The sequence below is a fragment of the Pseudomonas ovata genome (genome assembly GCF_003131185.1).
Classification (GTDB): domain Bacteria; phylum Pseudomonadota; class Gammaproteobacteria; order Pseudomonadales; family Pseudomonadaceae; genus Aquipseudomonas; species Aquipseudomonas ovata.
This window is the reverse complement of the sequence record NZ_QFFU01000023.1, coordinates 56,930-108,322: the sequence shown is the minus strand read 5'-3', so window position 1 is coordinate 108,322 and position 51,393 is coordinate 56,930. Positions and strand designations below refer to the sequence as shown.

Genomic DNA, 51,393 nt, shown 5'->3' with positions numbered 1-51,393 from the left:
CCATTACTACAATCATGACCGGATAAAAGTAAAGCTTGGTGGATTGAGTCCTGTGGAGTTCAGGACTCGCTCTGTAGGCGTATGGCAATAGACTGTCCAACTTTTTGGGGTCAGATCAAGTGGCGATGCCTCGGCCGTGTTGGACGACCGGATCGACAACCGCCTCAACCGCTGACACCACCACGCCCCGCCGGCTTACGCGCCCCCCGTAGGAGCCCGCTTGGCGTGGGCCGCACTCGGACGACCGGCTGCGCAGCAGTCGTAAATTCTCAGCGTTTCACAGATTTCTGCGAGCGCTGCGCACTCGGTCGCCGGCAGAGCCGCCTCCCACAAGTGGCGATGCCTCGGCCGTGTTGGACGGCCGGATCGACAACCGCCTCAACCGCTGACACCACCACGCCCCGCCGGCTTACGCGCCCCCGTAGGAGCCCGCTTGGCGTGGGCCGCACTCGGACGACCGGCTGCGCAGCAGTCGTAAATTTTCAGCGTTTCACAGATTTCTGCGAGCGCTGCGCACTCGGTCGCGGGTAAACGCGCTCCTACCGGGGCCCCTGTTTGATGCGCGACAGCGTGCCGCCTTTACCCGTAGCGCTTCTTGGCTTCGATGGCCAGGCCGCTGCCGATGCTGCCGAAGATATTGCCTTCTACATGCCGGGCGTTGGGCAGCATCTGCGAGACGCTGTTGCGCAGCGCCGGAATGCCGCTGGAACCGCCGGTGAAGAATACGGTGTTGACCTGCTCGACGCTGACGCCGGCCTTGTTCAGCAGTTCGGTCACGCTGTTGCGCACTTGCTGCAATTGCGTGTCGATGGCGCTCTCGAACAGTGGGCGGGTCAGTTCCACACTCAGCCCGGCCTCGATGCGGTCCATGGCCACCAGGCGCTGTTCGGCCTGGGTCAGCTCGATCTTGCTGGCTTCCACTTCCATGGCCAGCCAGTGCCCGGCGCGCTGCTCGATCAGCTTGAACAGGCGGTCGATGCCGCTGGCGTCTTCGATGTCGTAGCGCATGTTGCCCAGCGCCAGGGTGGATTTTTGCGAGTAGACGCTGTTGATGGTGTGCCAGGTCGCCAGGTTGATGTGATGGCTGGTGGGCATGAACGCCCCGCTTTTCATCCGGCTGCCATGGCCGAACAGCGGCATCACGCCTTGCAGGCTCAACTGCTTGTCGAAGTCGGTGCCGCCGACGTGCACGCCGCCTGTGGCCAGGATGTCCTGCTGACGGTCGTCCAGCAGGCGGCGCTCGGGCGACAGGCGCACCAGCGAGAAGTCCGACGTACCGCCGCCGATGTCGACGATCAGCACCAGTTCTTCCTGCTCGATGGTCGACTCGTAGTCGAACGCCGCAGCGATGGGCTCGAACTGGAACGACACGTCCTTGAAACCGATCTTGCGCGCCACGGCGGCCAGAGTGTCTTCGGCTTCCTGGTCGGCCTGGGCGTCGTCATCGACGAAATGCACCGGGCGGCCCAGCACCACTTGCTCGAACTCACGCCCGGCAGTGCGCTCGGCGCGCTTTTTCAGCTCGCCGATGAACAGCCCGAGCAGGTCGGTGAACGGCATGGCCGTGCCCAGCACGCTGGTGTCGTGCTTGATCAGCTTGGAGCCCAGCAGGCTCTTGAGCGAGCGCATCAGCCGGCCTTCATAGCCTTCGAGGTATTCGTGCAGGGCCATGCGGCCATAAGCCGGGCGTCGCTCTTCGAGGTTGAAGAACACCACCGACGGCAGGGTTATCTTGTCGTCCTCCAGCGCAATCAGCGACTCCATGCCCGGGCGCAGCCAGCCGACAGTGGAGTTGGACGTGCCAAAATCGATGCCACAGGCACGGGCCGGGGATTGGTCATTCATGAGCGGTGCGTTCCAGTGAAAAAAACGGCCGCGCAGTTTATGTCAGCAGGGCGCGATTGCGTAGTGCTGTTGTCCGATTGCTGTGCATCGATACACTCTCGCCTTCACTTGGCCGTGCCATAAGGAAATGCAATGTCTTCACCCGATAAGCAATCGTTGCCGCTGTACCTGGGCATTGGCCTGCTCCAGGCGCTGGTGCTGGTGGTCGCCGTAAAATGGGAGGCCGCCTGGCTGGCCGCCATCGTGCTGGTGCTGGGCCTCAACCTGCAATTGCTGGGTCGTGAGGCACTGCAGCGCCGGGCCTGGGTGTGGAGTGTGCTGTTGACGGGGCTGATCACGCTGGTGACGACCTGGGCCTGGACGCCTGCGCTGCCAGGCGCCTACGATCCGGAGTGGTCGATCGTCAGCTGGGTCATGGCCGGCACTCTGATCACCTACATTGCCACGGCGTTCATCCTCAGTTGGCCGTCGGGGCAGGGCTGGCGGCTGCCGTACGAGGCTCTGTTCCGCCACGCCTGGAACACCGCCTTTATCGTGTTGCTGGCGCTGCTGCTCATGGGCCTGTTCTGGAGCCTGTTGCAGTTGTGCGCGAGTCTGTTCGAGATGATTGGCATCACGTTTCTGCAGCAGGCGATCAATCAACAGAGCGTCATCATCGTTTGCCTGGCACTGGTGTTTTCGCTGGGGATGCGCATGGGCCGCGACAACGAGCGGGTCATCGGCCTGCTGCGTGGCATCCTGCTGAGCCTGTGTCATTTCCTGGCGCCGCTGGCGGCCCTGATCGTCCTGCTGTTTAGCCTGAGCCTGCCTTTCACCGGGCTTGAGTCGATCTGGAAGACCGGCTATGCCACAGCAATTCTGTTGTCACTGGTGGCCATCACCGTGTTCCTGATCAACGGCGTGTTCCAGGACGGTCGGCAGCCGTGCCCTTATCCGCGCTGGCTGCGCTGGGTGATCGATGCCGGCCTGATCTGCCTGCCGGTGCTGGTGGCGCTGGCCGGTTACTCGACCTGGTTGCGCGTCAGCCAGTATGGACTGTCGCCTTCGCGGGTCATCGGCCTGTTGCTGGTGGGCATCGCCACGCTGTACAGCGTGGCGGGATTGTACGCGGTGCTGCGTAGCCGCACGTCCTGGCTGGGCAGCCTGCGCCGGAGCAACCCGTGGCTGGCGTTGCTGGTCTGCAGTGCGTTGCTGGCGATCCACAGCCCGTGGCTCAGCCCGGTGGAGCTGAGCGCGCGCAACCAGGTCCAGCGCCTGCTGGATGGCCGTACCCCGGCGCAGCAGTTCGATGCCGATTACCTGTACTACAAGCTGGGCACGCCCGGACGTCGGGCGTTCGAATGGCTGGAGAGTCATCTCGACCAACAGACGCAATGGGATGCTGCCACGCGCGCGGTGATCCGCGAGCGCCTGGACGAGGGTCGCGATGGTCGCCTGCGCCAGCGCCCGGTCACCGAGGCGAACCGGGTCTGGATCGGCGAGCCGGTCGAAGGCCATGAGCAGTTCGCCAACCCCAAACTGGGCGGCCTGGACTGCAACCGCCTGCAATGTACGTTGTGGGCGGTGGACTTGAGCGGCGATGGGCGCAACGAGGTGATCCGGTTTGCCACCAATACCCAGGTCGAATTCTTCCGGCGCACGGATGAGGGGCGCTGGGTGCTGGCCGGCTACCTGCAGGGCAATTACAACACGCAAGGGCTGGCCGAACAGATCCGCCAGGGCAAGGCCCGCGTGGTCGCGCCGCGTTATCGCAACCTGCAGACCGACGACCAGCTTTACACTCCGTATGAGTCTGACGACTGATGAAATGTGTAAACGATCATCATGCACTCGGCCATCATGGCCGTTTGCCGATACACTCTACGACTTTGCGCGGTCGCAGATGTCATTGTCTGAGACAACCTGCGAGTCTCTGCGCAGCGACCGATAACAGGTACGGGTGAGTGTGCGATGGATTTCAAAGACTATTACAAGATACTCGGGGTAGAGCCTGGCGCCGATGACAAGGCGATCAAGGCGGCGTATCGCAAGCTGGCACGCAAGTATCACCCCGATGTCAGCAAGGAAGCCGGCGCCGAAGAGAAGTTCAAGGAGGCCACCGAGGCCTACGAGGTGCTTGGCAGCCCGGACAAGCGCGCCGAGTACGAAGAGTTGCGCAAGTATGGCCACCAGGGCCGGCCTTTCCAGGCGCCGCCCGGCTGGCAGAGCCGTGCCGGCGCCGGTGGCTTTGGCAACGACACCACGGATTTTTCCGAATTCTTCAGCTCCATCTTCGGCGGCGGCCGTGCCCAGCCGGGTGCGCGCCCGCGCGGGCGCAAGGGCCAGGACGTGGACATGGAACTGGCGATCTTTCTCGAAGAAAGCCTTTCCGGCGAGTCGAAGAAGATCAGCTACAAGGTGCCGCAGCACAACGCCAGCGGCCAGCGCATGGCCGATATCACCAAGACCCTGAACGTGAAGATTCCGGCCGGGGTTACCGATGGCGAGCGCATCCGCCTGAAGAACCAGGGCGCACCGGGTGCCGGTGGCGGTGAGAACGGCGATCTGTACCTGACCATCCGCCTGGCGCCGCACCCGCTGTTCGAGGTCGAAGGCCATGACCTGGTGATCAATGTACCGCTGGCCCCCTGGGAAGCGGCGCTGGGCACCAAGGTCGCGGTGCCGACCCTGACCGGGCGGATCAACCTGACCATCCGCCCCGACAGCCAGAACGGCCTGCGCCTGCGCGTCAAGGGCAATGGCTTGCAGGACAAGCAGGGCCAGCGCGGCGACCTGTATGCGCAAGTGAAGATCGTCATGCCACCCCAGGCCGACGAAGCCACCCGCGCCCTGTGGCAGAAACTGGCCGACAAGGCCGCGTTCGATCCGCGCAGTGGCTGGGGTCGTTGATCGGCTGAAGGGCGCGCAGGATTGCAGGGCGTTTACTGGTAGTTCTGTCAGTAGACGCCTTTCCTGGCGGGTCTTACGGTGAACCGGTCACAACCTGACTGGAACCGATCATGAATAAGACGGATTTCATGGCCTTTGTGGAAAAGGAAATCGACACTGCTGCCCAGCGAATCATCAGCATGGGCAATAACTCCGATGATGTTGCGTTTGGCAAACTGACCTTTCATCTCGCCTTGCGTCGCACGCTCCTGAGCCAGCGCAGGCCGCAGGATATCGGTTTGCTTGGAGCGATAGACGATGCATTAAAGGCATTGGGCGTGGTCGGCAAGGAGCATTCCCTCCTGAGTTATCTGGATGCCGCTGACGATGAAGCGCCGGCTGCAACCTGAGGATCAGTACTGTTTACCCACGGCTCAACAGGGCCTGTGGGAGGACAGTGAGGCCGATACATGGGCAGCGGCTTTACCGGCGCCTTCGCCAGCAGAGCTGCCTCCCACAGTCTGATGCCAGGCCCGAAATCAGGGCAACATCCAACTAGTGGGAGGCGGCATGCCGGCGATGAGGTCAGCAAGGCCCATACACCTGCTGCGCCTGTCCCATAGCCATCGCCAGCCGCTGTCTCCCACAGGTTTGCGTCAAGGCTTGACACCGGTCAGAACAGAAAATACCGCTGCGCCATCGGCAGCACTTCGGCCGGTTCACACCACAGCAGCACGCCATCGGCCTTGACCTGGTAGGTCTGCGGGTCGACGTCGATCACCGGCAGGTAGTCGTTGTGGATCAGGTCCTTCTTCTGCACGCTGCGGCAGCCCTTGACCACGGCGATCTGCTTTTGCAGGTTCAGCGTCTGCGGCACACCGGCCTCGAACGCGGCCTGGCTGATGAAGGTCAGGCTGGTGGCATGGATCGCGCTGCCATAACTGGCGAACATCGGGCGGTAGTGCACCGGTTGCGGGGTCGGGATCGAGGCGTTGGCGTCACCCATCAGGCTGGCGGCAATGGCGCCGCCCTTGAGGATCAGCGTCGGCTTGACGCCAAAGAACGCCGGGCGCCACAGCACCAGGTCGGCCCATTTGCCCACTTCCACCGAGCCCACTTCATGGCTGATGCCGTGGGTGATCGCCGGGTTGATGGTGTACTTGGCGATGTAGCGCTTGGCGCGGAAGTTATCGTTGCCCGGTGCGTCTTCCGGCAGCGGACCGCGCTGCTTTTTCATCTTGTCGGCGGTCTGCCAGGTGCGCAGGATCACCTCGCCCACCCGGCCCATGGCCTGGCTGTCGGAGCTGAGCATCGAGAACGCGCCCAGGTCGTGGAGGATGTCTTCGGCGGCGATGGTCTCGCGGCGGATGCGGCTTTCGGCAAAGGCCACGTCTTCGGCGATGCTCGGGTCCAGGTGATGGCAAACCATCAGCATGTCCAGATGTTCGTCGATGGTATTGCGGGTAAACGGCCGGGTCGGGTTGGTCGAGCTGGGCAGCACGTTGGGTGAGCCGCAGGCCTTGATGATGTCCGGCGCATGGCCGCCACCGGCGCCTTCAGTGTGGTAGGTGTGGATGGTACGGCCCTTGAACGCACCCAGGGTGGTCTCGACGAAGCCCGACTCGTTCAGGGTGTCGGTGTGGATCGCCACCTGCACGTCGTAGTCATCGGCCACGTTCAGGCAGTTGTCGATGGCCGCCGGCGTCGTGCCCCAGTCTTCGTGCAGCTTCAGGCCAATGGCGCCGGCCTTGACCTGCTCGATCAACGGGCCGGGCAGGCTGGCGTTGCCCTTGCCGGTAAAACCGATGTTCATCGGAAACGAATCGGCAGCCTGGAGCATGCGCGCCATGTGCCAGGGGCCGGGCGTGACCGTGGTGGCGTTGGTGCCGGTGGCCGGGCCGGTGCCGCCGCCGATCATGGTGGTGACGCCGCTCATCAAGGCTTCTTCGATCTGCTGCGGGCAGATGAAGTGAATATGGGTGTCGACACCGCCGGCGGTGAGGATCATGCCTTCGCCGGCGATGACCTCGGTGGCGGCGCCAATGGCGATGGTCACGTCTGGCTGGATGTCCGGGTTGCCGGCCTTGCCGATGGCGGCGATGCGGCCGTTCTTGAGGCCCACATCGGCCTTGACGATGCCCCAGTGGTCGATGATCAGCGCGTTGGTGATCAGCGTGTCGACCACCTCGGCGGCCAGCAACTGACCCTGGCCCATGCCGTCGCGGATCACCTTGCCGCCGCCGAACTTCACTTCTTCACCGTACGTGGTGAAATCCTTCTCGACCTCGATCCACAGCTCGGTGTCGGCCAGGCGCACCTTGTCGCCGACGGTGGGGCCGAACATGTCGGCGTAGGCTTGTCTGGAGATTTTCATGGGGTTCCTTGATGTCTTTATTTGTCGCGCCGCAGGGTCCTGGGACCGGCCGTAGGACCGGCTTCAGCCGGGAAACAGGCGCCACCGGTTTTTGCCGTTCGCCGCCCTGGTGCTTCTGCAAGGGCGGGGGGCGTTACAGGTCGCCCATGACCCGGCCGGCGAAGCCGTACACCTTGCGCAGCCCGGCCAGGTCCACCAGCTCGACCTCGCGGGCCTGGCCTGGCTCGAAACGCACTGCCGTGCCGGCCGGGATGTTCAGGCGCATGCCGCGACTGGCGGCACGGTCGAAGGTCAGGGCGTCGTTGGTCTCGAAAAAGTGAAAGTGCGAACCCACCTGGATCGGTCGGTCGCCGCTGTTGGCCACCGTCAGGCTCAGGGTGCGGCGCCCGGCGTTGAGTTCGATCTCGCCGGGCTGGATCTGGTACTGGCCAGGAATCATGACGCGTGCCTCAAGGTCTTGAAGTAAATGGCGGTCGGCCGATAGCGGCCTTCGGGGGTGGCGCAGTAGTCCGGCAGTTCGCCGACGCGGTCGTAGCCCAGGGCGCGGTAGAAGGCTTCGGCCGGTGACTGTGCTTCGGTGTCGAGGTGCAGCAGGCCACGTTGCTGTTGCACGGCGGCCTGCTCCAGCACCGCCATCAACTGCCGGCCCAGGCCGCGCTGACGGGCCGAGTGCAGGACCATGAGTTTCTGCACTTCGGCGCGGTTGAGCCCGTTGGGCTTCTGGCACAGCGCCAGTTGCACACTGGCCAGCACCTGCTCGTGCTCCACTACCACCCACAGCAACAGGCTGTGGCTGGCGATATCGGCTTTCAGCCCGTCGACCCAGGCCAACGCCTGCGCCTGGTCCAGGTCGGCCATGAACCCCACCGACGCGCCATGCTGCACGGCATCGAGCAACAGCCCCGCCAGGCCCTGGCGGTAATGGGCAAAACTGTCCACGGTAACGCTTCGCAATTGTCCGGGGTTCATGGGGACGTCCTGTCAGAGAGAGGGGGGTGAGGGGGCCTGGGAGGCCGGTGCTGCTGCACCCGGCGACAGGTCCAGTTGCATGAAGGTCAGGTCCAGCCAGCGGCCGGACTTGGTGCCCACCTGGGGCATTTGCCCGGTGATGATGAAGCCCAGCCGCTCGTGCAGGGCCACTGAGGCGATGTTGCCGCTTTCAATGGCGGCGACCATGATGTGCTTGTCGCAGGCCCGGGCGCGTTCGATCAATGCACGCATCAGGGCCGGTCCCAGGCCCCGGCCGCGCTGGTCGGCGCGCACGTACACCGAGTGCTCGACGGTGTGGCGAAAGCCCTCGAAGGGGCGCCAGTCGCCGAACGACGAATAGCCCAGCACCTGGCCTGCAGCATCGACCGCCACCAGGATCGGGTAGGCCTGGGCCTGGCGGGCGGTGTACCAGGCCTGGCGGTTGGCCAGGTCGACCGGTTGCTCGTTCCAGATTGCGGTGGTGTTGAGCACCGCGTCGTTGTAGATGGCCAGCACCCCTGGCAGGTCGGCGGGCAGGGCGTCGCGGATGACAATGTCCATGCAGCCTCCGTCAGGCAATCGGCTGGTGCACGGTCACCAGCTTGGTGCCGTCGGGGAAGGTGGCCTCGACCTGGATTTCCGGGATCATTTCCGGGATGCCTTCCATCACCTGTTCGCGGCTGAGCAGGGTGGTGCCGTAGTGCATCAGTTCGGCGACCGTCTGGCCGTCACGTGCACCTTCGAGCAGGGCGGCGCTGATCAGCGCCATGGCTTCGGGGTAATTGAGCTTCAGGCCACGCGCCAGCCGGCGCTCGGCCACCAGGCCTGCGGTGAAAATCAGCAGTTTGTCTTTTTCGCGGGGCGTCAGGTCCATGGGGATTCCGTTTGGGTGGCAGGTTCTTGGTGCTTTCGCGGCTGAAGCCGCTCCTACGGCAACAGACCCTGGGTCCATGTATCACGTATTCCAGATTCTCGGCACCCGCGCTTCGCGGCCCAGCAGGGCCGGGCGCAGGTGGCGCCAGAGTTCGATCAGCCAGGCCCTGGCATGCAGGGCTTCGTCGGCCAGGCAGCGGGCCACGATCAAGCCGGGTAGCTGGGTCAGGTCGCCGCGCACCGGGTTGGGCATGTTCAACGAACGGCAGGTTTCCAGCAACTCGCTGCCCGCTTCGCCGGTCATCAGCAAGGTGGCGAACACCGTCTTGCCATCCAGGCCGATCGGCGAGTCCAGCAGACCGTCGCCGCCCTCCAGGCGCTGGCGTTCGTGCCACAGCAGGCGGCCGTCGCGGCGGATCTCCAGCTGCGACTGGAAATAGCCCTGGTCGAAACGTTCGCCACTGGCCGGGCGACCCAGCGCCACCACGTCCCAGTAGCACAGCCGGGCATCGCCGTGCAGGTTGATGCACGTCTCCAGCTGCGCCTGTGCCTGGCTGAAAACGATGGTTTCCTGCGGCAGCCACTCCAGCGTGGCACCGGGCTCGACGTGCAGATCCAGATGCTGGAAGGCAGGGCCGGCGGCGCGGTACCACTTGGCGGCGCCGGGGCTGGTCAGTTGCGCCCAGGCCTGGGGCCCGACCTGCGCCGAAATAGCCAGCCGGTCGCCGCCGGCGATGCCGCCGGGGGGGTGGACAATGATGTGCTGGCACACCTCGGGACCCTCGGCATACAGGTGCTTCTGCACCCGCAACGGCCCCAGGTGGCGGCGTTGTACCGGGCGGGTGCTGTCACCGAAGCGGGCGTAGCCCAGCTCCAGCTCGGCGTGCCAACTGGGGGTGAACAGGGCGGTGCTGGCAGGCAGGTTCATGAGGTCGTCATCATTCGATACACAGACAGGCACACCTTAACCGGGCCATCAGATCGTCACCAGCCCGCGCACGCCTTCGGCTTCCATGGTTTCGCCGCGACCCTGCTGCACGATCTCGCCGCGCGACATCACCAGGTACTGGTCGGCCAGCTCGGCGGCAAAGTCGTAGAACTGCTCGACCAGCAGAATGGCCATGTCACCCTGTTCGGCCAGGCGCTTGATCACCGCGCCGATCTCTTTGATCACCGAGGGCTGGATGCCTTCGGTGGGCTCGTCGAGGATCAGCAGGCGCGGGCGGCTGGCCAGCGCCCGGCCGATCGCCAGTTGCTGTTGCTGGCCGCCGGACAGGTCGCCGCCACGGCGATGCTTCATCTGCAACAGCACCGGGAACAGCTCGTAGATATGCGCCGGCACTTCTTTGGCCTCTGATCCCGGAAAGCGCGACAGGCCCATCAGCAGGTTTTCCTCGACCGTCAGTCGGCCAAAGATTTCCCGCCCTTGCGGCACGTAGGCGATGCCGGCGTGCACCCGCTGGTGCGGCTTGAGCGCGGTGATGGGCTTGCCTTCCCACTGCACCTTGCCCTCTTTGGAGGGCAGCAGGCCCATCAGCACCTTGAGCAGTGTGGTCTTGCCCACGCCGTTACGGCCCAGCAGGCAGGTGACCTCGCCGACTTTTGCCTCGAACGACAGGCCGCGCAGAATGTGGCTGCCGCCGTAGTATTGGTGAAGCTGTTCGACTTGAAGCATCGTCTGTTCCTATCTCTGGCGGCTCGCTCACCCCCGTAGGAGCGGCTTCAGCCGCGAATGACGCGAATGCTGTGAAGAGGGGGTGCCTGTTCCCGGCTGAAGCCGGTCCTACAGGGGCCTACCGGCCCAGGTAAACCTCGATCACGCGTTCGTCGGCCTGTACGTCGCTCAGCGACCCTTCGGCCAGCACGCTGCCCTGGTGCAGCACCGTGACATGGTCGGCAATCGAGCCGACAAAGCCCATGTCGTGCTCGACCACCATCAGCGAGTGCTTGCCGGCCAGGCTTTTGAACAGTTCGGCGGTGAATTCGGTCTCGGCGTCGGTCATGCCCGCCACCGGCTCGTCGAGCAGCAGCAGTTGCGGGTCCTGGACCAGCAGCATGCCGATTTCCAGGAACTGCTTCTGGCCATGCGACAGCAGCCCGGCCGGCCGGCCGCGCGAGGCGTTCAGGCGGATGGTCTCCAGCACTTCGTCGATGCGCGTGTGCTGCTCGCCGCTGAGCCTGGCGCGCAGGCTGGCCCACACCGACTTGTCGGTCTTGAGTGCCAGCTCCAGGTTCTCGAACACGCTGAGCGCCTCGAACACCGTGGGCTTCTGGAACTTGCGGCCGATCCCGGACTGGGCGATCTGCACCTCGCTCAGGCGCGTCAGGTCCAGGGTCTCGCCGAACCAGGCCGTGCCGTGCGTGGGCCGGGTCTTGCCGGTGATGACGTCCATCAGCGTGGTCTTGCCGGCACCATTGGGACCGATGATGCAGCGCAGCTCGCCGACGCCGATGTACAGGTTCAGATTATTGAGGGCCTTGAAGCCGTCGAAGCTGACGCTGATGTCTTCCAGGGTCAGGATAGTGCCGTGCCGGGTGTTCAGGCCCTGGCCGGCGCTGCGTCCCAGGCCCAGCGCCTCGCGGCTGGTGCCGGCGTCGGCATTGGGGTCCAGCACCGGTTCGAGCATGAAGGCCGGGGACGGGGTCGGGGCTATCATGAGTCGCTCCTTTTCTTGAGCAGGCCGATCACGCCCTTGGGCAGGTACAGGGTGACGATGATGAACAGCGCGCCCAGGAAGAACAGCCAGTATTCGGGGAAGGCCACGGTGAACCAGCTTTTCATGCCGTTGACCATGCCGGCGCCCAGCAGCGGGCCGATCAGCGTGCCGCGCCCGCCGAGGGCGACCCAGACGGCGGCCTCGATGGAGTTGGTCGGCGACATCTCGCTGGGGTTGATGATGCCGACCTGCGGCACGTACAACGCGCCGGCCAGGCCGCACAGCACCGCGCTCAGGACCCAGACGAACAGCTTGAAGCCGCGCGGGTCGTAGCCGCAGAACATCAGGCGGTTTTCCGCATCGCGCAGGGCGGTCAGCACCCGGCCGAACTTGCTCTGCGCCAGGCGCCAGCCCGCGTAGAGGCTGGCCACCAGCAACAGCACCGTGGCCAGGAACAGCACCGCGCGAGTGCCCTGGCTGCTGATCGAAAAGCCCAGGATGCTGCGGAAGTTGGTGAAGCCGTTGTTGCCACCAAAGCCGGTTTCGTTGCGGAAAAACAGCAGCATGGCGGCAAAGGTCAGCGCCTGGGTCATGATCGAGAAGTACACGCCCTTGATCCGCGAGCGGAAGGCGAAAAAGCCGAACACCAGCGCCAGCAGGCCCGGCGCCAGCACCACCAGGCACATGGCCCAGAGGAAGTTGTCGGTGCCGGCCCAGTACCACGGCAACTCGGTCCAAGACAGGAAGGTCATGAACGCCGGCAGGCCGTCACCGGCCGCTTCGCGCATCAGGTACATGCCCATCGCATAGCCGCCCAGGGCGAAGAACAGGCCGTGACCCAGCGACAACAGCCCGGCGTAGCCCCAGACCAGGTCCAGGGCCAGGGCGACGATGGCGTAGCAGAGAATCTTGCCCACCAGGGTCAGGGTGTAGGCCGACACCTGCAAGGGGTTGTCGGCCGGCAGCAGGGACAGCAGCGGCATGGCCAGCAGCACGGCCAGCACCAGGGCGCCGATGGCCAGCGTGCCCTTGGGCCCGACCTTTTGTGCAGCGGTCATCATCAATGGCTGGCTCATCAGTCGATCACCCGTCCTTTCAGTGCGAAGAGGCCTTGCGGGCGCTTCTGGATAAACAGAATGATCAGCCCCAGGATCAGGATCTTGCCCAGCACGGCGCCGATCTGCGGTTCGAGGATCTTGTTGGCGATGCCCAGGCCGAAGGCGGCCAGCACACTGCCGGCCAGTTGGCCGACGCCGCCGAGCACCACCACCAGGAACGAGTCGATGATGTAGCTCTGGCCCAGGTCAGGGCCGACGTTGCCGATCTGGCTCAGCGCCACGCCACCGAGTCCGGCGATGCCCGAGCCCAGGCCGAAGGCCATCATGTCGATGCGCCCGGTGGGTACGCCGCAGCAGGCGGCCATGTTGCGGTTCTGGGTCACGGCGCGCACGTTCAGGCCCAGGCGGGTCTTGTTCAGCAGCATCCAGGTGAGGGCCACCACCAGCAGGGCGAAGACGATGATCGCGATGCGGTTGTACGGCAGCACCAGGTTAGGCAATACCTGGATACCGCCGGACAGCCAGCCGGGGTTGGCAACTTCGACGTTCTGCGCACCGAAGATCAGGCGCACGGCCTGGATCAGCATCAGGCTGATGCCCCAGGTGGCCAGCAGGGTTTCCAGCGGGCGGCCATACAGGTGGCGGATGACGGTGCGTTCCAGCGCCATGCCGATCAGGGCCGTGACGAAAAACGCCACCGGCAGCGCCACCAGCGGGTAATACGCCAGCACGTCCGGCATGTGGCGCTGCATCAATACCTGCACCATGTAGGTGGTGTAGGCGCCGAGCATCAGCATCTCGCCGTGGGCCATGTTGATCACCCCCAGCAGGCCGAAGGTGATGGCCAGGCCCAGTGCGGCCAGCAGCAGGATCGAGCCCAGCGACAGACCGGTAAAGGCCTGGCCCAGCACTTCACCCATCAGCAGCTTGCGCTTGACCTGTGCCAGGCTGGTCTGCGCGGCGATGCGCACCGTGGCCTCCGGCTCGACACCCGGCTCCAGCAGGGTTTCCAGGCGAGTGCGGGCCAGCGGGTCGCCGGTTTCACCCAGCAGGCGTACCGCGGCCAGGCGCACGGTGGGGCTGCTGTCGACCAGTTGCAGGTTGGCCAGCGCCAGGGTCAGGGCGTCGTGCACCGCGTCGTCGGTTTCGCGGGCCACGCGCTGGCTGAGCAGGTCGAGCTGCGCCGGGCGGGCGTTGCGTTGCAGGTGCTGCGCGGCGGCCAGGCGTACACCGGCATCGGCCGCGAGCAATTGATGGCTGGCCAGGGCGGTTTCCACCAGGCCGCGCAGGCGGTTGTTCAGGCGCAGTTTGCGCGGTGTTTCAGTGTCGCTCTGGATCTCGCGCCCGTCACGCAGGGCTTCGAGCAGGGGCACACGCTCCGGCAACGGCGTGGCGGCCCAGTTTTCCAGCAAGGTGGCCTGCTCGGAGGAGCTGGCGGCGGCGAAGTCGCTGGCGTCGCTGGCCTGCGCGGCCATGGGCAGCAGCAGGGCGAACATCAGGATCAAGCGGTAGACAATATCGGGCATGGCTAATGGCCTGTGTTGCAGCAATCTCAGGGCGGGTACATGAACCCGGTGTAGGAGCGCGCTTGCCCGCGACCGGCTGCGTTAGCAGTCGTAAATTTTCAGCGTTTCGCAAATCCAGAATGTGTTCACAGTCATGAATTTTCAGCGTTTCCGAGAATTTACGAGCGCTAGCGCACTCGGTCGCGGGCAAGCGCGCTCCTACATCGGGCAGCAAGACGCCGTGGCTTAGTTGCTCTTCACCGCATGGTCGGGCTTCTTGTCGTTACCCGGGATGTACGGGCTCCAGGGCTGGGCGCGGATCGGCTCCTTGGTCTGCCACACGACGTTGAACTGGCCGTTGTCCTCGACCTCGCCGATCATCACCGGCTTGTGCAGGTGGTGGTTGGTCTTGTCCATGGTCAGGGTAAAGCCCGACGGCGCGGCAAAGGTCTGCCCGGCCATGGCTTCGCGGACCTTGTCGACCTCGGTGGACTTGGCTTTTTCAGCGGCCTGCGCCCACATGTGGATGCCGACGTAGGTGGCCTCCATCGGGTCGTTGGTCACGGCCTTGTCAGCACCCGGCAGGTTTTTCTTCTTGGCGTACGCGCTCCAGTCGGCGACGAATTTCTTGTTGACCGGGTTATCCACCGACTGGAAGTAGTTCCAGGCGGCCAGGTGACCGACCAGCGGCTTGGTGTCGATGCCGCGCAGTTCTTCTTCACCCACCGAGAAGGCCACCACCGGCACGTCGGTGGCTTTCAGGCCCTGGTTGGCCAGCTCCTTGTAGAACGGCACGTTGGAGTCGCCATTGACGGTGGAGATGACCGCGGTCTTGCCGCCGGCCGAGAATTTCTTGATGTTGGCGACGATGGTCTGGTAGTCGGCATGGCCGAACGGGGTGTAGACCTCTTCGATATCGCTGTCCTTCACGCCCTTGGAGTGCAGGAAAGCGCGCAGGATCTTGTTGGTGGTGCGCGGGTAGACGTAGTCGGTGCCCAGCAGGAAGTAGCGCTTGGCGGCGCCGCCGTCTTCGCTCATCAGGTACTCGACCGCCGGAATCGCCTGCTGGTTGGGCGCGGCACCGGTGTAGAACACGTTCGGCGACATTTCTTCGCCTTCATACTGCACCGGGTAGAACAGCAGGCCGTTGAGTTCTTCGAACACCGGCAGCACCGACTTGCGCGACACCGAGGTCCAGCAGCCGAACACCACGGCGACCTTGTCCTGGGTCAGCAACTGACGGCTTTTTTCCGCGAACAGCGGCCAGTTCGACGCCGGGTCGACGATCACTGCCTCCAGTTGCTTGCCGTTGACGCCGCCCTTGGCGTTGATCTCGTCGATGGTCATCAAGGCCATGTCCTTGAGCGACGTTTCGGAGATGGCCATGGTCCCGGACAGCGAATGCAGGATGCCGACCTTGATGGTTTCTGCCGCCTGCAAGGTCCAGCTCATGCCCATCGCGGCGATGGAGGCGGACAGGGTAAACGCTTTGATCAGACTGCGACGCTTCATTGGGACGGCTCCGTTGTTTCGAATTATCGAGGGCGAGTCATTTGCCTGCACAAGGTGCTAGCAAAGGCTGTGCCCAATCACGAAAACCGGCAGGCAGGTGCGTGGCAGAGCGGTCTGGTCTGACCGGTCGCACCACGACGGCACCATTGCAAGCCGCAAGACGGTGCAATGAGCGCAAATGGTGCAAGGGGAAGGCCGGGCAAGTGAAACCGCGATCAGCGGTCATCGCCATGCGGCAATTCAGCGGGAAGGAACGGGGCCTGAAGCGTATCGAGTGAGGAATTCATCACAAAACCGCTCGTCGGCTTCAGGCCCCGTTGCTGCAATTTAAGCTGCTGCCGCCGATTTGGCAAAGCGTGAAAGCACGATTCGATCAAATACCCACACGACGATCAACGAGGCCCCCACCAACGGAAAAAGGATCGCCAGGACCAACATGACCCCCATCGCGCCTTTCCAGCGTGGCAGGTCATGGCGCAGCGGCGGCACGCCCAGCCCGCCTTCGGGCCTGCGCTTCCACCACATGACCAGGCCGCTGACCGAGCCGAGCAGGATCATCAGGCACACCAGCAGCATCAACAGCTGGTTGAGCAAGCCGAAGAACTTGCCTTCGTGCAGCATCACGCCGGCCTCGGTGGCCTTGGACACCAGGCTGTAGTGCTGCCAGCCGACATGCGCCAGTACCTTGCCGCTGTACTGATCGATGTGCAGGGTGGCGTCGTTGCGCGGGTCGTCGGCGAACACCGAGACGGTGAACACGCCTTCGGCGGTTTTCGGTGCAGTGATGCTGTAGCCCGGCTCGACGCCATGCTGCGTGGCGATGTCGACCACCTCTTGCAGGGTTACCCTGGGCGCGGCCGGCCCGCTGGACGGACCATGATGGTGCATGTGCTCGGCATGATCCCCGGACGATTGCGGCAGCGGCGTATTTTCCAGCGCCCAGGGCACGGTCTGGGCGCTGGTGGTGTTGAGCGTGCCGGCCAGTTGCGTTGAGCGCGGCACGTCATTCCACATGGCCGCCGGAAAGGTGTTCCACAGGTCGGCGTACTGCTTGCCCCAGAAACCGGTCCAGGTCATGCCACTGAGCAGCATGAACAGCAACAGCAGCGACCCCCAGAACCCGGTGACCGCATGCAGGTCGCGCCACAGCGCCCGGCCGCGACGTGACAGGCGCGGCCAGAGTACGCCGGCACCGCCGTTATTACCCCGTGGCCACCACAGGTACAGCCCCGACACCACCAGCATGATGCCCCAGCCGGCGGCCAGCTCGATCAGCCGGTCGCCCAGGGTGCCGATCATCAACTCGCCATGCAGCGCACGGGCGATGGCCTGCAGATTGTCCTTGGCGTCCTGGCTGCCCAGCAGCGTGCCGGTGTAAGGGTTGATGAACACGTTCAGCTCGCGGCCCTGGTCGCGGATCACGAACTGCGCGCTGCCCTGGGCATCGAGCGGCGGGATGTATTTGCTCACCGTGGCCTGGGGCCAGGCATGCTGCACCTGCTGTTGCAGTTGGTCGGCATCGAGGCGGTGATGCGCGGCATCGACCTGCAGCAGGTCGCGGTACATCAGGGTGTCGAGCTGCGGCTTGAACAGGTAGATGATCCCGGTCAGGGCCAGCAGGATCATGAAAGGGGCCACGAACAGCCCGGCGTAGAAGTGCCAGCGCCAGGCCAGGTTATAGAACGTACGATCAGGTTTTTTCATGGCAAACGCTCCGGTCGCGCAGGCAAAAGGTCGGCCTGGGCGGGTGTTCAGCGATGGCATGGGCAACAGGGGGCGGCGCTTGTCGGTGCAGGCGAGCGGTGCGCACAGGTGTAGCAAGGATAAAAGCCATGGTGCTTACCATCTGACGGTCAGGATCGCGCAGCCGCAAGGGCTGCGTGGATTAGCGGATCAGGACAGCGTCGACAGTGGCGGGGCGCGGCTCAGGGCATGCAGGAAGACGGTGTGCCGCGCATGGCCTGCACGGGTCAGGGCGACATAGAAAGCCGATGGTTTGGGCGGGGTAATGGCCACCATTGCCAGGACCTGCGGCAGGGCCGGGCAGCCGAACAGCAAGGTGCAATAGCCGCACTTGGCCCACAACGCATGGTCCATGGCGGCGCGGCTGGCGTCGGTGGTGGCCTGTGCCGCATGGGCATCATGGGCATTGGCGTGATGCGTGTGATCGGCACCCGCTGCCACAGGCGCGTGATGCGCCGTGGGCATGGGCGTACCGGCGTGATGCTCCATCGGCATCGACTGGGAAATCAGCGGACCGATAAAGATCATCAACATGGCGAACAGACTCAGCCACGTACCTCGCCGAGGGCGGGGTCGGGTCGTGCCTGCCCGGCCTGGGCGCGGGGCGCTCACGGCAAGCGGTTACTCAATGGCTGTGGGCCGGTGTCTGGCCGGGTTCGGGTGGCTGCTTCCGGACCATGACCTGCACAGGCACGGCGCCGGCCTTTTCAAAATGCAGCACCAGTTCAAAGCGCTGGCCATCGACCAGCTGCGTGCGGTCCTTGATGTCCAGCAACATCACATGATAGGCCATGGGGGCAAAACGCACCTGGCCACCGGCCGGCACTTCGACGCTGGGCACCTGCTGCATCTTCATCAGGCCATCGGCATGCACATGTTCGTGCAACTGGGCGCTGCCGGCGACGGGGCTGTCGACACTGAGCAGCCGGTCGGCATCGCCCTTGTTGTCGATGACGAAATACGCCGCCACCGCGGGTGCATTGGGCGGCAGCTGCATGGACCACGGGTGCTCGATCAGCAGGTTGCCGGCCTTGTATTCATGGGCCTGGGCAAACAGGGCCGGCAGCAGCAGGGCGGCCAGTAGCAGGGTCTTGTTGAGCATGGCAGGCTCCGTGGCCTGGAAGGAGTGCGCTATTTAGCCTGAATGGGCGGGGATGTAAAAGTGCAAGGGTGTCAACTTCTACAGCGCCAGCCCGCAAAATCAGGCGAAGCTGACCGGCGCGTTATGGGACACAAGATCCGGCTGGCGAAACACCAATGGGCTCTGACAGCGTTCGCTATCGCTCACCAGGCCGGGCCTTGCAGCAACATCAGTTCGGTTGTGGCTCGGTCGCTTCCAGCCGCTGCAATGAATCGTCCAGCACGGATTTGGCCATGTCGATCAGGTACAGGGTCGAGAAGGCCAGGTCGCGCCTGGAACCGCACAGGCTTTCGCCGCTTTCATAGGCCGTGGCGGCTGCGCAGCGCAGCAGGTCGGACACCCGTAGCAGGGCGTCTTCGAGAGAAGGTGGGGCGGGGATTACTATGCTCATTGCATCATTCCTGAATAGAGCCCCCTACGAACGCTGCTAAACGTACAAGGGTGGCGGCTTTGACGCGGGTTAGCAGACCGGTGGAAAGATGCAAGACCGGCGCACCCGAAGGTGCCCCACGCAAAGCCGCCATAAGCAAACTTGCGCATTCATCTTACCAACAGGCTGCTAATCCCGATCGCTGATGTTCAGCGACGAAAGCAGCCTAGTGCCGATAAATGACCCACGCAAGGGCCGGGGATTTTCTCGGAAAGTTCGCACAATGAAAAGGGAAACGGCTGCCGGAAAAAGACGATTTCGTCAGTGCAAGTAACCGTCATGCGCCCTGTTCAGCCTTGTAGGGCCTGCGCCAGCAATCGATAACTGGCCCGCCGCGCCTCGAACGCATGGGTCACGGTGACAATGCCGATCTCCTCGCTGCCGAACCGTTCGGCCAGCGCCAGGATCTGCCGGCGGCAGGTGGCGGGCGAGCCGACCACCATGGCGTCCAGGGTCTGGTCGAACGCCTGCTTCTGCTCTGGCGTCATGTCCCGGTAGCGGTCCATGACGTCTTCGGGGCTGAGCAAGGGTTGTTGTGGGCGCTGGCCGCTGGACAGTTTGCGATAGGCCGCGGTGGTGGCAATAAGGCGGGCCTGCTTGTCGGTGGGCGCACAGATCACGGCCAGGGCCAGCAGGCGTGGTGGTGTTTGACCGTGGCCGGCAGCGCTGAACGCCTGAGCGTGATGCTCGAAGATCACCGGGTCGCAGGTGTCCGGCGCAATGAAGCGTGCCAGCGCCAGGCCCATGCCCAGTTGCCCGGCCAGGGCGGCACTGGCCCCGCTGGAGCCCAGCATCCACAGCGAAGGCCGGGTCTGATCATCGACCGGGCAGTGCAGGCTGGCAAACGGATGGCTGGACGGCAGGGTGCCACGCAGAAACGCGCACAGCTCGGCGGCCTGACGGGCAAAATCCTGGCTGTGCCCCGGCATACCCGAGGCCAGGGCGCGGGCGCTGAGCTGGCCGCCGCCCGGTGCGCGGCCGATGCCCAGGTCGATGCGTCCGGGAAACAGGCTGCCCAGCAGGGCAAAGGTTTCAGCCACCTTGAACGGGCTGTAGTGGCTGAGCATCACGCCGCCGCTGCCCACGCGCAGGGTCTGTGTGGCGCTGGCCACGCGGGTCAGCAGGATTTCCGGGGCGGTCCCTGCAAATTGCACGCTGTCGTGGTGCTCGGCCAGCCAGTAGCGGTGATAGCCAAAGCCCTCGCAGGCCACGGCCAGTTCTACGGAGGTACGGGGTGCCGCCAGCGCGGGGCGGTCGCCGTGCACAGGCGTCTGGTCGATCACGGTCAAGCGTAAGGGCACGGGGTGGGTCCTGTCGGGTGATAAGGGCAGTGACGATGATAACGGCTGTTGCCGGGGCGCCGACCAGGCCTGGGCAAAAGTGCCAGCGATCCTTTGAAAAATGCAGGTGAGTACAGGGCAGCTATGCGTCTTGCCTGCCAAGGTCTATTGCTGTTTCAGCACAGCAAGCGAGCGCCGGTAGCGCGTTCATCAACTACAAAATAACTGACTGATTTCATCCATTTTAAAAAGCACCACTTGATCTGCTGCGCGACAGCGTGCCGCCTTGGCGCGGCGCCAAGGCGGCGGGTTCTCCTACCCGCCTGGATGGCCGTCCTGCGACAGGGCTGCCAGCACCGCTGCCACGCTCTCCAGCTCCCGGTCCACCGCCGGCAGCGGCGGGCGCTTGAGGATCAGCACCGGTATTGCGCGCTCACGGGCCACTTGCAGCTTGGGTTCGGTGGACAGGCTGCCGCTGTTCTTGCTGATCAGCACATCGATGCGGCGCTGCTCGAACAGCGCCCGTTCTTCATCCAGGTGAAACGGCCCGCGGGCAGCGATGATGTCGCAGCGTGCGTTACCAGGGACGCTGTCCAGGGCGCGCAGTGTCCAGAATTGCCGGGCCGGAATGTCGTCCAGATGCTGCAGGGGTTCGCGGCCCAGGGTGAAGAAAGGCCGTTGGAAGGGTGTCAGCGCCTGGGTCAGTTCAGCCCAGTCGGCCACTTCGCGCCAGTCGTCATCGGGGCCGGGTTGCCAGGCCGGGCGGCGCAAGGCCCAGCAGGGTACGCCGGTCAGTTGCGCGGCAGTCGCTGCGTTGTGGCTCATCTGCGCGGCATAGGGATGGGTGGCGTCCAGCAGCAGGTCGATGCCTTGCGCATCGATGAATCGCGCCAGCCCTTCGGCGCCGCCATAGCCGCCGACCCGCACCTGGCAGGTCAGGTCGGTGGGCACCCGGCCTACGCCGGCCAGGCTGTAGATATGCTCAGGCCCCAGGGTACGGGCAATGGCCAGGGCTTCGGTAACACCGCCAAGCAGCAGGATACGGTTCATTTCAGGGTTCCTTGGGTGGCATGCCCGACGATGCCGCCCTGGCGGTCGATGGCGAAGACTTCCACCGTCACGCTGGCCGGCACCACACTGCGGGCGAAGGCCAGGGCATGAGCGCACACCGCATCGCCCAGCGGCACGCCGGCGGCGCTGCACAACGCCAGGGCCTGCTGGCTGGTGTTGGCTTCGCAGATGAGCTGTTGCAAGGCGGCATCGGCGCCGACATCGGCGGCCCAGCGCGCCAGTTGCGGCAGGTCGATGCTGGAGTGGCGGCTGTGCAGGTCCATGTGCCGGGCGGCCAGCTTGCTGATCTTGCCAAAGCCGCCGCACAGGCTGAGCGTGTCCACCGGCACCTTGCGCACATGCTTGAGCACTGCACCGACGAAGTCGCCCATTTCGATCAAGGCAATGTCGGGAATGCCGTAGACCCGGCGCATGGTGTCTTCGCTGGCGTTGCCGGTGCAGGCGGCGATGTGCCGGTAGCCGTTGGTGGCAGCAACATCGATGCCTTGCTGGATCGAGGCGATGTAGGCCGCACAGGAAAACGGCCGCACGATGCCGCTGGTGCCCAGGATCGACAGGCCGCCGAGAATGCCCAGGCGCGGGTTCATGGTCTTCAGCGCCAGGGCCTCGCCGTCCTGCACGCCGATGGTCACTTCGAAGCCGCCGGCATGGCCATGCTCATCGGCCAACCCCTGCAAATGCTCGCTCATCATGCGCCGTGGCACCGGGTTGATCGCCGGCTCGCCAACGCCCAGCACCAGTCCCGGGCGGGTCACGGTGCCCACGCCGCGTCCCGCCAGAAAGCGCACGCCGGGTTCGCCGGTCAGCCGTACGTGCGCAAACACCAGGGCGCCGTGGGTCACGTCCGGGTCGTCGCCGGCGTCCTTGATCGTGGCGGCTTCAGCGCCGCCGTCCAGTGGCCGACAGAACTCCAGGCGCATCTGCACCTGCTTGCCCTTGGGCAGGGTGATCTGTACCGCGTCGCAGGCCTGCCCGGTCAGCAGCAGGCGTGCAGCCGCCAGGCTGGTGGCGGTGGCGCAGCTGCCGGTGGTCAGGCCGCTGCGCAGGGGGGCGGGTTGTTCGGCGGTTTCTTCGCGCATCAGGGTTTGACCAGGTCCAGCAAAGTGATCGGCAGTGCCTGGCGCCAGGTGTCGAATTCACCCAGGGGTTTGGCGTGGGCGACCTGCAGACGGGTCAGTTCGCCGCCATGCTGTTCACGCCAGGCCATCAGGGCGGCTTCGCTTTGCAGGGTCACGGCATTGGCTACCAGCCGGCCACCGGAGCGCAAGCGCTCCCAGCAGGCCTCCAGCACACCGGGGCGGGTGACGCCGCCGCCAATGAAGATGGCGTCCGGGCTTTCCAGCCCGGCCAGGGCCTCGGGCGCGGCGCCGCGCACCAGTTGCAGGCCCGGTACGCCCAGGGTGTCGCGGTTGAGTTCGATCAGTTGCTGGCGGCCTTCGTCGGCCTCGATGGCCAGGGCGCGGCAGGTCGGGTGGGCGCGCATCCATTCGATGCCGATCGAGCCGCAGCCGGCGCCGACGTCCCACAGCAGCTCGCCCGGCACCGGCGCCAGGCGCGCCAGGGTCATGGCGCGCACATCGCGCTTGGTCAACTGGCCGTCATGCGCATAAGCATGGTCCGGCAGACCGGCCAGCGGGCTCAGGCGCAGTGTGCCAGGCTCGGCGCGGCAGTCGATGGCCACCAGGTTCAGGGCGGCGATCTCGGGTGTGCCCCAGTCGCAGGCGGCGCCCTCGACCCGGCGCTCGACCGTGCCACCCAGGTGCTCCAGCACGGTCATGTGGCTGGGGCCGAAGCCGCGCTCGCGCAACAGCACCGCCAGCGCGGCCGGGCTGGTGCTGTCGTTGCTCAGCACCAGCAGGCGCATGCCGTGATGCAGATACGCGCTGACAGCGGCCAGGGGGCGGGCGACCACTGACAGCATGACCACATCCTGCAAGGCCCAACCCATGCGCGCCGCCGCCAGGGAATAGGACGAGGGCGCCGACAGCACGCTCATTTCATCCAGCGCCACCACCCGCGACAGACTGACGCCGACGCCGAACAGCATCGGGTCGCCGCTGGCCAGCACGCACACCGGCGTACCCCGGCGCTGCAACACGGCATTCAAGGAAAACGGACTGGGCCAGGCGTGCCGCTGCGCGGCAATGCACGGCGGCAGCAGGTCGAGCTGACGTGTGCTGCCGAACACTTGCGCAGCCTTGAGCAGGGCATGCCGGGCCTGGCGCCCCAGGCCCTTGTAGCCGTCTTCGCCAATTCCAACCACAGTGAGCCAGGGTGTCATAACGACCTCGATGCGAACTTCCGACAGAGCGTTTTTCATGCCTGCCGCCAAAGCAGGCATAATACCGCGCCTGTCAGGCACATGTGGGCACCTCTAAAAACTACCTGCGTTGTCATCGCTGCGTTAAAAACAGGCTCAAAATGCTCATTTACAACCTGTAAACTCCGCTTTTTCGCCTGTTTTTGCCTTGCGCTGACTGCCTCGCCTACGTTTTTAGAGGCACCCATGTGTCTGCCGCATTCCCCTGTCTTATCCCGCAAGTTCGCATCGGTGACCCCTTGAACGAGCCGCAGTCCGTTCGCCCTGCAATCGCCACACCGCGCCCCTCGGCCTGTCCGGGGTTGCTGCGTATCGTCGCGGCGCGCGACGGTGGCATCTGTCGCATCAAGCTGGCCGGTGGCGTGCTTGGCCAGGCGCAGGCGCTGGCGGTGGCCACGGCGGCCGAGCAACATGCCCAAGGCGTGATTGAGCTGACCAATCGGGCCAACCTGCAGATTCGCGGCATCGACGGCGATCACCAGGCCCTGGCCGGCGAGCTGATGGCCGCCGGCTGCGGCCCGGCCAACCCGGCCAGCGACGATGTGCGCAACCTGATGCTCAGCCCCACGGCCGGGCTTGACCCATTGATGCTGTGCGATACCCGGCCGCTGGCGGCGCAAGTGCTGGCCTCGCTGGAAAACCGTCCGCGCCTGCATGAACTGTCAGCCAAGTTCGCCGTGTCACTGGACGGCGGCGAAGGCTTGGCGATGCTCGAACATCATCACGACCTGTGGTTGTCGGCCTTGATGCTCGACGGTCAGCCATGGCTGGGCTTCGGCCTGGCGGGTTGCCCGGCACACGACCGGCCGCTGGCAGCGGTGCCGCTGGCGCAGGGGCATGACCTGGTGATGGCGGTGCTGACGCTGTTCCTGGACCTGGCGCGGCCCGATCAGGCGCGTATGCGTCAGTTGTTGCAGGACGTGCCGGCCGAGGCCTTCTTGCAGCACCTGGTGCCGCGTCTCGACCCGCCGCTGCGCCGCGATGCGGCGGTGTGCGGCTGGCAGCGTCCGGCGGCAGCAGACGGCCGGCATCTGGGCCTTTATCCACAGGCGCAGGCCGCGCAGGTGGCCGTGGGTGCCGCCCCGCCACTGGGACGGCTGGACAGCGAGTTGCTGCGCAAGGTTGCCCGTCTGGCCGAGGCGTATGGCGATGCCAGCCTGCACCTGACGCCTTGGCAAAGCCTGCTGCTGCCCAATGTGCCCGCCACCCGCGCACCGGACTTGCTGGCGGCCTTGCAGGCGGCCGGGCTGCTGACCGATGCCGCACAACCCCTGGCGCGGCTGGTGGCCTGCACGGGCTCGGCCGGTTGCGCCAAGGGTCTGGCCGACACCAAGGCCGATGCCCTGGCCCTGGCCGGACACCTGCCGGAGGGTACGGCCGTGCACCTGAGCGGTTGCCCGCGCTCATGTGCCAGCGCTCATGTGGCGCCGCTGACCCTGCTGGCGGTGGCACCCGGCCTTTATGATCTTTACCAGCGAGACGCGCAGCACCCGGGCTTCGGTGTGCTGCGCGCCCGCCACCTTACAATTGACGCAGCCGGCGCATTTTTGAACGCCGGCTCAGGAGCTGCACTGCATGATTGATTACATCCGCGATGGTCAGGAAATTTATCGCAATTCCTTCGCGATCATCCGCGCCGAAGCGCGGCTGGAGACCATTCCCGCCGACCTGGAAAAACTCGCCGTGCGAGTGATTCATGCCTGCGGCATGGTCGATGTGATCGAACACCTGCGCTTTTCCGAGGGGGCTGGCGCCGCCGGCCGCCAGGCGCTGGCCGCCGGGGCGCCGATCCTGTGCGATGCGCGCATGGTCTCCGAGGGCATTACCCGTTCGCGGCTGCCGGCCAATAACCCGATCATCTGCACCCTGCACGACGACGGCGTGCCGGAACTGGCCAAGGCCCTGGGCAACACCCGTTCGGCAGTGGCCCTGGAGCGTTGGCGCGAGCACCTCGAAGGCAGCGTGGTGGTGATCGGCAACGCGCCGACCGCCCTGTTCTACCTGCTGGAGATGCTCGATGCCGGCGCACCGAAGCCTGCGTTGATCATCGGCTTTCCGGTGGGCTTTGTCGGCGCGGCCGAGTCCAAGGCGATGCTGGCGGCCGACAGTCGTGGCGTGCCGTTCGTGATCGTCGAAGGCCGGCGCGGTGGCAGCGCCATGGCGGTGGCGGCGGTCAACGCCCTGGCCACGGAGGTCGAGTGATGCAGGCGCGTGGCAAACTGATCGGGCTGGGCGTGGGCCCCGGCGACCCGGAGCTGATTACCGTCAAGGCCCTGCGCCTGCTGCGCGAGTCGCCGGTGGTGGCGTATTTCGTGGCCAAGGGCAAGAAGGGCAATGCCTTCGGCATCATCGAAGGGCATCTGCAGGAAGCCCAGACCCTGCTGCCGCTGGTGTACCCGGTGACCACCGAGGCGCTGCCTGCACCGCTTTCATATGAACAGGTGATCAGCGATTTCTACGACCAGGCCAGTCTGGACGTGGCCGCGCACCTGGATGCCGGACGCGACGTGGCGGTGATCTGCGAAGGCGATCCGTTCTTCTATGGCTCCTACATGTACCTGCACGATCGCCTGGCCGAACAGTACCTGGCCGAGGTGATCCCTGGCGTGTGCTCGATGCTCGGCGGCGCCTCGGTGCTGGGCGTGCCGCTGGTATACCGCAACCAGAGCCTGTCGGTGCTGTCGGGGGTGCTGTCGCATGACGAACTCAAGCACAAGCTGGCCGATGCCGACGCCGCGGTGATCATGAAACTGGGGCGCAACTTTCCCAAGGTGCGCCAGGTGCTGGCCGAGCTGGGACTGGCGAGCCGGGCCCTGTACGTCGAGCGGGCCACCATGAGTAACCAGAAGATCGTGCCACTTGATGAGGTCGACCCGATGTCGTCGCCGTACTTCTCGTTGATCATTGTTCCCGGTGAAAGGTGGCAAGGCTGATGGCCCATAACCTCCCGGCCCTGGTCATCCTCGGCAACGGCAGCCTGGCCACGGCGCAACGTATCCAGCAGTTGTATCCGGGCGCGCGGGTTCATGGCCTGAGCGAGCGGGTGCAAGGCGCCGACGTCACTTACGACGACTTTGGCGCGACCCTGCGTCAGCTGTATCAACAGAACACGCCCATCATCGCCTTGTGTGCGGCCGGTATCGTGATCCGTACGCTCGCGCCGTTGCTGCTGGAAAAGGGCGCCGAGCCGCCGGTGCTGGCCGTGGCCGAGGACGGCAGCGCCGTGGTGCCGCTGCTGGGCGGGCTGGGCGGGGTCAACGTCATGGCCCGCACGATCGCCGCGCACCTGCAGGTGACCCCGGCGATTACCACCAGTGGCGAGCTGCGTTTTGGCACCTGCCTGCTCAACCCGCCCGAGGGCTACGTGCTGGGCGACCTGGAGCAGGGCAAGCGCTTTGTCTCTGACCTGCTGGCCGGTGAAACGGTGCGCATCGAAGGCCAGGCCCCCTGGCTGGGCGCGGCGCGCCTGCCCGAAGATCCACAGGCCGCCCGCTCGATCCATGTCGGCCATGCCGAGCGCGCGCCGGCCGCCGATGAGTTGCTGATCTACCCGCGCAATGTACTGGTGGAGGTCGGGCAGGTCACCGATGACCTGGCGGTTCGTGTACGCACGGCCTTGCATCAGGACGGCATTGCCGCGCAGTCGCTGGCCTGCCTGCTGGCTGACATTTCATCGATGGCTGATGCGCGGCTGCACCAGGCCGCTGCCGACTTGCAGGTGCCGGTGCGGTTTGGCCAGGCAGACGTACCGTTGCAGATATCCCTGCATGACGGGCTGGCCATTGGTGTAGGCGCCGCACCGCTGGATGTCGAGCGTATCGGCCAGCGCCGGGGGCGGCTGGCGGTCATCGGCCTGGGGCCGGGCGCGGCTGAACTGATGGTGCCGGCGGTCAAGGCCGAGCTGGCCCGCGCCACGGATGTACTGGGCTATGAAACCTATGTGCGCATGGCCGGCCCCTTCCGTGAGGACCAGGTGCTGCACTGCACTGATAACCGCGAAGAAATGCAGCGCGCCCGGCATGCTTTTGAACTGGCGGCACAAGGCCGTTCGGTGGTGGTGGTGTCATCCGGCGACCCGGGCGTGTTTGCCATGGCCGCCGCCGTGCTCGAAGCCCTGCATGAAGTGGCGGACGATGCCGCCCATGCCGACTGGCATGCCGTCGAGCTGCAAATGCTGCCCGGTGTCTCGGCCAGCCTGGCCACCGCCGCCCAGGCCGGCGCGCCGCTGGGGCATGATTTCTGTGTGATGTCGCTGTCGGACAACCTCAAGCCCTGGGACATCATCGAACGCCGCCTGGACCTCGCGGCCCAGGCCGACCTGGCGCTGGCCTTCTACAACCCCATCTCCCGCTCGCGCCCCTGGCAACTGGGCCGGGCGCTGGAAATCGTGCGCCAGCACCGCACCCCAGAGACGCCTGTGACCCTGGGCCGCGACATCGGCCGCCCCGGCCAGACCCTGCGCATCATCACGCTGGGCGAACTGACCCCCGAACAGGTCGACATGCGCACCATGGTGCTGATCGGTTCGTCCACCACCTGCACCTTTGCCCGCGCCGGTGGCGGGCAATGGGTGTATACGCCGCGTTGGTATGGCAATAAACCATAGCAAGACCAAGGCCGGCAGTTTGCCTTTGCCGGCCTTCTTTCCTTGGATGTTGTAGGAAATGACATGTCAATAATATGGAAAGATGACCTGCGATAAGGGATATTTTCCATACGGCCTGCCGAGCACGTTTAATAAAGTCGCTGCGCTGATTTGATGAGTATTTGTCAAACGTTGTCGATGGGCTTCTTAATAGCTTGATAAATCACGAAATAGATTGGGCTGATTAAAATTCCTACATGATGTGTTGCTGTTTACTTTCAAATTCCTACAGCTTCTGTATGGGCGATGCTGCAACTTGGCAGTGGCGGGTAAAAAGTCCGCTTGCTAGTCTTTTGCTTGACCCGCAAGGGGATCAAACAACTAACAAGGACTGTAAAATATGAGCCCGTTTAAAGAAATGGATGTCGAATCGCGTCGTCAATACATTGCCAACTGCGAACTGGAAAGTTGCCCGCCACCTTCGGCCCTGTTCGTTCAGGACGCGCCGGTCACCACCGACGAACTGGCCAAGGGGGTGGTGGTCGACAGCAACTTGCTGGCATTCACCCCGGGCACTTCCGCTGAAGTGATCGAAGACGTCAACGACTGCATGCTGTTTGCCACGCTGGTCGCCAACAAGGCGTTCAATCCCGAACAGCAGAACACCGAGTGGTTTGCCAAGTACAACGAAGTGCTGAGCTTCCTCGGCTGGGCGCCTGCCGAGTTGAAGTATTACCAGGCCGGCAACGAGTCCCAGACCCTGTCCATGGACCGTATCGTCCTGGACATGCTGAAGACAGCCCTGCTCGCCGCCACCCTGCCGGGCCCTACATCGGCCATCATGATCGGCACGGCGACGCGCATGATCGACAGGTTGCGCACCAGCGATCAACCGCTGCGCCTGTTCGAACGCCAGAGCAAGCACCAGCAGGGTGCCAACTTCCGTGTCGGTGCCTGCGACGAGTCCGATGACGGCGTGGTCAACATGGTGGTCAGCTCGGTCAACTTCCGCTCCAGCAGCCAGGCCGTCAATGTGTTGTTCGTCAGTTGGGGCCGCGGGGAGGCCGAAGTGTATGGCGCCAGTTATAACCTGCGTTTCAACCGTCGCCATTATGAAAGCGTGCAGGCCGATGTCCGTAGGAAACTGACGGCCGATGCCCGCCGGAACATCGAAGCATTCGACATCTGATCGATTGGCCAGCCGGGAGCAGCTTATGAGTAAGCCGTTGAGTGACATGATCGTCAATGCCGGGTGCCTGTTATTCCTTCATGGCAACCGCACGCACCCTCAGGATGTACTGGACACGACGCTGTACGCACAACTTGCAGCCTCGAAGAAACACTCCAGGTTTACCGATTATTCGCACTGGAAAGACACCTGGCTGGCGGCTGCCTTGTACCTGGGCTGGGCCTCCCTGGCCAGCCAGCGTATTGAAAGACCTGCTCCCTGCAAGGTGCCGTCAAGCTTCTGGAGCCTGGCCCATGCACTGCGGCCCGAGTTCGTCAGCGCAGAGTTGCTCAAGCGCAGCGAGGCCAACATCAGCAGGCTGTTGCTCAACCATGCCGCCTTCACGCTGTTTACCGATCAGGTCATGGGGCCGGGTGCGACCACTGTGGCCATGCAGGTCGGGGTGATCGATGACGACCATGACCTGACCCTGATGCAACTGCGCTTCGACTGCCGGCGTCCGCTGGACCGGAGCGCGCTGTTCGGACCGTGGGACTGCAATCTGCTGCAGGGCAATATCGAATTCAGCTTTCACCGGCTGCAATTATCCGAAGCGCTCTATGCCCCGCGTCGTGCCGCCACCGTGGCCGCGCTCAAGGAGCGTCGGTCGGGCCTGGTCTATGAACTGCTCTGCTCGGGAGCCGCTTCATGAACGCCGATTTTATCGGGCAGGTCGGCGATGCCGACACCCTGGTCGCCTTCTTTCCCGGCGTGCCTGCCGCGCAACGTGACGATATTCAGGATGCATTGCTGTACGCGCATCTGTTTGCCAGCCACCAGCATGATGTGCAGCAGCAATGGCATGGCTGGATGCAGTACTACCGCAACCGTCTGGAAAAATGCGGGTTTGTGCGGCAAAGCCTGGTGGTCAAAGATTCGGTCCTGCTCAGCAGCCGCGATGACATTGACACCGCCAGCTTCAGGATCCTTGGGGCAACTGCCAGTGACAACGTTCGTGCGCTGGTACGCAATGCCGTGGTCCGGCTCGGCATTAAACAGATGGCGCTGAGTTATTTCGATGGTGGTCGCTTGTCCGCCCGCATGGGCAGTTTCCAGATCGTGCCGTGCGAAATGTCCGGCGCTGGCCAGGTCGGTGTCCTGCTCTGTGGCCTGCGCGTTTCCACCGATCAGGCGTCACCGGACGCGCGGCGCCTGATCATGCACTTCAAGGGGGGCAGCTATAGCTTTGACCCTCGGGGCTACGACACGCAACGCCAGGCAGTGCACAGTTATCTGGCGGGCAAGGCCAATGCCGTGATTCGCCAGATCGAGTTGTAGCGGTGTTTCAAGCCGGTGTTGAAGCGGTTGTCATGTCAATGACCCCACGGGCGCGGGACGGATGCACGTTCTTGAAATGTGCATCCGGGCAATAGGCCCAACGCTGTGCTTCATCAACCAGTGATCATGATGATCATGTGTATTTATTGAAGGGACGTCACGATGAACAATAACAATATGAACGATTTGCCCACTCAGGAAGAGTGCGATTTATTCTTTGCCGGTCTGCCGCCCCTGGCGTCTTCGCGCGGCAAACCTTCGGTGTTTCCTGCAGATCTCAACGTACTGGCCGATCCGGCCGAGGATGACGACATCGGCAAGATCAGCAAGGAGGCGCCGGCCATTATTGCTTTTAGCGACGGTGTAAGTGAACAGAATCGCGAGGCGGTCATGCTGGGCGTGGAGTTTGCCGAAACCGTTGCCAGCAACAAGGTCGATATCGACCAGGACGCTGTGCAATGGCTGACGGAGTACGCCAGGGCCATGCGTATTGCCGGCTGGCTGACCGTGGGGGGCCATGAGTACGGTTCCTATACCTCCTCCGATAAAAGTCTGACCATGGACTCGGTAGTACTTGAGCTGATCAGTGCCGTGGCTGGACCTAATAAAGCCAGTGTTCTTGCACTTCTGGAGATTGTTCTCGATAAGCTGCAAAAGGACGAGTCACTGATGAGGCTGTTCGAGGGCAACAGCAAGAAAGGATCCTTGGCGCGTTTCAGAATCATGCCGTGCATTGAGTCGAGCGCAGGCACGCCCATTACTTATCTCCTGTCGATGCATTGCGTATACAAAAGCTCATCCGGCGGTGCGCTGTTCTGGAAGTGGTCGACGTCCAGTTTGAGTATTAACCGGCTGGTCAAGGGTGTTCAGTTCAACAAGGCGACATTTGAGCGCAATAGAGAGCGTATTCTCAAGCATCTCGAAGGCAGTGCGGACGACTTCTTTAATGGGTTGAATTAATTGCCCCACAGGGCCACTCATGTCAGTGGCCCTGTTTCCTCGGCAATGACAGAAGGTACAGGCAATGGATTGCAATCTTCAAAGCTGGCTGATCGCCGGCCATCTAGTGTGCGCCCTCGATCCAGCATCCCTTCGGGATGACGATATCGCCGATACGCTACTTTTTGCACAATGTGTGGCTGATAAGCGCGCCTGCCGTTTCGAGGCGTCTGCACCGTGGTTTGACGAACACAGCAGGGCGCTGCGTGAACTCAAATGGATCAATGCAGACTTTCAGTCCACGACCCGACGCCTCGAAGATGACGAGGTCGTCACGCTGGCATTGCTGACCGAACAGTTGTTACTCAAGCGTCTGAGCAATCAGTCTTTCCGGGACATCAAACAGATGATGGATTGTCTGTCCTTGTCCGCTCAGGCACAGGTTGTATTGCGTCGGTCGATGCTGGAGCCACTTCCCGATCAGGCTGACCCTGAGGTCAACGCAATGCGCAGCCTGGTGCTAATGCTCAGCGCCATTGATCGGGCTGGTGGGGTGAGTTTGATGTACATGCACATGCGCACAAGTACGATCTTTGAACAGGATTTTTTCCGGCAGCCGATCAGTGGTGGCGATGTCGAGGCAGAGGTGCAACTGAAGTATCTTCGTCTGGAGTGGAATGCGGTTGGCTATGAAAGCCTGCGCGCCAAGGTCAAGGATTTCCTCGCGAGGCAGGGGCAGACACCGGTATGGCCGATCCGGTGTGAGCCATCCACCATCGAAGGATCAGCTTCATAGTCCGGGTGCACTATTGCACCAGATACCCCCTGATCCCTGTAAAGATGATCTGCGCTGCCAGGGCGCAGACGAACAGCCCCATCAGCCGGCTGACAATCTGCAAGCCCTGGTCGCCCAGCAGGCGTTCGATGCGGTTGGCCATGAACAGCACGAGGCCCACGGTCAGGCTCGCCAGGGCGATGCTCAACAGCGCAGTGATCTTGTCATCCCAGTGCGGCTGGCTGACCCCCATGACCAGCAAAGCACCGATGGTGCCGGGGCCGACGGTGATGGGAATGGTCAGCGGCACGATGCTGACATCCTGTTGAATGTTGTCGGTCTGCACCGCCGACTTGCCCTGGGCCATGCCCAGCGCCGAGATGAACAGCACGGTGCCGGCGCCAATCCGGAACGCATCGACGGTGATGCCGAACAGATCGAAGATGACCCGGCCGAACAGGTACAGCAACACACTGGACACCAGGGTCGCCAGGGCGACCTTCCAGGCCAGGCGCTTCTGCTCCTTGCGCGAATGGCCACGGGTCAGGCTGATGAAACAGGACAAAACGAAGAACGGGCTATAAAGCACCAGCATCTTCAGGTACACGCTGGACAGCACATGGAGCATGGTTCGCGCTCGCGAGGGGGGAGGGTGCGCGCAGTCTACCAGCGGTCGGTCTTCAGTTCTGCTGCTGGGTCAGGCTGCGTGCCTGGTTACGCTGGGCCAGCCAGTATTCGATCTGCTCGCGCAGTTGCGACAATTCCACCGGCTTGGACATGTGACCGTCCATGCCGGCCTGACGGGCGCGGTCCTTGTGCTCGTTCAGAATGTGCGCGGTCAGCGCCACGATCGGGGTGCGTACCCGCTGGTTACCCACTTCCCAGGCCCGCAGTTGCTCGGTGGCCGAGAAACCGTCGAGCACTGGCATTTCGCAATCCATCAGCACCAGGTCATAGCGCTGGGCCTTCATCGCCCGCAGCGCTTCCTCGCCATTGCTCGCCGTGTCGGGCTTGAGGTTGAGCTTGCCCAGCATGCCGCGAATCACCTTGGTCGAAATGGTGTTGTCTTCCGCCACCAGGATGCGGAAGTCGCTGGGTACGCTGATCGGACTGACCAGAACCTGCGCCTGCTCGGGCGAGGCGTAGGCGCCCCCCTTGTTCAACTGCGTCAGTTCGTCGGCCAGGGTGGTCTTGAGCGTGTAGCCGGCCACCGGCTTGGCCAGGATGCGCTTGATCCCGGCGTTGCGGGCGATGATCTTGCTCGGGGCGTTGCTGATGCCGGTGAGCATGATCAGCAGGATGTCGTGGTTCAGGCTCGGGTCTTCCTTGATCTTGGCCGCCAGTTGCATGCCGGTCATGCCGGGCATGTTCTGGTCGAGCAAGACCACGTCGAAATAGTCACGCAAGTGCGCCTTGGTGCGCAGCAACGCCAAGGCCTCCTTGCCGGAGGCCACGGCGCTGACGTTCAGGCCCCATGCCGAGCACTGCTGCACCAGCACCTTGCGGCAGGTGTCGTTGTCATCGACCACCAGCAGGCGCGCGTCCTTGAGCGGGCTGTCCAGGTCCAGGGTCGGTTGTTCCAGCAGGTGGGCGGGCAACGGCAGGCTCAGCCACAGGGTATTGCCCAGGCCGGCGCTGTTCTGGATGCCGAAGTCGCCGTCCATGAGCATGATCAGTTGCCGGGCAATCACCAGTCCCATGTGCCCGCCCAGCTTGCTGGAGGCCAGGAAATTCTTGCTGTGCAGCTCGGTATGCAGCAGCGCCTCGCGCTCTTCGCTCGACAGCGCCTCGCCGGTGTCCTGCACGGCAATGCGCAGGCGCGGCTTGCCGGCGCGGCTGTCGAGGGCCGCCACCAGCAGGATTTCACCGCCCTCGGTCTTTTTCAGGGCGTTTTCCAGCAGGCTCAGCAGGGTCTGGCGCAGCCGCGTCGGATCGCCACTGATGACCCGTGGCACCGGCGCCTGCACCAGGCTGATCAGCTCGACATTCTGTTGCTCGGCCTTGGCCCGGAAGATGTTCAGGCAGTCTTCGATCAGGGCGCTGATATCGAACTGCACGTCGTCCAGTTCGATCTGTCCGGATTCAAGCTTGGTGATGTCGAGGATTTCGTTGATCAGGCTCAGCAGTTCGTTGCCAGCGGTGTGGATGGTCTGCACGTAATCGCGTTGCTTGACCGACAGCGGCGTGTCCAGCAGCAGCTCGGTCATGCCCAGCACGCCGTTCATGGGGGTGCGGATCTCGTGGCTGATCTTGGCCAGGAACTCGGCCTTGGCGTTGATTTCTGCCGTGCTGGCGGCTTCGTCGCGGCTGATGCTGAACTTGTCCTGGGCAATGCTGCGCTGGCGCTCGCTCATGGCGGTGTTCATCAACAGGCCACTGATGCAGAACACACCCAGCAGAATCAGGATCAGCCACTGCGGCGGGATCAGGCTCAGCCACAGCATGCCGGGCAGCAGCACCATGAAGCCCAGCGTGAAGATCACCATCGACAACACGAACAGCCGCGCGGAGCGATAGCCGGTGAGCCAGTGCCAGATCGACACCCCGAGAATGCTCAGGATGGTCAGGCTGACCAGCAGGAAGGTGATCAGGTTGATTGCCAGGTGATCGCCCGCCAGCACCAGCAGCGCACCGAGCGCCATCAGGACCCCGTCAACCAACAGCAGGCGATCAAGCGCGTGGGCCTTGCGATGGGCGAAGAAGCAAAAGGTGTACATCAGGCCGGTGATGGCCGCGACCAACAGCGCCAGATGCGCGCTGGGCGTTTGCGGGATGTGCCAGCTGTCGAACACGTTGAGCCGGTTGAGCAGCAGCAGGGCGCTGAGCGCCAGCAGGGCTTCGCACGCCGCCAGCCACAGGTTGGTGCGTGAGCGGCTATGGGTGTAGCGGGCGATGTTCTGCAGGATCAGCATGCCCAGCAGCCCGAACATCAGCCCGGCCAGAAATGGCTCATGCTCGTTGGCGGCGCTGTCGATGGCCGGTTGCAGGCTGATATCAGGGCGCATGTTCTGGGTCGAGGCCAGGCGCAGGTACAGGTCCAGTGGCGCATCGCTTTGCGGCACGGGCAGGAGGAAGTCGTTGGAAGGCAGGCGCTGGCTGTCTTTGGGCACCGTATTGCCGGTGCGCTGCTGGTCGATCAGGTGTTCACCCTTGAACACGTACAGATCGGCGCTGGCCAGGTCCGGGGCAAAAATGCGCAGCAACTGTTCATGGTTGCCAGGTTGCAGCCGATAGTGCAGCCACAGGGCGCTGTTGCGGCCGGCGGCGGTGATGCTGTCAGGTTCGCGCGGGCTGAACTGGTTCTGGTGCTGCGCGGCACGGACCTGGTCGATCGGCAGGTTGCCCTTGTCGTCGAGCAGGGATGACCAGCCGGTTGTCGCTGCCTGGGCGGACAACAACATAATCAGCGACAGCAGGCCAACGGTTGAAGCTATGGCAATCCTGAGCCAGCGCACGGCGAAATCCCTTCGTGAATGAATGCCTGAAAACATGCGCGGTGCGGGTACAGCCTGCCAGCCCCGCAGGGGGCTGGCAGGACGGCCTTATTCCAGGCCTTCACCACGCTCGCGGGCAATGGCGCGATAGCCAATGTCCTTGCGATAGAAGCTGCCTTGCCATTCGATTTCGCCCGCCAGGGCGTAGGCGTTCTGCTGGGCCTCGCTCACGCTGTCGCCCAGCGCGGTCGCGCACAGTACGCGCCCACCGCTGGTCACCACGTTGCCATCCTTGAGCGCCGTACCGGCGTGAAACACCTTGCCGGGCAACCGGGCTGCCGCATCCAGGCCATTGATGGCTGCACCCTTGGCGTAGTCGCCAGGGTAACCGCCGGCCGCCAGGACAATCCCCAGGCTCGGACGCGGGTCCCACTGGGCCTCGACCTTGTCCAGAGCTTGCGCCATTGCAGCCTCGATCAGCAAGACCAGGCTCGACTGCAGGCGCAGCATCACAGGTTGGGTCTCGGGGTCGCCAAAGCGGCAGTTGAACTCGATGACCTTCGGGTTGCCGGCCTTGTCGATCATCAGGCCCGCATAGAGGAAGCCTGTGTAGACGTTGCCTTCCTCGGCCATGCCGCGGACCGTCGGCCAGATGACCTGGTCCATGACCCGCTGGTGCACTTCGGCCGTGACCACCGGTGCCGGCGAATAGGCGCCCATGCCACCGGTGTTCGGACCGCTGTCGCCGTCGCCGACACGCTTGTGGTCCTGGCTGGTGGCCATCGGCAGCACGTTCTTGCCGTCGACCATGACGATGAAGCTGGCTTCCTCGCCGTCCAGGAACTCTTCGATGACCACGCGCGAGCCGGCATCGCCAAAGGCATTGCCGGCCAGCATGTCGCGCACGGCGTCTTCGGCTTCGCCCAGGGTCATGGCGACGATGACGCCCTTGCCGGCGGCCAGGCCGTCAGCCTTGATGACGATCGGCGCGCCTTTTTCACGCAGGTAGGCCAGGGCCGGCTCGACCTCGGTGAAGTTCTGGTAGTCGGCGGTCGGGATCTTGTGCCGGGCCAGAAAGTCCTTGGTGAAGGCCTTGGAGCCTTCCAGCTGGGCGGCGCCAGCGGTCGGGCCGAAGCAGTCCAGGCCACGGCTGCGGAACAGGTCCACGACACCGGCCACCAGCGGTACTTCAGGGCCGACGATGGTCAGCGCTACGTTCTTCTCGGCGAAATCGGCCAGTTGCTCCAGGGCCAGCACGTCGATGGCGACGTTTTCGCACTTGGCTTCGATGGCAGTGCCGGCATTGCCCGGCGCCACGAAGACTTTCTCGACACGAGGGTCCTGGGCGACTTTCCAGGCCAGGGCGTGTTCACGGCCACCGCTGCCAATGATCAATACATTCATTTCAAAAACCTCGATGACGCTGAATTCTCTGGGTAATGCAATCATGCATTACGAGGTCGCAATGGCGTAGGTGGATGCAAGGCGGATGGGGCTGGAACGAGCGCAGTTGCCTCATGGCAATGAGCATCGGGCCAGCCCCATCCAACGTAGCAGACGCCTGCGGCAGTGCGGCCGGTTTTATAAATCAGTGGCGGAAATGGCGCATGCCAGTGAACACCATTGCAATACCGGCTTCGTCGGCGGCGGCGATGACTTCGGCATCGCGCATCGAGCCACCCGGCTGGATCACGGCGGTGATACCGGCCTTGGCGGCATTGTCGATGCCGTCGCGGAACGGGAAGAACGCATCGGAGGCCATGACCGCGCCCTGCACCTGCAGGCCGGCGTGCTCGGCCTTGATGGCGGCGATACGGGCCGAGTTGACGCGGCTCATCTGGCCGGCGCCGATGCCGACGGTCTGGCGGTTCCTGGCGTAGACAATGGCGTTGGACTTGACGTACTTGGCCACTTTCCAGGCGAAGATCAGGTCATGCACTTCCTGCTCGCTCGGGGCGCGCCGGGTGACCACTTTCAGGTCATCGGCGCTGATCATGCCAATGTCGCGGCTCTGCACCAGCAGACCGCCGTTGACGCGCTTGTAGTCCCAGGCCGGCAGGCGCTCGCCCCACTGGCCGCTGACCAGCAGGCGTACGTTGGCCTTGCTGGCAACAATGGCCTGGGCCTCGGCGCTGACGCTTGGGGCAATGATGACTTCGACGAACTGGCGCTCGACGATGGCCTTGGCCGTCTCGGCGTCCAGCTCGCGGTTGAAGGCAATGATGCCGCCGAAGGCCGACTCGGTGTCGGTGGCGTAGGCCAGGTCGTAGGCCTTGCGGATGCCACCTTCGTCGTCAGGGCAGACCGAGACGCCGCACGGGTTGGCGTGCTTGACGATCACGCAGGCCGGCTTGACGAAGCTCTTGACGCATTCGAGCGCGGCATCGGTGTCGGCCACGTTGTTGAACGACAGTTCCTTGCCTTGCAACTGGGTGGCGGTGGCGATGCCGACTTCGGCAGGCCTGGCTTCAACGTAGAACGCCGCGCTCTGGTGCGGGTTCTCGCCGTAGCGCATTTCCTGCGCCTTGACGAACTGGGTGTTGAAGGTGCGCGGGAACTGGCCACGGCCTTCGGTGCTCAGGGTGTCGGCGCTCTGGTCGATGCCGCCCAGGTAGTTGGCGATCATGCCGTCGTAGGCGGCGGTGTGCTCGAAGGCCTTGAGCATCAGGTCGAAACGCTGGGCGTAGGTCAGGCCGCCGGCCTTGAGGCTTTCGAGGACGCTGGCGTAGTCGCCGGCATTGACCACGATGGCCACGTCCTTGTGGTTCTTGGCGGCGGAACGGACCATGGTCGGGCCGCCGATGTCGATGTTCTCGATGGCAGTCGGCAGGTCACAGCCTGGCTTGGCGACGGTGGCTTCGAACGGGTAGAGGTTGACCGCCACCAGGTCGATCGGCTTGATGCCATGCTCGCCCATCACGCCGTCGTCGGTGCCGCGACGGCCCAGGATGCCGCCGTGGATTTTCGGATGCAGGGTCTTGACCCGGCCGTCCATCATTTCCGGGAAGCCCGTGTAGTCAGCGACTTCAACCGCAGCAACGCCATTGTCGCGCAGCAGCTTGAAGGTGCCGCCGGTGGACAGGATTTCCACGCCCAAGGCTTCAAGCTCGCGGGCAAATTCAAGGATTCCGGTCTTGTCGGACACGCTGATCAAAGCGCGGCGGATCGGCAGGCGGGTGGTCTGGTCGGTCATCTCGAGTTCCATCAAAGCAAAAGGAATCAGCAAAAAAGGCGACGCTGGTGCAGGCCGGTCGCCTTTGTCTGTCAGGGGATGCTTACAGCAGGTCGTACTGTTTGAGTTTCTTGCGCAGCGTGCCGCGGTTCAGGCCCAGGACCTCGGAGGCCTTGGTCTGGTTGCCCTTGACGTAGTTCATGACGCTTTCGAGCAGTGGGGCTTCGACTTCCGACAGCACCAGGTTGTACACGTCCGTGACGTTGGCGCCTTCGAGGTGGGCGAAATAATTGTGCAGCGCCTTCTCGACACTACCGCGCAGGGTCTGGCCCTCTTCGCTCGGCGTGTTGAGGTGCTGTTTCAAATTGACATTGTCGCTCACGGGTGTCGTTCCACTCACTAAAGTCTCGGTCATCATCGTCATGCGGCCACCTCTTCTTCACTCTTTTCATCCGGGCCCTGGCCGCTCTGGCTCAGGAATTCCCGGATGTTGGCGCATTGCTCTTGCGTATCGTCCAAACGATTGAAGCGGGCGCGAAACTCCCTGGCGCCCGGCAAGGTTGCGAGATACCAGCCGACATGCTTACGTGCGATCCGCACGCCCATCACATCGCCGTAGAAGGCATGGAGCGCATGCAGGTGCTCCAGCAAGATGCCTTCCACTTCCTCCAGACCCACCGCCGGCAGCTTCTCGCCGGTGCGCAGGTAGTGCTCTATCTCGCGAAAAATCCACGGCCGCCCCTGGGCGGCCCTGCCAATCAGCAATCCATCGGCCCCGGTGGCCTGCAAGACATGCAAGGCCTTCTCGGGCGAGTCGATGTCACCGTTGGCGAACACCGGGATCGACACCGCCTGCTTGATCGCGGCAATGGTGTCGTACTCGGCCTCGCCGGTGTACAGGTCGGCCCGGGTGCGCCCGTGCACGGCCAGCGCCTGGATTCCTGCCTGCTCGGCAATGCGTGCCACGGTCAGGCCGTTCTTGTGGTCACGGTCCCAGCCGGTGCGAATCTTCAGTGTGACCGGCACATCGACTGCGGCGACAACGGCCTGCAGGATCTCGGTCACCAGTTGTTCGTCCTTGAGCAGCGCAGAGCCTGCCGCCTTGTTACAGACCTTCTTGGCCGGGCAGCCCATGTTGATGTCGATGATCTGCGCACCGAACTCGACATTGGCCCGTGCGGCATCGGCCAGCATCTGCGGGTCGCCACCGGCGATCTGCACCGAGCGAGGCTCGGGATCGCCTTCATGGATCATGCGCAGCCGCGATTTGCGGCTGTTCCACAGGCTCATGTCACTGGTGACCATTTCCGACACCACCAGGCCCGCGCCCAGGCGCCGGCATAACTGGCGGAAAGGCTGGTCGGTGACGCCCGCCATCGGGGCGAGAATCAAGCCGTTCTGCAATGTATAAGGGCCGATACGTACCGCCGACATAGCTTTACCTATAAAGGGGCCGAATCATCCAAAGGCCGCATGGAAAACCGCTGCATGCGGTCTGCAACGGTTCGCTCGTCCAGCTGCTAGCGCAGCGGCCAGACCGAACCTGGAGTTTGAAAAAGGGTGGGCATGATACCCGCTCTGGGTGACTGGATAAAGACTGAACTGGATAAAATATGAACAGTTGGCCAAGTGCCGGGAACAGGTGGTTTATTGCGGCCTGATTGCAGCTAAAGGTCGCGAACGTGCCGGGAAGTGTTGCTCGGTGCGCTGCTGCCGGCGCCCCGGCAGCGAGGCGCACGGTCTATTCGGGTGAGCGGAAATTGAGGTTGTAGTTCACCGCCTTTGCGCCTGGATCAAGGATATCCAGCGCAATATGGATCGGCGTCTGCGGTGGCATTTCTTCCTTGCCGGCCATTTCACCACTGAGGTATTCGCTGGGCTTGAACCGACGACTGGCAATCAGTTGACCGCCGGTATCGGCAAAGCGCAGTTCCAGTAATGGAAACGGCTGGGAAAAGGCCGCGCGGTTATAAATGATCGCATCGACCACCAGCGCGCCCTGGAAGTCCGGATGGCTGCGTACCACCAGGTTGCTGCTCTTGAGCTGGCTGATGTCGACCTTGGAAGGCACTTTGCATCCCAGTTGCGGGCACCATTGCTGAAACAGCGGCCGATACTGGTCCTGGCGGGCCAGGTGGTCGAAGTGGTAGTTGATGTACTGGGCCGCCAGGCCCAGCAGCGCCAGCAGGATCAGGATGATCCACAACAGGCGACCGCCGCGACGCGGCCTGGGTTGCTGCCAGTCCAGTTGCAGCGGGTCGTCGGTCAGTTCCAGCAGGGCCTTTTCGCGGATGGCCGGCTCATTGCGCGCGCGCGGGTTGTAGGGCGGCTCATCGACATGCTCGTCATGCTCGTCGTCATCGGCCGCCAGGGCCGACAGGCGTTCCTGGCGCTCCGGTGGCGGCTTGAGCACGCCCAGTGCCGGTGTTTCGGGCTCGTCGGGGTCATCGTCCACGACAAGGCTGTCAGGCGACAGCGAAGGCTCGGTCCGTGACGCCAGAGGGGATTCCGGCTGCGCTTGCGGCTCCAGCTCTGGCTCTGGTTCATCTGGCACCGGGTCGACGGTGCTGATGACCTCGGCCTGGACTTCAGGCAGGTGCGCGACATCGTCGTTGCGCAGGCTGCCGATCCAGTCGTCCTGCTCGTGCTCGCTCTGCTCGGTGTCGCGCCGGGCGCTGAGGCGGGTGTCGGCGGGTGGTGTTCGCGGCCGGAAAGCATGGGGCGGCCGGTTGTCGCGCTGTTCCAGGCGGGCCAGTTCTTCGTCCAGGTCAAGGTTGTCCAGGTCCAGCTCGCTGACCAGCCAGGGATTTTCATCCTGCGCGCCTTTGCCGGCGGCCGGGTGCGGTTGCAGGATCGGTGCGGACTTGGCCAGGGCGGCGGGCGCGACCTGTTCCGGGGGCGGTGCTGGCTGGAACTGGCCCGGCAGCACGATCGGTGCTTGCGGGTCGGTATCAGGCGCTTCGGCCTGGCGCTCACGCTGGCGTTGTTCAAGCAGCTGTCGGGCGGCATTGAACACTTGCAGGCAGGCCCCGCAGCGTACAACGCCACGGGCCACGCTCAGTTGCGCGTGGCCGACCTTGAAGCTGGTCTGGCAGTGCGGACACTGGGTGACGAAACTGTCGGTCATGCGGCGCTCCGGTTCAGGCGCGATCAGCGACGACGGCCGGTGATGCGGACCCAGCCATCACGGTTGGCGATCGGATCAAGTTCGAACGCTTCAGCATAGGCGGCGGCGACTTCTTCGCCCTGTTCGGCGAGAATGCCCGATAGCGCCAGGCGACCGCCGGCCTTGACCAGGCTGGCCAGTTGCGGGGCCAGCTCGACCAGAGGACCCGCCAGGATATTGGCCACCAGCACGTCGGCTTGTTGAGGTGGCAGGTCCTGGGGCAGGTACAGCGGTAAGCGCTCGGCGGCCAGGCCGTTGCGCCCGGCATTGTCGCGCGACGCTTCCAGCGCCTGCACGTCAATGTCGGTGCCGGTGGCCAGGTCGGCGCCCAGCAGCAGCGCGGCGATGGCCAGGATGCCCGAGCCGCAGCCAAAATCCAGCACCTTGCAGCCCTTGAGGTCCTGGCCGTCGAGCCATTCAAGGCACAGCGCCGTGGTCGGATGGGTGCCGGTGCCGAAGGCCAGGCCCGGGTCAAGCAACAGGTTCACGGCCTCGGGCTCGGGCGCGGCATGCCAGCTGGGCACGATCCACAACCGCTGGCCAAAGCGCATGGGCTGGAAGTCAGCCATCCAGCTGCGCTCCCAGTCCTGGTCCTCGATGACTTCGGCGCTGTGTTCGGGCAACTCGGCGTTGGTCAGCAGGCGCAGGTGCGCCAGTGCCAGGTCGGGCTGGGTGTCGGCTTCGAACAGGGCCAGCAGGTGGGTGTGGGTCCACAGTGGCGTGGTGTTGAGCTCGGGCTCGAAGATCGGCTGGTCTTCGGCGTCCATGAATGTCACCGACACGGCGCCGACTTCAAGCAGGGCGTCTTCGTAGGTTTCGGCTTGTTCCGGGCTGATGGCGAGACGGATTTGCAGCCAGGGCATGGCAGGTTACCTATGAAAATGACAGGAAAGCCGCGAAGTTTACTTCAGCTTCGCGCTAAATGCTCGTGACGTAATGGGGCGATCGGACGGGGATCCTCATCAGCCGCTTCCCGGCTGAAGCCGGTCCTGCAGGGTAATGCCGATCAGTCAGGGGGATTTCGTCAGATGCTGTCGCATCGAGGCTTGATTGATTGGCATTCGTCCTGCAGGTTGCCGCGTGACTTGATCCGGCGATGAGGCCGGCTCAGCCCATACAACGGCTGTGTCTACACGTCAGTCATCGCCGGCAAGCCGCCTCCCACGGTAATGGGTTGGGCCGTTGCCTGCCAGAAACGACAAGCCCCGCATGGGCGGGGCTTGTCGTTTCTGGCGCATGAGCGGTCGGGAAATTACTTCTCGCCGGCCAGCTTGTGTTCCAGGTAGTGGATGTTGACGCCGCCTTTGCAGAAGCCTTCATCACGGGTCAGGTCGCGGTGCAGCGGGATGTTGGTCTTGATGCCATCCACCACGATTTCGTCCAGGGCGTTGCGCATGCGGGCCATGGCCTCGTCGCGGGTCGCGCCCCAGGTGATCAGCTTGCCGATCAGCGAGTCGTAGTTGGACGGAACCTTGTAGCCGCTGTACAGGTGCGAGTCGACCCGCACGCCGTTGCCGCCCGGAGCATGGAAATGCTTGACCATGCCTGGGCTGGGGATAAAGGTCTTCGGGTCTTCGGCGTTGATCCGGCATTCCAGCGAGTGGCCGTGAATGACCACGTCGTCCTGGGTGAACGACAGCTTGTTGCCGGCGGCGATGCTGAGCATCTCCTTGACGATGTCGATCCCGGTGACCATTTCCGAGACCGGGTGCTCGACCTGCACGCGAGTGTTCATCTCGATGAAGTAGAAGCGACCGTTCTCGTACAGGAACTCGAAGGTGCCCGCACCGCGGTAGCCGATGTCGATGCACGCCTTGACGCAGCTTTCGAAGACGTCCTTGCGTGCGGCTTCATCAATGAACGGGGCCGGTGCTTCTTCCAGGACCTTCTGGTGGCGGCGCTGCAGCGAGCAGTCGCGGTCGCCCAGGTGGATCGCCTGGCCCTGGCCGTCGGAAATCACCTGGACTTCCACATGGCGTGGGTTGGTCAGGTATTTTTCCAGGTAGACCATCGGGTTGCTGAACCAGGCTGCGGCTTCGGCGCGGGTCTGGGCAGCGGCTTCGATCAGGTCTTCTTCCTTGTGCACAACACGCATGCCGCGACCACCACCGCCACCGGCGGCCTTGATGATCACCGGGTAGCCGACTTCACGGCCGATGCGCAGGGCGGTTTCTTCGTCTTCCGGCAACGGACCGTCAGAGCCCGGAACAGTCGGCACGCCGGCCAGCTTCATGGCGTCCTTGGCCGAGACCTTGTCGCCCATCAGGCGGATGGTGTCGGCCTTGGGGCCGATGAAGGCAAACCCGGATTTCTCGACCTGTTCGGCAAAGTCGGCGTTCTCGGCCAGGAAACCGTAGCCTGGGTGGATCGCCGTGGCGCCGGTCACTTCGGCAGCCGAGATGATTGCCGGAATGTTCAGGTACGACTGGTTGGCCAGCGGTGGGCCGATGCAGACAGTCTCGTCTGCCAGGCCCAGGTGCATCAGTTCGCGGTCGGCCGTGGAGTGCACAGCGACGGTCTTGATGCCCAGTTCCTTGCAGGCACGCAAGATGCGCAAGGCGATTTCACCGCGGTTGGCGATCAGGACTTTTTCCAGCATCGCAGCGTCTCCCTGGTTCAAACGATGGTGAACAGAGGCTGGTCGAATTCAACCGGCTGACCGTTTTCCACCAGGATGGATTCGATGACGCCACTGGCTTCGGCCTGGATGTGGTTCATCATTTTCATTGCTTCGACGATGCAGATGGTGTCGCCTTTCTTGACCGTCTTGCCGATTTCGACGAACGCAGGCGAGGTCGGTGCCGGGGTGCGGTAGAAGGTGCCGACCATGGGCGACTTGACCACGTGACCGTTGAGGACCGGTGCCGAAGGCGCTTCGGCAACCGGGGCCGCTACCGGCGCGGCAGGCGCGGCTACTGGCGCAGCCATGGGGGCCGGGGCGTAGTACGGTTGGGCCGGGGTCTTGCTGTGACGGCTGATCCGTACGGACTCTTCACCTTCACGGATCTCCAGTTCGTCGATACCGGACTCTTCCAGCAGTTCGATCAGTTTCTTGACTTTACGGATATCCATTAATCATCAACTCCCAAAGGGTCTGTAAGGGGCTAGTGGGCAGCCGGCTGCAGCGTGTGCGGTCCAGGCTGCCGTGTCGTTCACGGCTTGGCGTTCTTGGCCAAATGTTCCAGGGCAGCTTCCAGGGCCATGCGGTATCCGCTGGCGCCCAGGCCGCAGATCACTCCTACCGCGACATCGGAAAAGTAGGAGTGATGACGGAAAGGTTCGCGTTTATGCACGTTCGATAAATGCACTTCGATGAATGGGATGCTCACTCCCATGATCGCGTCACGTATTGCCACGCTGGTGTGCGTAAAGGCCGCCGGATTGATGACGATAAAGTCCACGCCTTCGTCGCGTGCCGCGTGGATGCGATCGATCAGTTCGTATTCGGCGTTGCTTTGCAGGTACATCAGGTGATGGCCGGCATCGCGGGCGCGCTGTTCGAGGTCCTGGTTGATCTGGGCCAGGGTGGTCGTGCCGTACACGCCGGGTTCACGGGTGCCAAGCAGGTTCAGGTTAGGGCCATGCAGGACCAGCAGAGTCGCCATTGTCGGTTCCTTTATTATTCACGAGCGTTTTTGTGCCGCGACTATGCCGCAAGCCTCGTGAACTGTCCAGTTAACAACAGTAGTCAACACGATGAGCGATGATCACGCAAAATTTATGACCCGGTTCTCAAAATGAGTCATTTACCCCCTCAAGTCGCGTGATCAGGCCCGGCGCGTCTATTTCTCCGACAACCCTGACATTTGCCCTCTCTTCGCCGCTTTTATCGAAAAACAGCAGGGCAGGCGGGCCAAACAGTTTGTAGCGGTCCAGCAGGGCACGTTGTTCGGCGTTGCTTTCGGTCATGTCGAAACGCACCCGCTCAAAGCCCGCCAGGCGGGCCACGACAGCAGGGTCGGGAAGCACTTCATGTTCAATGACCTTGCAGCTGATGCACCAGTCGGCGTACCAGTCCAGCACCAGTGGCCGGCCGGCAGTGCGAGCGTCGCTCAAGGCCTTGTCCAGTTCGGCAGCGGTACGGATGGTCTGCCATGCGGTGTCGGTCTGTGCGCCAGTGCCGCCGGGCATGACCGCCTGTGGGCGGCCCAGCGGGCGCAGCGGGTCGGTCTCACCCTTGAATGCACCGAACCAGCACGCCAGAGCGTAGACCAACAAAAACAGGCCGAGCAATTGCGCGAGCGTTTGCCGGGTGTTTTTTTCCGTGAACTGCAAGGTGCCCAGAAACAGCGCTACGCCGGCGGCCAGCAGCCCTGTCAGCAGCAAGGTGACCTGCCCCGGCAAGACCCGGCTGAGCAGTCCGATGGCCAGCCCCAGCAGCAGCACGCCGATGGCGTTCTTGACCGTGACCAGCCAGGGCCCGCTTTTCGGCAGCCAGGTTGCGCCGCCGGTGGCGACCAGCACCAGCGGCAAGCCCATGCCCAGGCCCAGTGCAAACAGCTTGAGGGCACCGCCCAGGGCATCGCCACTGGCGCTTATATAAAGCAGCGCACCGGCCAGGGGCGCCGACACGCAGGGTGAGACCAGCAGGCTGGACAGCACGCCCAACACGGCTGCGCCCCAGAGCGAGCCGCCTTCGGCCTTGCCGGCGATGCGGTCCAGGCGCGAGCTCACGGCGTGCGGCAGGCGCAGTTCGAAAGTGCCGAACATGGCCAGGGCAAACAGCACGAAGAACAGCGAGAAGGGCACCAGCACCCAGGCCGATTGCAGGCGTGCCTGCAGGTTCAGGCCGGCCCCGAACAGGCCCATCAAGGCACCCAGTACGGCAAAGCAGATCGCCATCGGCAGCACATAAGCCAGCGACAGGCTCAGGCCGCGAAGGCCGCCGACCTGACCGCGCAATACCACGCCGGACAGAATCGGCAGCATGGGCAGTACGCAGGGGGTAAAGGTCAGGCCGATGCCGGCCAGCAGGAACAGCGCCAGTTCTTTCCAGGTCCAGGGCTGCACGTTCGTGGTGCTGTTTGCGGCCACAGCACTGCCACTGGCGACCCCCTCGCCGATGTCCAGGCGCTCGGTTTCCGGCGGGTAGCACAGGCCATGGTCAGCGCAGCCCTGATAACCAACCACCAGCGTGAAGGGCTTTTGTTCGCCGGGCTTGCGTGGCAACTCGATGTCGACGATGCCGTGGTAGACCTCGACATCGCCGAAATACTCATCGTGTTTGCGCTCGCCAGGCGGCAGTTGTGCCTCGCCCAAGCCGCTGTCGGCCGGCTCGGTACGAAACTGGAAGCGGTGGCGATACAGGTAATAGCCATCGGCAGCGACCAGGCGCAGTTTGACCGATTGCGCGGTGGCGCTCAGCAGGCTCAGTTGAAAGGCCTGGCGCACCGGCAGAAATTGCTGGCTGTTATCCAGTGTCGAGCTGCCCAGGGTCGCCGATGGACGGTTGTCCAGCAGGCCGGCGGCCTGGACGGTGACGGGCAGGGCGAGAATCAACAACATCAGGCATAACAGGCGGCGCATGGCAGTCTCGGGTGTCGGCAGAACGCGCATGATAACCAAGACCTGCATTTTATGCTGGCGACATAGACGCGCAGGGGGCCGATGGCTTACGGCAACTCCACATGATATGGCTCGGCATTGACCGCCGACTGCACCCGGTTGCGCCCTGCCTTCTTGGCCTGGTACAGCGCCTTGTCGGCCTGGGCGGCCAGGGTCTGGCTGTCGTCATCAGGGCCCAGGGCCACGACGCCGGCGCTGAAGGTGCAGACCAGGTCCACAGGTTGCGCCGGGTAATGGATTTCCGAAAAGCGCTGGCGGATGTCTTCGAGCACTTTGTGGGCGTTATGAAGCTGGGTGTCGGGCATCACGATGGCGAATTCTTCGCCGCCGTAGCGGCCGATGAAGTCGGTCTTGCGCAGGCGCTGCTTGAGAAACAGCGCCAGGCTGCGGATCACCCGATCGCCCATGGGGTGGCCGTGGCTGTCGTTGACCTTCTTGAAGTGATCGATGTCGAGCATGGCAAAGCACAGCGACTGCTGCTCGCGCCGCGCCTGGAAGCTGCAGTCGTCAAGCAGTTGCAGGATGTGCGTGTGGTTGTACAGCCCGGTCAGGCTGTCGCGCACCATGTGCGCCTTGAGGCTGCGCGCCCGTACGACCCGGTTGCGCACCGTGGTCACCAGGTGCCTGGGCTTGATGGGCTTGGTCAGAAAGTCGTCGCCGCCTTCGCTCATGGCATCGAGCTGTTTATCCAGGTCGTCTTCGGCCGACAGGTAAATGATCGGCACGCTGACATAGCGATCGTTATGGCGGATGACCTTGGCTATCTCGGTGCCCTTGCAGTCGGGCATGTACATGTCCAGGATGATCAGGTCAGGCTGGAAATCCGCCAGCTCGGCCATGGCCTGGATCGGGTCGAGCAGGGTGCGGGTGACGATGCCGGCATTGTTCAGGACCCGTTCGGTATGGATCGCCTGGGCCCTGGAGTCGTCGATGATCAGCACCCGGAAGGGCTCGTACTGCGCCGAAAAGGTCAGGGCTTCGAGCTTTTCCAGCAGGCTGGCGGTTTCCAGGGTGCCGGTCAGAAACTCTTCGCCACCGGCACGTACGGCTTGCAGGCGGGTCGGGGTGTCGGTTTCGCTGCTACTGAAGAACAGCAGCGGCAGCTTCTGTTCCAGGCTTTGCTGAATCTCGCCGGCCAGCTTGAGGCCAGAACCCGGACCTGCAAAATCGATGTCCATGACAATGGCGGCCGGCAAGCGCTCAAGCAGGGCTGCCTGCACAGCCGCGACACTGTCCAGTGGCAGGGCCGGCCAGCCGAAGAACTCCAGTTGCCGGGCCAGGCGCTCGGCCTGCTCGTGATTGTGCAAGGCGATGTGCACCGGCTTGCGCAGTGGCGGCAGGGCGGTTTGCGCCGGGGTGTCGCCCTGGCGTAAACCGGTGTGCGACAGGCGTTGCATCAAACGGTTGAGGTCGGTGATCAGCTCGCTGTTGAGCCGACCACGGTTGGCCTCGATACCGGCCAGGGTGGAGCCCAATGCATGAGCCAGCTGCCGATGCTCGGCCTGCTCGAAGCGCTCGGCAAAGCGCAGCAGGCGCAAGGCGGCCTCCTTGAGTTCGGCCAGATCGCCCTCGGTCCATTCGCCTTTGTGCAGGCGTTGCCAGCTTTCCAGGATCTGGCGGGCCTGGTGGATGACCCGTTGGGCGAAATGATGCTTCAAACGTTCACGACTGGGGTCAGCGGTTTCGCTCATGTCGGGGCTGCTGTCGAAGCGCAGGTAGCAAGGCGCTGGGTCGAGGTGTGGGAAGGTGATTGATGTCTCAATGCTATCACTTATGCCGCGGCCGGGGTCTACCGTAAGTCACCTGCCTGTCACAAACCCTTGGTGCGACGTGCAATCGCCTTGTGGCGACGGCCAAGGCATAAAAAGCGCACCGCACGTACCGGCCAGACGCACCTTGCGGTAAGGTTGCGGTCACACCCCTGAGTACTGTTTCTCCCCGAGACCCAAAGGACCTTACCATGCTGGATTGGAAGAACCGCGCAGGCAGCGCGGGTGAGCGCAGCGCCGACACGGCGACGGTCAAACGACGCGGTTACCTGGGCAATCTTTTCTACAGTCGCGCACTGGGTGCGCTGATCCTGATCTATCTGCTGGTGGCCTTGCTGGTCGGCTGGTACTGGAGCAAGGAACCGGCCCTGTTTCCGGTGCAGCAGAACGCCCAGGCGGCCGCCGAGCGTGAAGGCAAGCAGATGGTGATCGGCTACACCACCGTCGAAACCCTCAAGACCGTGACCGGCACCCTGCTCAGCAAGCGCGGTGGCTACCTGTCCAACGACCGCATGCCGCCCGGCCTGTGGCTGGACAACATCCCCAGCTGGGAATATGGCGTGCTCGTGCAGGTGCGCGACCTGAGCCGTGCGCTGCGCAAGGACTTTGCCCGTTCCCAGTCGCAATCGGCTGAAGACGGCGATCTGGCCCGTGCCGAGCCCTTGTTCAACTTCAATAATCGCAGCTGGATGCTGCCGTCCAGCGAGTCGCAGTATCAGGAAGGCATCAACGCCCTGAGCCGCTACCAGGCGCGCCTGTCGGACCCTGGCCAGCGCAATGCACTGTTCTATGCGCGTGCCGACAACCTCAACAACTGGCTGGGCGATGTCGGCACCCGCCTGGGTTCGCTGTCGCAGCGCCTGTCGGCCAGCGTCGGCCAGGTCAAGCTCAACAGCACGCTCAAGACCGAGACCCTGACGGTCAAGCCGGGCGAGGTACTGCCGGTCGATGAAGAAATCGTCGAGACCCCATGGCTGGAAATCGACAACGTGTTCTACGAGGCTCGTGGCCAGGCCTGGGCGCTGTCGCACCTGCTGCGTGCCATCGAGGTCGACTTTGCCGACGTCCTGGCCAAGAAGAACGCCACGGTCAGCGTGCGCCAGATCATTCGTGAGCTGGAAGCCTCGCAAGAGCCGCTGTGGAGCCCGATGATCCTCAATGGCAACGGCTTTGGCGTGTTCGCCAACCACTCGCTGGTCATGGCCAACTACATTTCGCGGGCCAACGCGGCGGTCATCGACCTGCGCCAACTGCTGAACCAGGGTTGATCGGTGAGCCTGCCTGACACACTGCCCGAAGGCACCCCGGCACAAGAGGTCGCCCATCGGGCGGCCTCGGACGCCGAGCAGGTCGCCTGGGTCGACGAGCATGACCAGTTACTGGGGGCAGTGGCGCGCATTGAACTGCGCGAGCGCAGCCTGATCGGGCGCGGTACCTTCATTTTGCTGTTCAACGCGCAGGGTGAGTTGTGCGTGCATCGGCGCACCTTGAGCAAGGCGGTCTATCCCGGTTACTGGGATGTGGCGGCCGGCGGTCTGGTGGGGCCTGACGAAAGCTATGCCGAGTCGGCCGCCCGCGAACTGGAAGAAGAACTGGGTGTGAGCGGTGTGCCGTTGCAGGCCCATGGGCGTTTTCTGTTCGACGAGCGCGGTAACCGGCTCTGGTGCGCGGTCTTCAGTGCCGTCTGGGACGGGCCGTTGCGGCTGCAACCCGAAGAGGTACTGGAGGCCGCCTTCCTGCCGCTGGAGCAGGCCCGGCGCCTGGGTCTGGAAAAGCCCTGCTGCCCCGACTCGCTGGTGGCGCTTGAGCGCTACCTGCAAGAGGTCGCAAAACCCC

48 protein-coding genes (1 of these 48 running past the window's edge) are annotated in these 51,393 nt (G+C 63.8%); 15 read left to right on the top strand and 33 right to left on the bottom strand.

Annotated features, from left to right (window positions below; genetic code table 11):
• The coding region (locus tag DGA31_RS30900) for an IS3 family transposase (RefSeq protein ID WP_152035069.1) at positions 1–91 on the top strand (91 nt) is incomplete at its 5' end.
• Positions 92–579: 488 nt separating this feature from the next.
• On the opposite strand, the gene DGA31_RS23595 is transcribed toward DGA31_RS30900, so the two are convergent.
• Positions 580–1,845, bottom strand: a complete 1,266-nt coding sequence (locus tag DGA31_RS23595; protein WP_056840702.1) for an Hsp70 family protein — start codon at positions 1,843–1,845, stop codon at positions 580–582.
• A 132-nt stretch (positions 1,846–1,977) separates the two neighbouring features.
• Here DGA31_RS23595 and DGA31_RS23590 point away from each other — a divergent pair, with 132 nt between their 5' ends.
• The 3 genes from DGA31_RS23590 to DGA31_RS23580 all read left to right on the top strand — a co-directional run bounded on the left by DGA31_RS23590 (position 1,978) and on the right by DGA31_RS23580 (position 5,123).
• Complete coding sequence (locus DGA31_RS23590) at positions 1,978–3,648, top strand: DUF4153 domain-containing protein (RefSeq protein ID WP_109514163.1); 1,671 nt, start codon at positions 1,978–1,980, stop codon at positions 3,646–3,648.
• A gap of 147 nt (positions 3,649–3,795) precedes the next feature.
• On the top strand, positions 3,796–4,734 hold the full coding sequence (gene cbpA / locus DGA31_RS23585) for a curved DNA-binding protein (protein ID WP_056840704.1): 939 nt from the start codon (positions 3,796–3,798) through the stop codon (positions 4,732–4,734).
• Positions 4,735–4,844: 110 nt separating this feature from the next.
• On the top strand, positions 4,845–5,123 hold the full coding sequence (locus DGA31_RS23580; protein ID WP_109514162.1) for a hypothetical protein: 279 nt from the start codon (positions 4,845–4,847) through the stop codon (positions 5,121–5,123).
• 263 nt (positions 5,124–5,386) lie between these two features.
• Here DGA31_RS23580 and ureC read toward each other — a convergent pair whose 3' ends face one another.
• The 19 genes from ureC to cbiE all read right to left on the bottom strand — a co-directional run bounded on the left by ureC (position 5,387) and on the right by cbiE (position 23,607).
• Complete coding sequence (ureC, locus tag DGA31_RS23575; protein ID WP_056840705.1) at positions 5,387–7,087, bottom strand: urease subunit alpha; 1,701 nt, start codon at positions 7,085–7,087, stop codon at positions 5,387–5,389.
• A 133-nt stretch (positions 7,088–7,220) separates the two neighbouring features.
• Positions 7,221–7,526, bottom strand: coding sequence for an urease subunit beta (locus tag DGA31_RS23570; RefSeq protein WP_056840706.1), 306 nt, complete (start codon positions 7,524–7,526; stop codon positions 7,221–7,223).
• Entirely contained in the window at positions 7,523–8,056 is a 534-nt protein-coding gene (locus DGA31_RS23565; protein ID WP_109514161.1) for a GNAT family N-acetyltransferase, read from the bottom strand. The genes DGA31_RS23570 and DGA31_RS23565 overlap by 4 nt, the downstream gene beginning before the upstream one ends.
• Before the next feature lie 12 nt (positions 8,057–8,068).
• Positions 8,069–8,617 carry a GNAT family N-acetyltransferase gene (locus tag DGA31_RS23560; RefSeq protein WP_109514160.1) on the bottom strand — a complete coding sequence of 183 codons (549 nt, stop codon included), beginning with the start codon at positions 8,615–8,617 and terminating at the stop codon, positions 8,069–8,071.
• 10 nt (positions 8,618–8,627) lie between these two features.
• Positions 8,628–8,930: an urease subunit gamma gene (locus DGA31_RS23555; RefSeq protein WP_056840709.1), complete on the bottom strand. Its 303-nt coding sequence runs from the start codon at positions 8,928–8,930 to the stop codon at positions 8,628–8,630.
• Between the two features lie 81 nt (positions 8,931–9,011).
• Positions 9,012–9,857 carry an urease accessory protein UreD gene (locus DGA31_RS23550; protein WP_109514159.1) on the bottom strand — a complete coding sequence of 282 codons (846 nt, stop codon included), beginning with the start codon at positions 9,855–9,857 and terminating at the stop codon, positions 9,012–9,014.
• A 48-nt stretch (positions 9,858–9,905) separates the two neighbouring features.
• Positions 9,906–10,604: an urea ABC transporter ATP-binding subunit UrtE gene (gene urtE, locus DGA31_RS23545; RefSeq protein ID WP_056840711.1), complete on the bottom strand. Its 699-nt coding sequence runs from the start codon at positions 10,602–10,604 to the stop codon at positions 9,906–9,908.
• Positions 10,605–10,722: 118 nt separating this feature from the next.
• On the bottom strand, positions 10,723–11,586 hold the full coding sequence (gene urtD, locus DGA31_RS23540; RefSeq protein WP_161959224.1) for an urea ABC transporter ATP-binding protein UrtD: 864 nt from the start codon (positions 11,584–11,586) through the stop codon (positions 10,723–10,725).
• Entirely contained in the window at positions 11,583–12,662 is a 1,080-nt protein-coding gene (gene urtC / locus DGA31_RS23535; RefSeq protein ID WP_056840712.1) for an urea ABC transporter permease subunit UrtC, read from the bottom strand. The genes urtD and urtC overlap by 4 nt, the downstream gene beginning before the upstream one ends.
• Positions 12,662–14,170 (bottom strand): urea ABC transporter permease subunit UrtB, encoded by a 1,509-nt coding sequence (gene urtB, locus DGA31_RS23530; RefSeq protein WP_109514158.1) that lies wholly within the window; start codon positions 14,168–14,170, stop codon positions 12,662–12,664. Before urtB ends, urtC begins: the two co-directional genes overlap by 1 nt.
• Positions 14,171–14,395: 225 nt before the next feature.
• Positions 14,396–15,661 carry an urea ABC transporter substrate-binding protein gene (gene urtA / locus DGA31_RS23525; RefSeq protein WP_056840714.1) on the bottom strand — a complete coding sequence of 422 codons (1,266 nt, stop codon included), beginning with the start codon at positions 15,659–15,661 and terminating at the stop codon, positions 14,396–14,398.
• A 327-nt stretch (positions 15,662–15,988) separates the two neighbouring features.
• On the bottom strand, positions 15,989–17,365 hold the full coding sequence (locus DGA31_RS23520; protein ID WP_109514157.1) for a PepSY-associated TM helix domain-containing protein: 1,377 nt from the start codon (positions 17,363–17,365) through the stop codon (positions 15,989–15,991).
• 189 nt (positions 17,366–17,554) lie between these two features.
• A complete protein-coding gene (locus tag DGA31_RS23515) occupies positions 17,555–18,016 on the bottom strand; it encodes a DUF2946 domain-containing protein (protein WP_161959223.1) in 462 nt (153 codons plus the stop codon).
• 13 nt (positions 18,017–18,029) lie between these two features.
• Positions 18,030–18,506, bottom strand: coding sequence for a copper chaperone PCu(A)C (locus tag DGA31_RS23510; protein WP_109514155.1), 477 nt, complete (start codon positions 18,504–18,506; stop codon positions 18,030–18,032).
• A 208-nt stretch (positions 18,507–18,714) separates the two neighbouring features.
• A complete protein-coding gene (locus DGA31_RS23505) occupies positions 18,715–18,936 on the bottom strand; it encodes a DUF6124 family protein (RefSeq protein ID WP_109514154.1) in 222 nt (73 codons plus the stop codon).
• 329 nt (positions 18,937–19,265) lie between these two features.
• The gene (locus tag DGA31_RS23500; protein ID WP_109514153.1) at positions 19,266–20,276 is read right to left on the bottom strand and encodes an MsnO8 family LLM class oxidoreductase; all 1,011 of its coding nucleotides are present in this window, start codon (positions 20,274–20,276) and stop codon (positions 19,266–19,268) included.
• Between the two features lie 294 nt (positions 20,277–20,570).
• Entirely contained in the window at positions 20,571–21,305 is a 735-nt protein-coding gene (locus tag DGA31_RS23495) for a cobalt-precorrin-6A reductase (RefSeq protein ID WP_109514152.1), read from the bottom strand.
• On the bottom strand, positions 21,302–22,405 hold the full coding sequence (locus DGA31_RS23490; RefSeq protein ID WP_109514151.1) for a cobalt-precorrin-5B (C(1))-methyltransferase: 1,104 nt from the start codon (positions 22,403–22,405) through the stop codon (positions 21,302–21,304). The genes DGA31_RS23495 and DGA31_RS23490 overlap by 4 nt, the downstream gene beginning before the upstream one ends.
• Positions 22,405–23,607: a precorrin-6y C5,15-methyltransferase (decarboxylating) subunit CbiE gene (cbiE, locus tag DGA31_RS23485; RefSeq protein WP_109514167.1), complete on the bottom strand. Its 1,203-nt coding sequence runs from the start codon at positions 23,605–23,607 to the stop codon at positions 22,405–22,407. The genes DGA31_RS23490 and cbiE overlap by 1 nt, the downstream gene beginning before the upstream one ends.
• A 278-nt stretch (positions 23,608–23,885) precedes the next feature.
• On the opposite strand from cbiE, the gene cobG reads away from it, so the two are divergent.
• The 9 genes from cobG to DGA31_RS23435 all read left to right on the top strand — a co-directional run bounded on the left by cobG (position 23,886) and on the right by DGA31_RS23435 (position 32,472).
• Positions 23,886–25,229 (top strand): precorrin-3B synthase, encoded by a 1,344-nt coding sequence (cobG, locus tag DGA31_RS23475; protein ID WP_109514150.1) that lies wholly within the window; start codon positions 23,886–23,888, stop codon positions 25,227–25,229.
• Complete coding sequence (locus DGA31_RS23470) at positions 25,222–25,848, top strand: precorrin-8X methylmutase (protein WP_056840724.1); 627 nt, start codon at positions 25,222–25,224, stop codon at positions 25,846–25,848. Before cobG ends, DGA31_RS23470 begins: the two co-directional genes overlap by 8 nt.
• Positions 25,848–26,579, top strand: coding sequence for a precorrin-2 C(20)-methyltransferase (locus tag DGA31_RS23465; protein WP_109514149.1), 732 nt, complete (start codon positions 25,848–25,850; stop codon positions 26,577–26,579). The genes DGA31_RS23470 and DGA31_RS23465 overlap by 1 nt, the downstream gene beginning before the upstream one ends.
• Positions 26,579–28,252, top strand: coding sequence for a precorrin-3B C(17)-methyltransferase (gene cobJ / locus DGA31_RS23460; protein ID WP_109514148.1), 1,674 nt, complete (start codon positions 26,579–26,581; stop codon positions 28,250–28,252). Before DGA31_RS23465 ends, cobJ begins: the two co-directional genes overlap by 1 nt.
• Positions 28,253–28,631: 379 nt before the next feature.
• Complete coding sequence (locus tag DGA31_RS23455) at positions 28,632–29,420, top strand: hypothetical protein (RefSeq protein ID WP_109514147.1); 789 nt, start codon at positions 28,632–28,634, stop codon at positions 29,418–29,420.
• A gap of 25 nt (positions 29,421–29,445) precedes the next feature.
• Complete coding sequence (locus tag DGA31_RS23450) at positions 29,446–30,111, top strand: hypothetical protein (RefSeq protein WP_109514146.1); 666 nt, start codon at positions 29,446–29,448, stop codon at positions 30,109–30,111.
• Positions 30,108–30,737 (top strand): hypothetical protein, encoded by a 630-nt coding sequence (locus tag DGA31_RS23445; RefSeq protein WP_109514145.1) that lies wholly within the window; start codon positions 30,108–30,110, stop codon positions 30,735–30,737. Before DGA31_RS23450 ends, DGA31_RS23445 begins: the two co-directional genes overlap by 4 nt.
• 162 nt (positions 30,738–30,899) lie before the next feature.
• On the top strand, positions 30,900–31,697 hold the full coding sequence (locus tag DGA31_RS23440; RefSeq protein ID WP_109514144.1) for a hypothetical protein: 798 nt from the start codon (positions 30,900–30,902) through the stop codon (positions 31,695–31,697).
• 64 nt (positions 31,698–31,761) lie between these two features.
• On the top strand, positions 31,762–32,472 hold the full coding sequence (locus DGA31_RS23435) for a hypothetical protein (RefSeq protein WP_109514143.1): 711 nt from the start codon (positions 31,762–31,764) through the stop codon (positions 32,470–32,472).
• 10 nt (positions 32,473–32,482) lie between these two features.
• Here DGA31_RS23435 and DGA31_RS23430 read toward each other — a convergent pair whose 3' ends face one another.
• From DGA31_RS23430 to DGA31_RS23370, 13 genes are all read right to left on the bottom strand, one after another.
• A complete protein-coding gene (locus tag DGA31_RS23430) occupies positions 32,483–33,079 on the bottom strand; it encodes a MarC family protein (protein ID WP_109514142.1) in 597 nt (198 codons plus the stop codon).
• 52 nt (positions 33,080–33,131) lie between these two features.
• The gene (locus DGA31_RS23425; RefSeq protein WP_109514141.1) at positions 33,132–35,906 is read right to left on the bottom strand and encodes a hybrid sensor histidine kinase/response regulator; all 2,775 of its coding nucleotides are present in this window, start codon (positions 35,904–35,906) and stop codon (positions 33,132–33,134) included.
• 87 nt (positions 35,907–35,993) lie between these two features.
• The gene (purD, locus tag DGA31_RS23420; RefSeq protein ID WP_056840827.1) at positions 35,994–37,289 is read right to left on the bottom strand and encodes a phosphoribosylamine--glycine ligase; all 1,296 of its coding nucleotides are present in this window, start codon (positions 37,287–37,289) and stop codon (positions 35,994–35,996) included.
• A 184-nt stretch (positions 37,290–37,473) separates the two neighbouring features.
• Complete coding sequence (gene purH / locus DGA31_RS23415; protein ID WP_109514140.1) at positions 37,474–39,078, bottom strand: bifunctional phosphoribosylaminoimidazolecarboxamide formyltransferase/IMP cyclohydrolase; 1,605 nt, start codon at positions 39,076–39,078, stop codon at positions 37,474–37,476.
• Between the two features lie 82 nt (positions 39,079–39,160).
• Positions 39,161–39,481: a DNA-binding transcriptional regulator Fis gene (gene fis / locus DGA31_RS23410; protein WP_045486967.1), complete on the bottom strand. Its 321-nt coding sequence runs from the start codon at positions 39,479–39,481 to the stop codon at positions 39,161–39,163.
• Positions 39,478–40,491, bottom strand: a complete 1,014-nt coding sequence (dusB, locus tag DGA31_RS23405) for a tRNA dihydrouridine synthase DusB (protein WP_109514139.1) — start codon at positions 40,489–40,491, stop codon at positions 39,478–39,480. The genes fis and dusB overlap by 4 nt, the downstream gene beginning before the upstream one ends.
• Before the next feature lie 307 nt (positions 40,492–40,798).
• The gene (locus DGA31_RS23400; RefSeq protein ID WP_109514138.1) at positions 40,799–42,184 is read right to left on the bottom strand and encodes a DUF3426 domain-containing protein; all 1,386 of its coding nucleotides are present in this window, start codon (positions 42,182–42,184) and stop codon (positions 40,799–40,801) included.
• A gap of 23 nt (positions 42,185–42,207) precedes the next feature.
• Positions 42,208–43,086: a 50S ribosomal protein L11 methyltransferase gene (prmA, locus tag DGA31_RS23395; protein ID WP_109514137.1), complete on the bottom strand. Its 879-nt coding sequence runs from the start codon at positions 43,084–43,086 to the stop codon at positions 42,208–42,210.
• A gap of 389 nt (positions 43,087–43,475) precedes the next feature.
• Positions 43,476–44,822: an acetyl-CoA carboxylase biotin carboxylase subunit gene (gene accC, locus DGA31_RS23390; protein ID WP_056840737.1), complete on the bottom strand. Its 1,347-nt coding sequence runs from the start codon at positions 44,820–44,822 to the stop codon at positions 43,476–43,478.
• Between the two features lie 17 nt (positions 44,823–44,839).
• Positions 44,840–45,295 (bottom strand): acetyl-CoA carboxylase biotin carboxyl carrier protein, encoded by a 456-nt coding sequence (gene accB, locus DGA31_RS23385; RefSeq protein ID WP_056840738.1) that lies wholly within the window; start codon positions 45,293–45,295, stop codon positions 44,840–44,842.
• An 80-nt stretch (positions 45,296–45,375) separates the two neighbouring features.
• Positions 45,376–45,828: a type II 3-dehydroquinate dehydratase gene (gene aroQ / locus DGA31_RS23380; RefSeq protein ID WP_045486985.1), complete on the bottom strand. Its 453-nt coding sequence runs from the start codon at positions 45,826–45,828 to the stop codon at positions 45,376–45,378.
• 127 nt (positions 45,829–45,955) lie between these two features.
• Complete coding sequence (locus DGA31_RS23375) at positions 45,956–47,749, bottom strand: protein-disulfide reductase DsbD (protein ID WP_161959225.1); 1,794 nt, start codon at positions 47,747–47,749, stop codon at positions 45,956–45,958.
• Positions 47,750–47,835: 86 nt separating this feature from the next.
• Positions 47,836–49,479: a response regulator gene (locus tag DGA31_RS23370; protein WP_109514136.1), complete on the bottom strand. Its 1,644-nt coding sequence runs from the start codon at positions 49,477–49,479 to the stop codon at positions 47,836–47,838.
• Between the two features lie 269 nt (positions 49,480–49,748).
• On the opposite strand from DGA31_RS23370, the gene DGA31_RS23365 reads away from it, so the two are divergent.
• Complete coding sequence (locus DGA31_RS23365; protein ID WP_056840740.1) at positions 49,749–50,825, top strand: DUF2333 family protein; 1,077 nt, start codon at positions 49,749–49,751, stop codon at positions 50,823–50,825.
• A 9-nt stretch (positions 50,826–50,834) separates the two neighbouring features.
• Positions 50,835–51,393, top strand: the 5' portion of a protein-coding gene (locus DGA31_RS23360; protein ID WP_241509637.1) for an NUDIX hydrolase. Its footprint extends 5 nt past the window's final position; 559 of the gene's 564 nt are visible here — the first part of the coding sequence; it begins with the start codon at positions 50,835–50,837; the stop codon falls past the right edge of the window.

Bases quoted from the DNA above. Each gene is read 5' to 3' on its own strand.
- DGA31_RS23550 (WP_109514159.1), bottom strand. From the start codon at position 9,857: ATGAACCTGCCTGCCAGCACCGCCCTGTTCACCCCCAGTTGGCACGCC.
- DGA31_RS23470 (WP_056840724.1), top strand. From the start codon at position 25,222: ATGATTGATTACATCCGCGATGGTCAGGAAATTTATCGCAATTCCTTC.
- purD (WP_056840827.1), bottom strand. From the start codon at position 37,289: ATGAATGTATTGATCATTGGCAGCGGTGGCCGTGAACACGCCCTGGCC.
- cobJ (WP_109514148.1), top strand. From the start codon at position 26,579: ATGGCCCATAACCTCCCGGCCCTGGTCATCCTCGGCAACGGCAGCCTG.
- DGA31_RS23365 (WP_056840740.1), top strand. From the start codon at position 49,749: ATGCTGGATTGGAAGAACCGCGCAGGCAGCGCGGGTGAGCGCAGCGCC.
- cbiE (WP_109514167.1), bottom strand. From the start codon at position 23,607: ATGACACCCTGGCTCACTGTGGTTGGAATTGGCGAAGACGGCTACAAG.
- DGA31_RS23370 (WP_109514136.1), bottom strand. From the start codon at position 49,479: ATGAGCGAAACCGCTGACCCCAGTCGTGAACGTTTGAAGCATCATTTC.
- DGA31_RS23430 (WP_109514142.1), bottom strand. From the start codon at position 33,079: ATGCTCCATGTGCTGTCCAGCGTGTACCTGAAGATGCTGGTGCTTTAT.
- ureC (WP_056840705.1), bottom strand. From the start codon at position 7,087: ATGAAAATCTCCAGACAAGCCTACGCCGACATGTTCGGCCCCACCGTC.
- aroQ (WP_045486985.1), bottom strand. From the start codon at position 45,828: ATGGCGACTCTGCTGGTCCTGCATGGCCCTAACCTGAACCTGCTTGGC.
- DGA31_RS23400 (WP_109514138.1), bottom strand. From the start codon at position 42,184: ATGACCGACAGTTTCGTCACCCAGTGTCCGCACTGCCAGACCAGCTTC.
- urtD (WP_161959224.1), bottom strand. From the start codon at position 11,586: ATGATAGCCCCGACCCCGTCCCCGGCCTTCATGCTCGAACCGGTGCTG.
- DGA31_RS23555 (WP_056840709.1), bottom strand. From the start codon at position 8,930: ATGGACCTGACGCCCCGCGAAAAAGACAAACTGCTGATTTTCACCGCA.
- DGA31_RS23505 (WP_109514154.1), bottom strand. From the start codon at position 18,936: ATGAGCATAGTAATCCCCGCCCCACCTTCTCTCGAAGACGCCCTGCTA.
- DGA31_RS23465 (WP_109514149.1), top strand. From the start codon at position 25,848: ATGCAGGCGCGTGGCAAACTGATCGGGCTGGGCGTGGGCCCCGGCGAC.
- DGA31_RS23590 (WP_109514163.1), top strand. From the start codon at position 1,978: ATGTCTTCACCCGATAAGCAATCGTTGCCGCTGTACCTGGGCATTGGC.
- DGA31_RS23560 (WP_109514160.1), bottom strand. From the start codon at position 8,617: ATGGACATTGTCATCCGCGACGCCCTGCCCGCCGACCTGCCAGGGGTG.
- accC (WP_056840737.1), bottom strand. From the start codon at position 44,822: ATGCTGGAAAAAGTCCTGATCGCCAACCGCGGTGAAATCGCCTTGCGC.
- prmA (WP_109514137.1), bottom strand. From the start codon at position 43,086: ATGCCCTGGCTGCAAATCCGTCTCGCCATCAGCCCGGAACAAGCCGAA.
- urtA (WP_056840714.1), bottom strand. From the start codon at position 15,661: ATGAAGCGTCGCAGTCTGATCAAAGCGTTTACCCTGTCCGCCTCCATC.
- DGA31_RS23565 (WP_109514161.1), bottom strand. From the start codon at position 8,056: ATGAACCCCGGACAATTGCGAAGCGTTACCGTGGACAGTTTTGCCCAT.
- fis (WP_045486967.1), bottom strand. From the start codon at position 39,481: ATGACGATGATGACCGAGACTTTAGTGAGTGGAACGACACCCGTGAGC.
- DGA31_RS23435 (WP_109514143.1), top strand. From the start codon at position 31,762: ATGGATTGCAATCTTCAAAGCTGGCTGATCGCCGGCCATCTAGTGTGC.
- cbpA (WP_056840704.1), top strand. From the start codon at position 3,796: ATGGATTTCAAAGACTATTACAAGATACTCGGGGTAGAGCCTGGCGCC.
- DGA31_RS23520 (WP_109514157.1), bottom strand. From the start codon at position 17,365: ATGAAAAAACCTGATCGTACGTTCTATAACCTGGCCTGGCGCTGGCAC.
- urtE (WP_056840711.1), bottom strand. From the start codon at position 10,604: ATGCTTCAAGTCGAACAGCTTCACCAATACTACGGCGGCAGCCACATT.
- DGA31_RS23490 (WP_109514151.1), bottom strand. From the start codon at position 22,405: ATGCGCGAAGAAACCGCCGAACAACCCGCCCCCCTGCGCAGCGGCCTG.
- DGA31_RS23510 (WP_109514155.1), bottom strand. From the start codon at position 18,506: ATGCTCAACAAGACCCTGCTACTGGCCGCCCTGCTGCTGCCGGCCCTG.
- accB (WP_056840738.1), bottom strand. From the start codon at position 45,295: ATGGATATCCGTAAAGTCAAGAAACTGATCGAACTGCTGGAAGAGTCC.
- urtC (WP_056840712.1), bottom strand. From the start codon at position 12,662: ATGAGCCAGCCATTGATGATGACCGCTGCACAAAAGGTCGGGCCCAAG.
- DGA31_RS23580 (WP_109514162.1), top strand. From the start codon at position 4,845: ATGAATAAGACGGATTTCATGGCCTTTGTGGAAAAGGAAATCGACACT.
- DGA31_RS23445 (WP_109514145.1), top strand. From the start codon at position 30,108: ATGAACGCCGATTTTATCGGGCAGGTCGGCGATGCCGACACCCTGGTC.
- DGA31_RS23375 (WP_161959225.1), bottom strand. From the start codon at position 47,749: ATGCGCCGCCTGTTATGCCTGATGTTGTTGATTCTCGCCCTGCCCGTC.
- dusB (WP_109514139.1), bottom strand. From the start codon at position 40,491: ATGTCGGCGGTACGTATCGGCCCTTATACATTGCAGAACGGCTTGATT.
- DGA31_RS23595 (WP_056840702.1), bottom strand. From the start codon at position 1,845: ATGAATGACCAATCCCCGGCCCGTGCCTGTGGCATCGATTTTGGCACG.
- urtB (WP_109514158.1), bottom strand. From the start codon at position 14,170: ATGCCCGATATTGTCTACCGCTTGATCCTGATGTTCGCCCTGCTGCTG.
- DGA31_RS23495 (WP_109514152.1), bottom strand. From the start codon at position 21,305: ATGAACCGTATCCTGCTGCTTGGCGGTGTTACCGAAGCCCTGGCCATT.
- DGA31_RS23450 (WP_109514146.1), top strand. From the start codon at position 29,446: ATGAGTAAGCCGTTGAGTGACATGATCGTCAATGCCGGGTGCCTGTTA.
- DGA31_RS23570 (WP_056840706.1), bottom strand. From the start codon at position 7,526: ATGATTCCTGGCCAGTACCAGATCCAGCCCGGCGAGATCGAACTCAAC.
- DGA31_RS23440 (WP_109514144.1), top strand. From the start codon at position 30,900: ATGAACAATAACAATATGAACGATTTGCCCACTCAGGAAGAGTGCGAT.
- purH (WP_109514140.1), bottom strand. From the start codon at position 39,078: ATGACCGACCAGACCACCCGCCTGCCGATCCGCCGCGCTTTGATCAGC.
- DGA31_RS23455 (WP_109514147.1), top strand. From the start codon at position 28,632: ATGAGCCCGTTTAAAGAAATGGATGTCGAATCGCGTCGTCAATACATT.